This window comes from Aeromonas sp. S16(2024) (assembly GCF_041403065.1).
Taxonomy (GTDB): Bacteria; Pseudomonadota; Gammaproteobacteria; order Enterobacterales; family Aeromonadaceae; genus Aeromonas.
In genome coordinates this window covers 1-40,389 of the sequence record NZ_JBGLQX010000031.1, presented here as the reverse complement: position 1 = coordinate 40,389, position 40,389 = coordinate 1, and the positions used below count along the sequence as shown (strand labels likewise).

Below are 40,389 nucleotides of genomic sequence, written 5' to 3'. Positions count from 1 at the left end.
GTGTGACACGCAATCTCCTGGTTGGTGAGCAAGGGCAGTGGCGAGGGCAACCAGCCTTCTGGTGCGTCTTGGGTCGTTGAGGTTGGCGTGACCAAACTGTGCCTGCGCCCAGTGCGCCGGTTGAGTGAAGGGCATGTTAGAACCAGGGAAGAGAGCGATGAAAGGTTCAGATCACGCAATGGGAGATAAGTTCAAAAAAAATCCCCAAGCGATGCTTGGGGATTTTTGTATAAGAGACAGCCTGCCGGACCCTTTCAAAGGTGTACTACTGACCAATCAGATGGAGAAGCTGGAACCACAGCCACAGGTGGTCGAGGCGTTGGGGTTGGTCACGGTAAAGCGGGAGCCTTCCAGACCTTCGGTGTAGTCCACGCTACCCCCAACCAGATACTGCAGGCTCATGGGATCGATCACCATGGTCACGCCGCTCTTCTCGACCACGGTATCCCCGTCGTTGATCTTTTCGTCAAAGGTGAAACCGTACTGGAAACCGGAGCAGCCCCCCCCAGTGATGTAGACCCGCAACTTGAGCTCGGGATTTTCTTCTTCGGTAATCAAGGTCTTTACCTTGTTCGCCGCCGCATCCGTCATCTGGATTGGCAACGGGGCTTCTGCTACTGCACTCATTACTGACCTCACAACCATTAGATCCACAAACATGGAAACCGCGAAATTATCCAATACCCGACCATTTAGTTCAAGTATTCACCACTCTCTTACTGCACCACGGGCAAGGGGGCTGGTTGAGTCACCAGGGGCTTGAGTACCTCGCTCCACTCCGCCACCAACTCCTGGGCCGGCTGGCGCCCCTCCTTGGCGATGATGATCCTCACCCGATCTGGAACAAAACCTGTCGGCAATTGCCAGTTGCCTTCCAACAGCTGGAAGTAGCGCAGTGCATAGCGCCCCTCCCCGACCTTCATGCCAAGCTCACGCCCGCTGAGGATCCTGGGCTTGTCTACCAGACTGCCTTCGACCCTGATTTGTACCTGGCCCCGGAACAGCTCCCGCTTCTTGGCGGGCTGGGTCAGGGCAAGACGATAGTGATAGCGACCCGGCACACTGGTTTCCTGCAGGGTCAGGTTGTCGATGGTCACCCCCACCTGATCACCGGTAGGGCGCATGATACGCTCGAAGAAGGCCAGCTGGCGCTTCTGCTCCTGAACCTGGGCTTCCTGATCCTTGAGGGTCTTCTGCAACTGTTCGAAGGCCGCCTTCTGGGTCGCCAGCAAGGTATCCTTGACCCCCAGATCCGTCTTGAGCTGGCCGATGGCCTTGCTCTGCCGCTCCAGAGTCTCCTGCTGCACCGTCAGCAGACTGCTCTGGGCCAGCTCTTGCCGATTCCCGATGAAATAGCCGATACAGGCCCCCACCGCCAGCACCACCAATACCTTCACGATTTGGGACATAGGGCCTCTTCTATTAGCATGCCATACCACGGCCTGTTTCCCTTCACTATACGCGACCTTGCCGGATTGATATGGATAAACAAGGAGTTAACTGGCAGCCACGCTGCCGTCTCCCCGCTTTTGACGCGCCGCAAGCCGTAAAGTTCGCTCCAGGATCTGGGAATAGATGGGGCGCCCTCCCAACCACTGCGCCACCAGGGTGGCCCCTATGGTGGTGATCATCATGGGCAGGATCAGCTGATAGTTGTCCGTCATCTCGGTCACCAGCACTATGCCGGTGATGGGGGCACGCACAGTGGCGGCAAAGAGCGCCCCCATGCCGGCGATGGCGAAGGCGCCGGGCTCTATGCCCAGATCGGGAAAGGCCGCATGGAACAGGTGGCCGAAGACCACCCCGAACAGGGTGCCGAGTGCCAGGGTCGGGGCGAAGACGCCGCCGGGGGCGCCCGAACAAAAACAGACGAGGGTGGCGATCAGTCGCACCGAGAAGATGAGGAAGAGGGTTGCCATCCCATAGTTACCCCCCACCAGATGAGGGATCAACTCGGTTCCCCCACCGGTCACCGAGGGGGCAAACAGCGAGAGCACGCCGAAGGTGCCTGCCACCAGCATGCCGATGGCAACGAAGCGGTGACGCTTGTTCTGGTGCAGAGCCAGATAGCCATCCTGACAGGCGAGCACCAGCTTGTTGAACACGAAGCCCAGCACGCCGAAACAGCCTCCCATGAAGAGGAAGAGCCAGAGCGCCTTCAGGGCCGGGGCGTCGTAGTGGGGCAGGCTGATGACAGGCGCCTGCCCCTTCATGTTCTGCAGCATCAGGGTCGCCATGACGGCCGAGATCCCCACCGCCTTGATGGCGAGGAAGGAGTAACGGAACTGCGGCCGCATCTCCTCCATCACGAAGAGTATCCCCGCCAGCGGCGCGTTGAAGGCGGCGGCAAGGCCTCCCGCCGCCCCCGCCGCCAGCAGGGCATGACCATGCTCCTTCGGCAGCCGGAAGATATCCGCCACCATCTTGCCAAGGTTGCCGCCGATCTGTACCGAGGGTCCCTCCCGCCCCAGTACCATGCCGGAACTCAGGGTGCAGATGCCGCCGAAGAACTTGACCGGCAAGACCCGCCACCAGCGCACCGGGCGCAGCTCGTCCATGGCCCCCTCGATCTCGGGAATGCCGGAGCCACCCGCTTCCGGGGCGAAGGTGTGAGTGAGGAAGTAGCCGACAAATCCCAGCAGGGCACTGAAACCAAAGCCCAGCAGAACGAGTTGCCACCAGGGGCGATCCGCCAGCAGCAGGACTCGCTGCTGTGCCAGCCAGTGCACACCGGATTCAAACAACCCGCAGACCAGTCCGGCCAGAACCCCGACCAGGGCGGCCAGCAAGAGCACCAGCAGCGGCATCTTGTCCCGCCGGATCAGGCGCTGCAGGGCAGGAGGGCGGCCTTGTGTGGTCGCCTCGTGAGGGGGGATAGCTTGTTGCACCATGAGTATTCACGCTCATCTAACGAGGGTCGGAAAACACCCGGCCTCGGCTCGGCTGCCCAGCACAGGGCCTTTCTGCTATAGTCGGCCCGTTTCATTAATCACGGGTGCAGACCGGGAGTCCGGGTGGCGAGAGCGCAAAGCATACTCCTCCCACCGCAGCCTGCCGAGCCGCTATCGACCGCCTGCGCCCGGGTGACGACCAAAATCCCATTAAGGATGATCCATGTCAAAATCAGATCAGCTGTTTGAACAGGCCCGCCAGACCATTCCGGGCGGCGTCAACTCACCGGTCCGCGCCTTCAATGGGGTCGGCGGCACACCCCGCTTCATCGATCACGCCGATGGCGCCTACCTCTATGACGTGGACGGCCAGGCCTATGTGGATTACATCGGCTCCTGGGGCCCCATGCTGCTGGGTCACAACCACCCGGCCATCAAGGCCGCCGTCATCAAGGCCGTTGAGAAGGGGCTGAGCTACGGCGCCCCCACCGAGATCGAAGTGCTGATGGCCGAGAAGGTACGCCAGATAGTCCCCTCCATGGAGCAGGTGCGTATGGTCAACTCCGGCACCGAAGCCACCATGAGCGCCATCCGCCTCGCCCGTGGCTACACCGGCCGCGACAAGATCGTCAAATTCGAAGGTTGCTACCACGGCCACGCCGACTCCCTGCTGGTGAAGGCAGGTTCAGGCGCCCTGACCCTGGGCCAGCCCAACAGCCCGGGCGTCCCGGCCGACTTTGCCAAACACACCCTCACCTGTGTGTTCAACGATCTGGACTCGGTGCGCGAGGCCTTCACCCAGTACGGCAGCGAGATCGCCTGCATCATCGTCGAGCCGGTGGCGGGCAACATGAACTGCATCCCGCCGGTGCCCGGCTTCCTGGAAGGACTACGCGCCATCTGCGACGAGGCCGGCGCCCTGCTGATCCTGGACGAAGTGATGACCGGGTTCCGCGTCTCCCTGCGCGGCGCCCAGGGTCATTACAACATCGACCCGGATCTGACCACCCTCGGCAAGATCATCGGGGCCGGCATGCCGGTGGGCGCCTTCGGCGGCAAGAAGAAGGTGATGCAATACATAGCCCCGACCGGCCCCGTCTATCAGGCGGGCACCCTCTCCGGCAACCCGGTGGCCATGGCTGCCGGTCTGACCATGCTGGACCTGCTGCTGGAGCCGGGTCTCTACGAGCAGCTGAGCGCCAAGACGGCGCGCGTTGCCGAGGGGCTAAAAGCGGCCGCCGCCAGGCACGGCATCCCCCTTGCCATCAACTACGTGGGCGGCATGTTCGGCTTCTTCTTCACCGAAGAGACCGAGATCACCCGCTATGAGCAGGTGACCCACTGCGACATGGAGCGCTTCAAGCGCTTCTATCACCTGATGCTGGAAGAGGGTGTCTATCTGGCGCCGAGCGCCTACGAGGCCGGCTTCCTGTCGCTGGCCCACGGTGACAAGGAGATCGAACACACCCTGGCCGCCGCCGAGCGCAGCTTCGCCAAACTGGCGGGCTGAGCCCTGCCAGCATGAACCAAGGGCCCGCGAAGGGCCCTTTTTTGTTGCCTCTGTGTCTCCCCCTGCCAGAGCCCCCTTCTGGTGCAGCCTCCTCTCTCTTCTCGCCGGTGTTTGCCACTTGCTGGTGCATTCGCGGCCACACTAGCTGTCATAAAGCGGGCCCACTATTTGCACTGCCTTACTCAGGAGCCCACTTTACCGAGGTCCATATGGCAGAGATGAGCCCCATCGATGTGCTGCGGCGCTATCAGGAGTACGAAACCGAGTTGACCCCCCTGTTGCTGGGACTGCTCACCCTCCCCCAGGAGGCCCTCAAGGGCTATCCCTTCGTGCTGAGCGTGCAGAGCCTGGGCCAGAGCCAGGCAAGCGCGAGGATCCTGCCCCCCATTCCGGCCCCCCAGGGGCAGTTGCGACTGAGGGTGCAGGGTCATGGTCGGGAGCTTGAGATCAATTTGCACCAGCTGATCGCCTGGCTGATGGGGGACAGGGAGCGGCGCCGCGCCATCCCCTGGTTCAGGGCCGTCTACGTGATCCTGAGCCTGGCGCTGTTTCTCATCGTGGGAACCCTGATCTGGCATGGCCTCGAGCAGCTCTATCTGCTGCTGTGCGGCACCCAGCAGAACCGGCTCGGCGCCTTCAGCGCCATCATCTTCCTGACCCTGGCCCTGGCGGTGTTCGATCTGGGCAAGACCATATTGGAGGAAGAGGTGCTGCTGCATAAGGACATCTTCCGCCACAGCGCCATTCGCCGCACCATCACCCGCTTCATCGCCGCCATCCTGATCGCTGTCTCCATCGAAGGGCTCTTGCTGCTGTTCAAGGGATCCCTCGGCCAGAACGAACTGCTCTGGCCTGCGGTGGGGGTGATGGGTTGCGCAGTGGGATTGCTGTTGGCGCTGGGGCTCTATGTCTTCCTCGGGGCCAAGGCCGAAGCCGCCCTGGTCACCTCCAGTCAGCGGCCAGCGGCGGCCCCGCAGCAAGCGCCACTAACCAGGCGGCATGGCCGGATCAGGCGGGCCGGATAAACCTTCACCAGCCTCTGGACGTCGACTAGCTGGCGGCACCGGCCAGCCGAGACTCGGGCTGACGGCGCGCCGCCTGCCAGGAGGCGTACATGGTCCATGAGGTGTAGATGACGATGAAAGCCACCAGCCATTTGAGCATCTCCATGTCCATGGACTGTACCAGCATGGCCGCCAGTACCACGCCGATGGGGCCGAAGAGGGCCACCGCCAGCACGGCCCTGGCATCGAAGGCCCCCTTGCGGATGAAGGTGCCCGCCGAGAAGACGCTGAGCACGGCGGTTGAGCCCATCATGATGGGGAAGGCCGCCAGCGGGTTCATCCCCAGCAGATAGACCAGCGTCATGCAGGGGGCGAACAACCCTATGCCCACATTCATCAGCACCCCGAACAGGAAGTTGCCGAGCAGGGCTATTCCCAGCTTGTAGCCACTGAGCCCCATGGCCTCGCCCCCGAGGGGGAACAGACCCAGCAGGCCGGCGAAGATGAGCCCGGCCACCACCAGCAGGGAGACAGCCATCACCAGCCGGATGGTCTGGCGATCGAACGAGGCCACATGACGGGCCCCCCAGGCGGCGCCCGCGGCGGCGGCGGCCATCATGCTGATGAGGGTGAGCGGATCCACCTTGACCACGCCGATGAAGATGAGGGACTGGGTGACCGTCGGCAGCACGCACTGACCGTTGAGGGTGCCCGGCAGCAGGCGATCGTCGATCAGCTTGAACTGCTTGTAGCAGGCGGTCTTGACCGCGAAGCTGCCGACTCCAAGGGTGTCGAGAAAGTTGGCGACGAAGCCGATGGCCGCCACCGGCCAGAAGGGGGTGGACTCCAGCTCGCCCCGGCGCCGCTTGTGCCACCAGGCATGGATCAGCATGAAGATAAAGACCAGGGCGCAACCGATAAACAACAGGCGCAGAAAAGTGACAAGCATAGGGGGACCTCCAGCAACGGGCGGCGATTCTAAGGCAGCCCACAGAAAAAATCCTGGTCTGGATCACGCTTTCATCGGATGCAAACGTTTGGTCCCGTCAGTTTCTGATGGTAAAGCTCGAATGACTCTGCCAATACTTGTCGTTGAGGGCGCAAGCCCGCACTCATCGGGCGTAGTCCTGGTCATTTCGCGACGACCACAGCACCGATGGGCATAAGCAAAAGAAGGCGGTCACCCGCCTTCTTTTTATTGCCTTCCGTCATCCCGGCCGCAACGGCCTCAGGAGATCCAGCGGGGCAGTCTGGGAGCCAGGCGGTCGATCAGCCGATCCGACAATGGGGTCAGCAGCAAGGGCGGCAGGCAGATGAGGGTGAGGCAGAGGGCACCAACATAGACATCCGTCAGCCAGTGGGCACCGGCGAGGATGCGGGGGGCCGAGAACAGGGGCACCATCAGCACGGCGATCACGGCAGCCCGGCGCGGCAGGTAACGCAGGGCAAAGCCGGCGAAGATCATCAAAAACAGCGCATGATCACCGGGGAAGCTGTCGCCCGCAGAGTCCTTGGTCGGGATGGTGCTGAGCTCGGTCAGCCGCAGTGCCCCGTCCACCATCAGGGTGGGGCTGGGACGGCTGACCGGCAGCTGGTGGCCGAGCTGATTGATCACCAGGGCCCCCAGCAACATGACGATCCCCATGGCTACCAGGCGACGGCGCGCCTCACCTTGGGCCCGGAAGAAGCAGATGGCCAGGATCAGCCCCATGCAGCCCAGGGCGACCAGATCGAACAGGCGATTGTTGGTGATGGCCACCAGATCGGCCCAGCGGGCGGATTCACCCAGCCAGCCATTGACCAGTTGGAAGGTGGCGAGATCCCAGTGATCCCAGGGGCCATGACCCGGCAGGGTGGCCCAACTGAGGGCAATCAGGCCCCCGATCAGATAGAAAGGTATGAACTTGCTCATGCCGAGTCTTCCTTCAAAAAGCGGTGATTCTAGGTCAGCCTCCCGGTGACGTGAATCACAAAAATGTAAGAGTTCATGTAACAAACAATGCTCTATTGAATCTTGTTTATACCCGCCCAGCCACCCCCGGATGCGGGAGCGGCCAGCACCACCTTGGCGCGCCAGGGGCTTGCGGCTAGTATGAGGCTCCTTTTACTCAGGATGATGGCTATGCGCAGCTACCTTCGCATGATGTTGTTTGCCCTCGGTTTGCTGGCGGGCGTGCAGATACCGGGGATCGTCGATCTCTACTACCAGCGGCTGGATGCGCGCCTGCAGCAGGCCAGCCTCGGTCTGGCGCCCTTCCAGCGCACCGCGGATCAACACTTTGGCGGCGATCTCGACGCCCTGGTCGCCCATTACGGCGCCAGCCAGGATCCCGTCTTCACCCAGGATGCCACCAGCCTGCAGCAGCTGGTGAGCCAGCAGCGCCACCTGCAGCAGGAGCGCGCCTTCCAGGATAGGCCCTGGTACCTGCAGCTCTCCCACCTGCTGTTGCAGGCGGACTCCCAGCTCTGGCAGGACACCCTGCGCAACTACGGCTATGTGGTGCCCCTCAAGCAGGCCGCCATCTTCTGCGGTGTGGCGGCGGGGCTGTTCGCCTCCCTGCTGGGGGATCTGCTGCTCAGCCTGCTCCTGCTGCCCTTTCGCCAGCGCCAGCCCGCCCCCCGTCACGCCCTGCGCTGATCCCTAGCCGTCTCAAGCAACAGGGGCCGGCGGCCCCTGTTGTCGTTCTCCTCCCGAAAGCGCTACTCGAAGGGTTCGAGATAGGCCTCGATGGCCTTCTTCAGCCAGGCCAGCACCTTGCCGTGATGGGCGTTTTCCGACAGATAGACCCCGTAATCGCGCCACTGCAGGCTGAACTTGTGCTTCAGGGTCAGCAGTTCCCCCTGGCGCAGCTGGCTCTGGATCAGCGGTGAGGGCAACACCGCCCAGCCGAGACCGTCCAGCACTGCATCCCGCATCAGCTCGAAGCTCGACAACCCTATGTGCTGGCCGCCGATGGGGAGCAGGCTCTTGACCGAGAACTCGTCCACATAGGAGAGGGTGACCTGGGTCTGATCGGTGAGATCCTGCTGCAGCACCCGTTTCAACCCCGCCAGCGGGTGGCTGGGCGCCACCACCATCAGGGTGCGGATGGGGTTGAGCACGTCTATGTTGAGGCCGCTACGCTCCTGATCCTCGGTGATGAGGCCGAAGGCGGCATCGACAAACCCCTCCTCCACCAGAGCCGGCAGTTCGGGGGGCGAAGCCAGCACCAGGGAGATGCTGGTACCGGGAAACTGGTGGCGCAGCGCCCCCAGCATCTCGCGCCAGACCGGCTCGGGGATGGCGTCGTCCCGCGCTACCCGCAGCGCCACCTCGGCGCCCGAGGCGTGGTGCTCGCACTTGAGCTTGAGGCTGTTGGCCGCCTGCAGCAGCCGCCGGCAGTCGTCCAGCACCTGCTCCCCTATCTCGGTGAGTCGGCTCTGGTTGGCCCCTCGTTCAAAAAGGTCGACGCCAAGCTCGACCTCCAGTGCGGCGATCGCCGTGCTGACTGCGCTCCGGCTCTTGCCAAGGCGTCTGGCGGCATTGGCAATGGAGCCACTGTCTGCTGATTCTACAAAGAGTTGTATCTGATAAAGCTTCATGGTCGCGCTCTGGTGGCAGCTTGTTCCATCTTCACCTTACGCCGCCCCCCTTCCCCAAGGCAAATCGTCAGCGCCAGAATTACCGACGCTCAGCGATGCCCAGCTCTGCCCCAGCTGCGGCTATCCTCTCCCTCGTCGCAGCAACAGAAGGAAACCCCATGTTATTCAGTCCCCTGCTTTTGGCCCGCCTCTTCCTGACGGGGGCCATCCTGACCGAGGTGGCAGGCACCTCCACCATGGCTCTGATCCCGGAGAGTGAGACCGGCTGGCTCCACCATCTGCCGATGTGGCTGCTCATCGCCCTCTCCTACCTGCTGCTGGCCAAGGCCGCCAAAACAATCTCCATTGGTATTGCGTTCGCGTTGTGGGAGGGGCTGGGAATCGCCCTGATCACCGCCGTCTCCGTGCTGTTCCTGGGCTACGAGCTGAGTGTGCAGGAGTGGATCGGGCTGGCGCTGGCAATAGTGGGCATTGTTATGGTGACCCTGGGAGAAACCCATGCCGAGCCGGTTGATGCAACTACGGCCAAGGAGCTCCCATGCACCCGTTGATCATCGTCCTGGGCGCCGCCCTGCTGGATGTGGGGGCCAACATGGCCATCAACCGCTCCCTCGGTTTTCGCCACAAGGGCTGGGGCCTGCTCGGCATACTGCTGGTGCTCTGCGCCTTTACCCTGCTCAGTGAGGCAGTGAGCACCGGCAGGATAGATCTCGCCGTGGCCTATGCCACCTGGGGCGCCATCGGCATCCTGGGCACCGCCCTCGGCGGCCTGCTGCTGTTTGGCGAGCACCTCAAGCCCGTCGGCTGGGTCGGCATCCTGGTGATGGCCATCGCCGTGGCCCTGCTGACCACGGCCTGACGGACGGCCTGACCCCATGAAAAAGCCGCCCGGTGTTCGCCGGGCGGCTTTTTTACGCACTCATGCAGCGGCACAGCCCGCTCATGCCGGCTCGGCAGCGACCTCGTAGAGCTCCAGCGGCAGGCCGTCCGGGTCAGCGAAGAAGGTGAAGCGACTGCCGGTCAGCTCGTCCACCCGTACCGGCTCCACGGCCACCCCGTGGCGCTCCAGATGGGCGATGACGGGATCGAGCGCCTGCACCCGAAACGCCAGGTGCCGCAGACCGCACGCCTCCGGCCTGGAAGGGCGCGCAGGGGGTGTGGGAAAGCTGAACAGCTCAAGCTGGCTGCCATCCGGCAGCGCCAGATCCAGCTTCCAGGAGTGGCGGGCCTCCCGCAGGGTCTCCGCCAGTATGGGCAGCCCCAGCACCTGGTGGTAGAAGTGGCGCGAGCGCTCATAGTCGCTGGCGATGATGGCCACATGGTGAATGCCGCCGAGCAGGGGAAGTGTCATGACAATCCTTGTAAAACGGGCAGCCTGGGCTGCCCGTTTTCGTCAGTTGAAGAAGCCGCCGAACCACTGATCCAGCGCGTTGACCGGGTTGGATACCGGGCTGGCGCAGCTCATGGGCTCGCTCAGTCCCGCCAGCTTGGCCGGCACCTGCAGGCTGCCGGGACAGTCGCTGGCCACCCGGGCGCCGCTGCTGCGGGAGAAGCTGGCCCAGCTCACCCCTTCCGGCATCTTCAACCCCAGGCTGTTGACGCCGCGCTGGCTCATGTAACCGCTGAACAGCTGCAAGGCACCGCTGGCCCCGGTCAACCCGGCGGGCTGGTTGTCATCCCGACCGACCCAGATGCTCACCAGTTCGTTGTTGTCCATCCCGGCAAACCAGGAGTCCCGCAGCTCGTTGGTGGTCCCTGTCTTGGCGGCCATGGTGGCGCCGGGGAACTTGGCACCGAGCGCCCGGGCCGTGCCCTGGCTCACCGTCTTGGTCATGGCGAACAGGGTCAGCCAGCTGGCCTGGGGATCCGTCACCCGCTTGGCGGTCTCGTCATGCTGATAGAGCTGGCTGCCATCGCCGTTCACCACGGCGCGGATCGCCGACAGCGGCTGGGTCAGCCCCTGGTTGGCGATGGGCAGGTACATCTGGTTCACCTCCATGGGCGAGAGCGCCACCGCCCCCAGCACCAGGGAAGGATAAGGCTGGATCTCCTGCTGGACCCCCAGCTTGTGCAGGGTGTCCACCACCTTGTCGAGCCCCACCTGCAGACCCAGGTTGACGGTCGGCACGTTGAGGGAGCTGGCGAGCGCCTCCATCAGCGGCACGCTTTGGCGGAACTTGCGATCGTAGTTCTGCGGCGTCCAGATCTGGCCATCCTGACCGCGGATACGGATCGGCTGATCTTTCAGCGGCGTGCCCAGGGTCAGGCCGTTGGAGAGACCGGTGAGATAGACAGCGGGCTTCACCAGGGAGCCTATCTGGCGACGGGCATCCAGCGCACGGTTGAAGCCGGCGTAACGGGGATCCCGTCCCCCCACCATGGCGACCACCTCGCCCTTGTGCCAGTCGGAGACCACCATGGCCGCCTCCAGCTTCTTCTTGCCGCGCTGCTTCTCTATGGTGGCGAGGCCGGTCTGCACCGCCTGCTCGGCGGCGTGCTGGGCGATGGGATCCAGGCTGGTGAAGATCTTGAGGCCGGACTGCTTGAGCAGATCCGGGCCGAAGCGGTTCTGGATTTCCCGCTTGAGCAGCCCCATGAAGGCCGGGGTGCGGCCATAGCTCATCTGGCCCCGGGTGATGATGCCAAGGGACTGCTTGCTGGCCAGCTCATACTCGGCCTGAGTCAGGCTGCCGTGCTCCATCAGCAGTTTCAGCACCAGATCCCGGCGCGCCTTGGCCCGCTCGGGGAAGCGCCAGGGATCGTAATAGGAGGGTCCCTTCACCATGCCCACCAGCAGGGCCACCTGATCGATGTCCAGCTCGTTGACCGGGATGCCGAAGTAGAAGTAGGAGGCGAGCCCGAATCCATAGACCCCCTGGGAGAAGTTCTGCCCCAGATAGACCTCGTTGAGGTAGGCCTCCAGGATCTCGTCCTTGCTGTAGCGGTAGTCGATGAGCACCGCCATATAGGCTTCCTGCGCCTTGCGCCACAGGTTGCGCTCCCGGGTCAGGAAGAAGTTCTTGGCGAGCTGCTGGGTGAGGGTACTGCCCCCCTGTACGGTACGACCCGCCAGCAGGTTGGCTACCATGGCGCGCATGATGGCCACCGGCGAGACGCCGCCGTGCTGGTAGAAGTCGCGATCCTCGGTGGTCAGCAGGGTCACCAGCAGGCTGTCCGGCACCTCGGCGATGCGCACCAGCAGGCGATCTTCCCGATCCTCTGTGTTGAGGCGGTCCAGCAGCACAGGGTCCATCTGGGCATAACCTAGCTGACGCTGGTTCTCCAGGGACTGGATCCCCTCCAGCCGCGCACCGTTGAAGGTGAGGCGCAGGCCACGGGCGCCGTCGGCGCCGTCATGGAACTCGAACGGACGGCGGACCAGCTCGATGCGGTTGCCGTTGACCGCGTACTCCCCCGGGGTGTGGGGCTGGCGCACCTGCTTGTAGCTCAGCATGTTGAGCTCGCGCAGCATCTGGGTCTGGGAGAGACGCTGGCTGGGGTAGAGCTCCAGCGGGCGGCTGTAGACCATCACGGGCAACTGCCACTTCTCCCCGTCGAAGCGCTCGCGCACCTTGGTATCGAGGTAGATACCAAAGACCACCATAAAGGCCGCCACCACCAGGGAGAGCTTGAAGCCCAGCCAGAACAGGGTGCGCCAGATGGTGCGCTTGGGCGCCGCCTTCTTGGGGGGGCTCTTGCGTCGTTGGGTTGCCATAATTCCTCTTTGCTTTCCTTTCTACTTGTGATGTCGCATTCGCGAACGTCCGATCGGGCTTAACCCATCGAACCTAGATACCCATCTTTTTCTTGGTGACCTTGGTCGGCATGGCCTCCAGAGGGTTGTCCGGCCAGTAGTGACGGGGGTAACGCCCCTTCATCTCTTTCTTCACCTGCTCGTAGGAGCCCGCCCAGAAGGCGGCGAGATCGGCGGTGATCTGCAGCGGCCGCTGGGCCGGGGAGAGCAGCTCTACCACCAGGGGCACACGGCCATCGGCCACGCAGGGGGTCGTACCCTGACCGAACATCTCCTGAATGCGCACCGGGATCACCGGGGCCTGCCCCGGCTGATAACGGATCCGTACCCGGCTGCCGGTCGGCGCAGCAAAGTGACTCGGCAGCGCCTCGTCCAGCCGTTTTGGCAAGGGCCAGGGCAGGGACTGGCGCAGTAGATCGGAGAGGTTGAGCCTTTTGAGTTGCTCCAGCCGAGTCATGCCGCTCAGGGCAGGCAAGAGCCACTCCTCCAGCCGGGCCAGCAGACTCTCGTCGTCCATGGCGGGCCAGCCCTCGTCCGGCAGCCAGTCACGGGCGCAGCGCAAGCGGGCCAGCAAGCCTTCGCTGCCCTCGTCCCAGGGCAGCACCTGCAGCCCCTTGCGACGAATGCCTTGCAGCAGGCAGCGCCCCTTCTGCTCGTCGGAGAGGTCCGTCAGCGGCCGCTGGCCAAGCACCAGTTCGCCGATCACCTGCTGGCGCTCGGCCCGGACCCGCTCTTCCCGCTCGTCCCAGTCGAACCACTGGCGCTCGCTCACCAGCTCCGGCAACTGGCGCACCAGCTCGTCCAGCGCCACCGGCTCGGCGATGAAGATGCGGCTGCCACGATCGTTCTGCCCCATCTCGATGGCGATCAGGGCCCCTTGTCCCTGACATGGGTGACCTTCTACCAGATCGCAGCCGATCCCACCACTGAGTTGATAGCGGCTGCCGCTGCGCAGCTTGCCTATCCGATCCGGCCAGGCGAGGGCGCACAGCAACCCCAGCCACTGTCCTTGGGCGCCGGCAGGGCGGGCCCCCAGGCGTTCGAACCAGCGGGCTGCCCCCTGACGCAAGGCCCCCTGGCGGCGATGGAAGAGCACGGAAAGGCGCTCAGATCCTCGCAGATCTTCTTCCAGCAGCGCCACCAGGAATGCCGCATCGGCGACAATCCCTGTCAGACCCTCGGCCTCCAGCTCCCGGGCCCGCAGCAGCATGCGCGCCAGCCGGGGATGAGTGCCGAAGGCGGCCATGGTGCGGCCGGCCGGGGTGAGTTGTTGCTCAGTCTCCGGCTTCATGGCGCCAAGGGCCACCAGCAGGCGCCGGGCGCTCGCCACCGCAGGGGCGGGGGGCATGTCCAGCAGCGGCAGGCTCTCCACCCTGGCCCCCCACTGGGCGGCGTCCAGCAGCAGGCCGGTCAGCTCCTGGGTGAGGATGTCCGGCGGGCTCTGCTCGGCGAGGCGCTCCTGTACCTCGGCGCTCCACAGCCGGTAGCAGACCCCGGGGCCGAGACGGCCGGCACGGCCGGCACGCTGGGTGGCGGAGGCCCTGGCAATCTGACGGGTCTCCAGCCGGGTGACGCCGCTTCTCAGATCGAAGGTGGCGCGCCGCTCCAGCCCGCTGTCGATGACCACGGAGACCCCCTCTATGGTGAGGGAGGTCTCCGCCACATTGGTGGTGAGCACCAGCTTGCGGCTCCCCGCCGGAGCGGGCTCGATGGCCGCCTGCTGCACCGCCATGTCGAGACGACCGTAGAGGGGGGCGAGGCGCACGTCATCCGGCAGGCGCCCTTCCAGCCACTGGGCGAGCCGCTCTATCTCCCCCTGTCCCGGCAGGAACACCAGGGCGCTGCCCCCGTGGTCCGCCAGCGCCTCCAGCACCACGGCGCCCACCTGGGGCTCCAGCCACTGCTGGCGATTGGCGGGGCGGTAGTGGTAGTCGATGGGAAAGCCGCGCCCCTCGGAGCGGATGACGGGGGCGTCCGGCAACAGGGCCTCCAGCGCCATGCCGTCCAGGGTGGCGGACATGATGAGCAGCTTGAGATCATCGCGCAGCCCCTGCTGGCTCTCGATGGCGAAGGCCAGGGCGGTATCGGCATGCAGGCTGCGCTCGTGGAATTCATCGAAAATGACGAGCGAGACGCCACTAAGCTCGGGGTCTTGCTGCAACATCCGGGTCAGCACCCCCTCGGTCACTATCTCGAGTCGGGTCTGGCCACTGGCCCGGCTCTCGCCGCGCACCCGCAGCCCGATGCGCTCCCCCACCTTCTCCCCGAGCTGGCGCGCCAGAAAGCCCGCTATGTTGCGCGCCGCGAGGCGGCGGGGCTCCAGCATGATGATGCGGCCGGGCAGCCGGTTTCGGCGCACCAGCTCCAGGGGCAGCAGGGTCGACTTGCCCGCCCCCGGGGGGGCCTGCAATATCACGCTGGCGTGGCTGTCGATGGCATCAAACAGCTCGGGCAGCACAGAGACGATGGGGAGTAGGGACAAAGCGGCAAACACCTTACGTTAGCGACCTTAAAACGGCGCCCATTCTGCCATAGCATTCGCGGCCACCGTGAGCAGATGTCGCCGGCACAGGCGATGGCAGGATGATCATCATGACCGTCCTCCCATTCGAACCATGGATATAAACGGGATAACAGGATGGCGAGACATGGCAGCGATGGCTGCCATAGAATGGCGCCATGTTATGAGCGTAAAAAGGCATCCTCACCAAGATGGCCAAACTTTTCTTTGCCCTGCCCCTGCAACAGCTCGCCCCCGAGCTTATCGACTGGCGAGATCAACGCCCCTGGCCCGGCCAACCTGTGCCGCAAGCCAACCTCCACCTGACGCTGGCCTTTCTGGGTGAAGCGGATCAGGTCACCACTGCCCGCCTGATGGCCGCCGCCGAACGTCAGCACTGTCCGCCCCTTGTCATCACCCTCGATGAAACCGGTTGGTTCAGCCGCGCCAAGGCTGCCTGGGTGGGGCCCAGCGAGTGGCCAAACGAGCTGAACGTGCTGGCCAGGGCCCTGCGTCGTCACGGCGAGAAGCTGGGGCTTGGCAACGGGGAACAGGGCTACCGCCCCCACGTCACCCTGTCGCGCAAGGCTGGCGAGGCCCCGGAGGCGCTGCCCGCCCCCTATTTTGTGCTGCAGGTGGACAGCTTCTGCCTCTACCAGTCCGTCAGCACTCCGCAGGGGGTCAGCTATGACCCCATCGCCTGCTGGCCCCTGCGTGCCCGCGTCAAAGCAACAAGCAGCGAGGAGCTGACTCCATGATCTTCGATCCCCCTCTGCAATCCGGTCAGCTCATCGCCCGCTACAAGCGCTTCCTGACCGATGTGCAACTCGACAATGGCGAGCAGATCACCATTCACTGTGCCAATACCGGCGCCATGACGGGTTGTGCCGAGCCGGGTACCCGGGTCTGGTACTCCACCTCAAGCAATCCCAAGCGCAAGCTGGCCCACAGCTGGGAGATAGCCCAGAGCCCGGCGGGCCACTTCATCTGCGTCAACACGGCCCGGGCCAACCAGGTCGCCCGGGAGCTCATCGAGCAAGGGGCGCTGGCCCCGCTGGCGGGTTATGCCAGGCTGCGCACCGAGGTGAAATACGGGGAGGAGAACAGCCGCATCGACCTGCTGCTGGAAGACGATCACAGGGCAAGTTGTTACATAGAGGTGAAATCTGTCACCCTGCTCGACGAGCGGGAACAAGCGGGCATGGGTTACTTCCCCGATGCGGTCACCACCCGTGGCGCCAAGCACTTGCGTGAATTGATGGCCATGAAGGCGGAAGGGCACAGAGCCGTGCTGCTGTTCATGGTGTTGCACTCCGGCATCGCGAGAGTGCGCCCTGCAACCCATATAGATCCGCACTATAGTCAGCTTGTTGAGCAGGCGATGGCGGCAGGGGTTGAAATTTTATGCTATCGCCCCCATGTTGGGGTGCAGGGCATGGTGGCTCAAGATTTTATTCCATTTGAATCTGACCACATGCTACCCGAGGGCTGAGAATAAATGTGGAAGTGGGTAACATTATTGACAAGGCTTGTTTGCCTCCCGTTGACCCTTCTGCTATAGATACCGCCCTCAATTTATGGATGGCACGGGTAGCGTGCTGAATTAGGAGACAGGGCATGCCAACAGGCGAAAACAGGAAATCTCTGGGCCCCCTGGCCATTGCGGGTGTAGAGCCTTACCAGGTAAAAGCCGGTGAGGAGTACATGAATGACCAACAAAAGGTTCATTTTCGCAAGATCCTGGGAGCCTGGCGCAACCAACTGATGCAGGAAGTTGACCGCACCGTCGACCACATGAAGGATGAGGCTGCCAACTTCCCGGATCCGGTCGATCGCGCCGCGCAGGAAGAAGAGTTCGCACTCGAACTGCGCACCCGCGACCGTGAACGCAAGCTGATCAAGAAGATCGAGAAGACCTTGCTGCTGCTCGAAGAAGACGACTTTGGTTACTGCGAACATTGCGGTATCGAAATCGGTATTCGTCGTCTGGAAGCCCGTCCGACTGCCGACCTCTGTGTCGACTGCAAGACGCTGGCTGAAATCAAGGAAAAACAGATGGCTGGCTGATGCCGCCCATCGACATGGACAAAAAAGGGAGCTCGCGGGCTCCCTTTTTTATTGAGCTTTTCCCACGACCATCCCAGAATGCAGCCTCAATGCATCGTCTACCCGAATTCCCATGGCCATGACCCCCTCCTCCCCTGTCCGACCCCATGTGGGCCGCTTCGCCCCCTCCCCGTCCGGTCCGCTCCACTTCGGCTCCCTGGTCGCCGCCCTTGGCAGCTTCCTGCAGGCGAGATCGCAGCAGGGGCGCTGGCTGGTGCGCATCGAGGACATAGATCCACCGCGGGAGATGGCCGGGGCCAGCGAGCTCATCCTCCAGACCCTGGAGGCCCATGGCCTCGGCTGGGATGGGGAGGTGATGTATCAGAGCCGGCGCCATGGGCGCTACGACGAGATCATCGAGGGGCTCTACCGGGCCGGGGATCTCTACTGGTGCCGCTGCACCCGGCGCGAGATCATGGCGGCGGGCGGCTTCTACAACGGCCACTGCCGCACTCTCGGGCTGACCGCAGAAGGCTGCGCCGCCCGCCTGCGCCAGCATCATCCCGTCTACCACTTCGAGGATGAGTTGCAGGGCCATATCGCTGTGCCTGCGGCGCTCGCCGAGGAGGACTTCATCGTGCGCCGCCGGGACGGGCTCTACGCCTACAACCTGGCGGTGGTGGTGGATGACATGGACAGCGGCATCACGGAGATAGTGCGCGGCGCCGATCTGCTGGAGCCCACCGTGCGCCAGATTGCCCTCTACCAGACCCTGGGAGCGGACGTCCCCGCCTGGGTGCACCTGCCGCTGGCGGTGCTGGCGGATGGCAACAAGCTGTCGAAGCAGAACCATGCGCCGGCGCTGGCACAGGATGACGTCAGGCCCGCCCTGTGGCAGGCCCTCGCCTTCCTAGGCCAGTGCCCGCCGCCTTGCTTAAGAGAGAATACCGTCGACGAGATCATCGCCTGGGGCATTGCCCACTGGCAGCTGGCGCGGGTTCCCCGCCAGCAGAAGATAGTGCTGGGGGCCAGGTAAACCGGCACGCAGAGCAAACGCAGGCCGCCGCGTCATTTATGTCACCGGGCCCGAATCGGGGAAGCAGACCGCAGCGTTTCTCATTTGGTCGGGCCTGAGCTATGATAGGCCGCTATTTTTTGGCCTCCCGTCAATTTGAAGTCATGAAGAGGTGTACCATTTTTTCCCAGATCGCAAACTTTTGCCGCAAGGTGCTCGGCAAGGAAGACGGCGAGCAGTCGATAGAGTCTCCCATTCCAGCCCGTGTCGCCGGTCAACGCCGAACCTTGAGCCGTGACCAGCACCCTATTTCGCGCAAAGAGATCAGCGAGAATGCGCTCAAGGTGCTCTACCGCCTGAACAAGGGTGGCTACGAAGCCTACCTGGTGGGTGGCGGCGTCCGGGATATTCTGCTCGGGAAGACGCCAAAGGATTTCGACATCGCCACCGATGCGACGCCGGAGCAGATCAAGGCCTTGTTCAGCAACTGCCGCCTGATCGGCCGTCGTTTCCGCCTGGCCCACATCGTCTTTGGTCGTGACGTGATCGAAGTGGCTACCTTCCGTGGTCACCACCATCAGGTCAATACCAGCAAGCACGTGTCGGCCCAGTCTGATGAAGGCATGCTGCTGCGTGACAACGTCTACGGCACCATCGAAGAGGATGCCGAGCGCCGTGACTTTACCGTCAACGCCCTCTACTACAGCGCCAAGGATTTCACCCTGCACGACTTCGAGGGTGGCATCGAGGATCTCGCAGAGCGCAAGCTGGAGCTGATCGGCGACCCCGAGACCCGCTACCGGGAAGACCCGGTGCGCATGCTGCGCGCCGTGCGCTTCGCCGCCAAGCTGGAGATGACCATCAGCCCGCGCACCGCCGCCCCCATCCGGGAACTGGCGCCGCTGCTGCAGGACATTCCTGCCGCCCGCCTGTTCGAGGAGACCCTCAAGCTGTTCCTGGCCGGTGACGGTCTCGCCACCTACAAGCTGCTGCGCGAATACGGGCTGTTCCAGCCCCTGTTCCCCCAGGTCGCCGCCCTGTTCACCCCCAACGGCAACTCGCCCTACGAGCAGTTCATCGAGCTGGCGCTGATGGATACCGATACCCGGGTCCGTGAAGAGAAGCGCGTCACCCCGGCCTTCCTCTATGCCACCCTGCTGTGGGGCGCCGTCGAGGCCCGTGCCCGGGTGCTGGAAAACGAGAGCGGCCTGCCCTGGCACGACGCCTTCATGCTGGCCATCAACGAGGTGCTGGATGCCCAGGTGCGGATCATCGCCGTGCCGCGCCGCTTCACCACGGACGTGCGCGACATCTGGGCCCTGCAACAGCGCCTGACCCGTCGCCAGGGTCGTCACCCCGAGCGCGCCATGGAGCATCCGAAGTTCCGCGCAGCCTTTGACTTCCTGCTGCTGCGCAACCGGGTAGAACGGGGCCTCGGCGAGCTGGCCAGCTGGTGGGAGCGCTATGTGGCCTCCAACCCGGATGTGCGTCCGCAACTGCAACGGGAAGCAACCCGCCGCCCGGCGAGCGGTGAACGAGCCCCGGCGGCCGAGCCGCGCGGAGACGGTGAGAAACGTGGCAGCAACAGCCGCAACCGCCGTCGCCCCCGTCGTCGCAAGCCGAAAGCGGCAGAATAAAGGCCATCCGATGATCGAGGTCTTCGTTGCCATCGGATCCAACCTGGGCAATCCCGTCGCCCAGGCCAGGCAGGCTGTCGCCGCCCTGGGCAGGCTGCCGGAATCCCAATTGCAGCAGGCCTCGCAGCTTTACGGCAGCCGCCCCATGGGCCCTGCGGATCAGCCGGACTACGTCAATGCCGTGGTGCGGCTTCATACCCGGCTCGGCCCCCTGGCTTTGCTGGATCAACTGCAGAAAATCGAGCGGGAACAGGGACGTGTGCGCAAGGACGAGCGTTGGGGTCCAAGAACCCTGGATCTGGATCTGCTGCTGTACGGCGAGCAAGTCATCCAGCATGAACGCCTGATCGTTCCCCACTACGGCATGAAGGAGCGGGAGTTCGTCCTGCTGCCCCTTGCCGAAATCGCCCCCGCCCTGGTGCTGCCCTGCGGCACCCCGCTCACCGAACTGGTTGCCCGCTGCCCGCGCAATGGTCTCGCGATCCTTGCAGGCGCGGCGGGTGAGTAGACGAGTAGGAGCAACGCAATGAGCAAGATCACCATCACCGCCCTGCAGAAGATGAAGCAGGACGGACAAAAAATCACCGCCATCACCGCCTATGATGCCACCTTCGCCAAGCTGTTCGACGACGAAGGCGCCCAGGTGCTGCTCATCGGTGATTCCCTGGGCATGGTGCTGCAGGGAGGGGACGACACCCTGGCCGTCAGCATGGATGAGATGGTCTATCACACCCGCTGCGTGGTGCGTGGCGCCAGCAAGGCGCTGGTGGTCACCGACATGCCGTTCATGAGCTATGCCACTCCCGAGCAGACCTACCAGAACGCCGCCCGGCTGATGGCCGCCGGCGCCCGCATGGTGAAGATGGAAGGGGGCGACTGGCTCTGCGAGAGCATTCGCCACCTGACCCGCAACGGCGTGCCTGTCTGCGGTCACCTGGGGCTGACCCCGCAATCCGTCCACGTGTTTGGCGGCTTCAAGGTGCAGGGGCGCGACGAGTTCCACGCCCAGGAGATCTACCGTCAGGCCCTCGAGCTGCAGGCCGCGGGCATCCAGCTGCTGGTGCTCGAATGCGTGCCGGTCGCCCTGGCCGAGCGCATCAGCAAGGCCCTGCGCATCCCTGTCATCGGCATAGGCGCGGGCCCGGCCACCGATGGCCAGATCCTGGTGATGCACGACGCCTTTGGCATCACCTCCGGCTATGTGCCCAGGTTCACCAAGAACTTCCTGGCCGAGACGGGTGACATGCGCGCCGCCATCCGCCTCTATGTACAGCAGGTGAGCGAGGGCACCTTCCCCGGCCCCGAGCACTGTTTCAGCTGATCCAGGCCTCATGAACGGCAACGGGGGCTAGGCCCCCGTTTCGCATCCCTCTCTGGCCTATGCAATCCCTGTTTTCTTGACCTATCCGAAGGTGAACTGTTGATGTTGGTTGTGAACAATCCTGCCGCTCTGCGTGAACAGATCGGCCAATGGCGCCGCGAAGGCCGCGCCATCGCATTCGTGCCCACCATGGGTAATCTGCACCAGGGCCATCTCACCCTGGTCGATGAGGCCCGCAGCCACGGCGAGAAGGTGGTCGTCAGCATCTTCGTCAACCCCTTGCAGTTCGACAAGGCCGAGGATCTCGCCAACTATCCCCGTACCCTGGAGCAGGACTGCGCCGCCCTTCAGGCCGCCGGCGTGGATCTGGTGTTCACCCCGACCCCGGAGCTGATGTATCCCCAGGGGCTGGCCAGCCAGACCTTCGTCGAGGTACCGGGTCTCTCCAGCCTGCTGGAAGGGGCGCTGCGCCCGGGGCACTTTCGCGGTGTCAGCACCGTCGTCACCAAGCTGTTCAACCTGGTGCAGCCCGACGTGGCCTGCTTCGGCCAGAAGGATTACCAGCAGCTGGCGCTCATTCGCAAGATGGTGGCCGACATGGCCATGCCGGTCGAGATAGTCGGCGTGCCCACTGTGCGGGCCGAGGACGGGTTGGCCCTCTCCTCGCGCAACGGCTACCTGACCGCTGCCGAGCGCGCCCAGGCCCCCGAGCTCGCGCGCACCATGAACTGGATTGCCGAGCAGATTGAAGCGGGGAACAACCACCTCCCCTCCCTGGTGGCTCAGGCCAGCCAGCGTCTCGACAACGCGGGCTTCAGGACGGACGCCATCGACATCGTCGATGCCGACACCCTCGAATCGGCCAGCGCCGCCAGCAAGCGGCTGGTGATCCTGATGGCTGCCTATCTGGGCAAGGCACGCCTTATCGACAACCGCGTCGTCACCCTCATCAGCGCAAGCAACGACTGACAGTCCCGATGGCCGACCCTTACCCCGGCAAGGCCCGCCTTATCGACAATAGTGTCGTCACCCTTCAGGGTTGAGACACGGCAAGGAGACAAAAATGTCCAAGAAGGTTTATTGCATCGCCCAGTTCCTGCCCAAGCCGGGCAAGGAGCAGGCCCTGTTCCAGGTCTTGCAGGGGCTGGAGCCCAATACCCTGAGGGAAGACGGCTGCCTGCAGTACAGAGTCACCCGCCACATTGCCAGTCCCTTCGCCGAGGGGGAGAGCTTCCCCATCGTCTTCAACGAGATCTGGCAAGACATGGCCAGCTTCGAGGCCCACTGCCAGCGCGCCGAGATCAAGGCCTTCTTCGAGCGTTACTGTCTGGCCGAAGAGGGGCTGGCGGCCAAGTGGAACGTCTGCGTCTACAGCGACGAGCCGGCGGACTACGACGCGCCAGCCCTCTGAGGCTCTGCACCAGACAAATAAAAAAGGCGCCCGAGGGCGCCTTTTTGCTGGCCGGCTTGCACCTCAGTGGCGCAGCCCGGTACCCCGGGAAATCAGCCACCAGGCAAGTCCGTAGAGCGCGACGATGAAGCCGATGATGATGAGGTAGGCGGTGCCGAGCGGCACGTCGGAGATGCCGAGGAAGCCGTAGCGGAACGCGTTCACCATGTAGATGATGGGGTTCACCTGGGAGACCCCCTGCCAGAACGGCGGCAGCAGGCTGATGGAGTAGAAGACTCCCCCCAGATAGGTGAGCGGCGTCAGGATGAAGGTCGGGATGATGCTGATGTCATCGAACGACTTCGCGAACACGGCGTTGATGAGCCCCCCCAGGGAGAACAGGATCGAGGTCAGCAGCACGGTGAAGCAGACACTGAACAGATGGTGGACCTGCAGCGGCACGAAGAACAGGGAGACCAGTGTGACGATGAGACCGACACAGAGGCCCCGTGCCACACCGCCGCCCACATAGCCGGCGATGATGATGTAGTTGGGCACTGGCGCCACCAGCAGCTCCTCCACGTTGCGCTGGAACTTGGCGCTGTAGAAGGAGGAGGCGACGTTGGAGTAGGAGTTGGTGATGACCGACATCATGATGAGGCCGGGCACGATAAACTCCATGTAGCTGAAGCCCCCCATGTCACCGATGCGCGACCCGATAAGGTTGCCGAAGATGACGAAGTAGAGGCTCATGGTGATGGCCGGCGGCACCAGGGTCTGGATCCAGATCCGGGTAAAGCGGCTCACTTCCTTGGCCAGTATGCTCTTGAAGGCGATGTAATAGGTCATGGGGTTCATGCTTTGCGACCCTCCTCTACCAGGTTGACGAACAGCTCTTCCAGCCGGTTTGCCTTGTTGCGCATGCTCAGCACCTTCACCCCCTGGGCGGAGAGCTGCTCGAACAGGCTGTTGAGGGACTGGCTCTTGTCCAGCTCTACCTCCAGGGTGTGCTCATCCTGCATGCGACCGTTGAACTCGGGCAAGGTCGGCACCTGGCTGCCGGGCACCAGATCCAGCAGGAAGGTCTCCCGCCCCAGCTTGCCGAGCAGGTTCTTCATGCTGGTGTTCTCGATGAGGCGCCCCTTGTCGATGATGCCGATGTTGCGGCACAGCATCTCGGCCTCTTCCAGGTAATGGGTGGTGAGTATGATGGTGACCCCCTGCTCGTTGAGCTCCTTGAGGAAGCTCCACATGGAGCGACGGATCTCGATGTCCACCCCGGCGGTCGGCTCATCCAGGATCAGCAGCCTGGGCTCGTGCATCAGGGCGCGGGCTATCATCAGCCGGCGCTTCATGCCGCCGGAGAGGGTGCGGGCCGCCATGTCGCGCTTGTCCCACAGATCGAGCTGGCGCAGGTACTTCTCGGCGCGCACCTTGGCCTCGGCCCTTGGCACGCCGTAGAAACCGGCCTGGTGGGTGACAATCTGGCTCACCTTCTCGAACTGGCTGAAGTTGAACTCCTGAGGCACCAGCCCGAGCTGGGCCTTGGCCAGCTCCAGATCGGTGTCGATGTCGTAACCGAACACCTTGACCTTGCCGGCACTCTTGTTCACCAGCGAACTGATCACGCCGATGGTGGTGGACTTGCCCGCCCCGTTCGGGCCGAGCAGGGCGAAGAAATCTCCCTGCTTGACGGTGAGATCTATGCCCTTGAGGGCTTCGACGCCCCCCTGATAGGTCTTCTTCAGACCGCTGATTTCCAATGCGTTCATTGCAACCCCTGTGATGGATGAGCCCATCTCGAGACAGAAAAGGCGGCTTGAGCGCCGCCTGAAGACAGTCGATGGCGGGCGGCCAAGCTGCCCTGCCACGTCCGAGCCTTGCTTACTCTTGCGGAACTACCTTGCCGATGAAGGGCAGATTACGGTACTTCTGGGCGTAGTCGATGCCACAGCCCACCACGAACTCGTCCGGGATGGCGAAGCCAATCCAGTCCACCGGCACCTGGACCTCACGACGGGACGGCTTGTCCAGCAGGGTACAGATGGCCAGGGATTTCGGTTCGCGCAGGGAGAGGATCTCGCGCACCTTGTTGAGGGTGTAGCCGGTGTCGATGATGTCCTCGACGATCACCACGTCCTTGCCTTTGATGTCATCATCCAGATCCTTGAGGATGCGCACGTCACGGGTGCTGTGCATGCCGGAGCCATAGCTGGAGGCAGTCATAAAATCCAGGGTGATGGGCAGCTGGCACTGACGGCAGAGGTCGGCCAGGAAGACGCAGGAGCCGCGCAAGAGGCCAATCATCACGACTTCATCGGAGCCCTGGTAACGGGCGGTGATCTCTTCACCCAGTTTGGCGATCCGGGCGGCGACATCAGCCTCGGAGATCATCACCTCGACGTTGTGTTTCATCACATACTCCAATAATGGCCAAAGGGTTATTGGCCGTTCATTAACATCAAAACCGATGATTCTACCACTCCAACCGGAAGGCGTCAGGCATACGTGATGCTTTTATCGGCTTATTTTAATTGATAGAGTTAGCAAGCCTTCGGGCATTATCGGTGACAATACTATAAACACCATAATCAATAACTATTAGATGAAAAAACTATGGAACCACGCGCAGAGATAAGACGTCGGACCCGGCTGTCGCCGGAGGCTCGTCGTGATCAATTGATGGAATGTGCCATCGAGGTATTTTCCCGTCGCGGCATCGGCCGTGCGGGACATGCCGAAATTGCCGAGCAAGCCAAAGTCTCGGTTGCCACCGTCTTCAACTATTTCAACACCCGTGAAGATCTGGTCGATGAAGTGCTGGCCGAGATTGAAGGCTTTGTGCAGCAGATCCTCGAGCAGGCTTACAACGGCCAGGGCTCGGTCAGGGACAGCATCCACCGCCATGTGAAGCTGTTCGTTGACGCCGCCTATGACAAACCTGACCACGCCAGCATCTGGCTGGAATGGAGTTCATCGGTACGGGAAGAGGTCTGGCCCCGTTACACCCGTCTGCTGGACAAGGCGCTGGAGCGCATCGCCCCCCACCTGCAAGCGGCCATGGACAGCGGCGAGATCCAGAGCGTGCTGTCGGCGCAGGATCTGGCCCGCTCCCTGACCGGGTTCGGCTACGTCATGATGCAAATGATCAATCAGCCACAGCGCCCGACCCGGGAAGAAGTGACCGATTTTCTGTTCAAGTACGTGACGGCCCCCCTACAGGTGGTCTGATCCTCCCTGCCAATAAAAAGCGGCGCCGGACTGTTCAGGTCGGCGCCGCTTTTGTTTATCTCTCTTTCGTCTCGCTGGCTCAGGGCTTGGCATAGCCCCAGCGACTGGTCAGCGCATGCTCGACCCCCAGATGATCCAGGATGCGGGCGACCATGAAGTCCACCAGATCCTCGATGCTTTTCGGCTCATGATAGAAACCGGGTGCGGCGGGCATGATGGTCACCCCGAGTCGCGCCAGTTTCAGCATGTTCTCCAGATGGATCGCCGAGAAGGGGCTCTCGCGGGGCACCAGAATGAGCTGGCCGCGCTCCTTGATCACCACGTCCGCCGCCCGCTCCAGCAGGTTGTCGGAGGTGCCGTTGGCAATGGCCGAGACGGTGCCCATGGAGCAGGGACAGACCACCATCTGTTTCGGCGCCGCCGAACCGGAGGCCACCGGCGAGAACCACTCCTCCTTGCCGCAGGCGACTATCTGCCCCTCTTTGGCACCATATTGGCGACAGAGATGGGCCGACAGCTCTTTCGGCGAGCCTGGCCACTCCTGCTGCTGCTCGGTCTTGAGCACCACACGAGCCGCCGATGAGGCGAGCAGGTAGACCCTATAGTCCGCCTGCACCAGACACTGGAGCAGGCGCAGGGCATAGGGGGCGCCGGAGGCGCCGGTCAGCGCCAGGGTGATCTGCTTGTTCATGATGTGCCTTGCCTGAGGCGGGCGATCAGCTTGTCATGAATGCCGCCGAAGCCGCCGTTGCTCATGATCAGAATATGATCCCCCGCGCGGCTCTCGGCCACCAGGGCGCCGATCAGGAGCTCCAGATCGTCAAACACCTGCGCCGGACGGCTCATGTGGGCGGTCACCTCGCCGAGATTCCAGCCGATGTTCGACGGCTGGAAGAAGAACACCTCGTCAGCGCCATCGAAGCAGCCGGCCAGCTCCCCCTTGTGTACCCCCAGCTTCATGGTGTTGGAGCGGGGCTCCAGCACCGCCAGGATGCGGGCCTGACCCACCTTGGCGCGCAGGCCGCCGAGGGTGGTCTCGATGGCGGTGGGGTGGTGGGCGAAGTCGTCATAGACGCTGATGCCTGTCACCTCGCCCTTGAGTTCCATCCGCCGCTTGGGGGACTTGAACTGGCAGAGGGCGGCTATGCCGTGCTCCACCATGACACCGGCGTGGCGGGCGGCGGCGATGGCCATCAGACCGTTGTTGACGTTGTGCTCGCCGATACACTCCCAGTGCACCTCCCCCTGCTTGACGCCATCCAGCCACACCTCGAAGGCGGAGCCGTCATCGGCCAGCTTGACCGCCTTCCACTTGGCATCGTCCTGGCCCACCAGCTCCACCTCGCTCCAGCAGCCCATCTTGCGCACCGCGCTGAGGTTGTCGTCGGCCTGGGGGAAGAGCACCCGGCCATTGCTCGGCACGGTGCGCATCAGGTGGTGAAACTGGCGCTGGATGGCGGCGAGATCCGGGAAGATGTCCGCGTGGTCGAACTCCAGGTTGTTCATCACCAGGGTGCGCGGGTGGTAGTGGACGAACTTGGAGCGCTTGTCGAAGAAGGCGCAGTCATACTCGTCCGCTTCGATCACGAAGAAGGGGGCGGAGCCGAGACGGGCGGAGACCGGGAAGTTGCCCGGCACGCCGCCGATGAGGAAGCCGGGCTCCAGCTTGGCGTACTCCAGCACCCAGGCCAGCATGCTGGCGGTGGTGGTCTTGCCGTGGGTGCCGGCAACGGCCAGCACCCAGCGATCCTGCAGCACGTGCTCCAGCAGCCACTGGGGGCCGGAGATGTAGGGCAGATTGCGATCCAGTACATACTCCACGCAAGGGTTGCCACGGCTCATGGCATTGCCGATCACCACCAGATCCGGCGCCGGATCGAGCTGGGACGGGTCATAACCCTCGGTCAGCTCTATGCCTTGCTGCTCGAGCTGGGTGCTCATGGGGGGATAGACGTTGGCATCCGAGCCGGTGACTCGATAGCCCAGCTGTTTTGCCAACACCGCCAGACCACCCATGAAGGTGCCGCAGATCCCGAGAATGTGAATGTGCATACCGCTGCCTTTTCCAGTAAAGGGAGTGCGCATTCTAGGGTCTGTTGACCCGGTGGCACAAGCCGCGACCATGGCCAGAGCGCAGCCAGCCCCGACGAGGCGACAGAAATCGGACGAACTCAGGCGGCGCGACATCCACCAGCGTGCTCCCCTGCCCGCGAAATATGGTCATTTGACGGGACATCGCTATAATGTCGGCCTGCAAACTTGACTCCAACACTCAAAGGAAACGTCATGAGCCTGAACCTGGTACCGGCTGGCAAGAGCCTGCCTGACGACATCTACGTCATCATCGAAATCCCGCAGAATGCCGACCCGATCAAATACGAAGTCGACAAGGACAGCGGTGCCATCTTCGTTGATCGCTTCATGTCCACCCCTATGTTCTACCCGTGCAACTACGGTTACGTGAACGCCACCCTGTCCCTGGACGGGGATCCCGTCGACGTGCTGGTGCCGACTCCCTACCCGCTGCTGGCTGGCTCCGTCATCCGCTGCCGCCCGGTCGGCGTGCTGAAGATGACCGACGAATCTGGCGAAGACGCCAAGATCGTGGCCGTTCCCCACTCCAAGCTGACCAAGCAGTACGATCACATCCAGGATGTGAACGACCTGCCCGAGCTGCTGAAAGCCCAGATCCAGCACTTCTTCGAGCGCTACAAAGAGCTGGAAGCAGGCAAGTGGGTCAAGGTGGAAGGCTGGGGCGACAAGGCCGCCGCCGAAGCCGAAATCCTGACTTCTGCCGAGCGTTACGCTGCCAAGTAAGCGTCTCTCTCGCAAAAAAAGGCGCCTTATGGCGCCTTTTTTATTGGCCGTTGCGGGGACTGGCCGGGGGGATCCCCCTGGATATAGAGGTCGCGCCCGTTCTGTCGATAGGGGCGGTAATAGTTGTCGCCACAGCGATATTCCTGCCCGGCGCCCCCCACCAGATCGCAGTTGACCGGCAGCACCTCCAGCCACTTGACGGCCTGCTGGAAACGCAACCACTCCTGCCATTCATGTTCCCGCGCCAGCTGATCCCGCAGGGCGAAGGTATCTGCCGTGGACATGCCCTGATTGACGATCACCTGACCCGCCTGTGCCGGCAACGAGAGCAATATCAGCAAACACATTGAAACAGGCTTCATGGTTATTTCCCGCATGACTTATTTCCCTGATTAAATTTAAAGCTGGATCAGATAATTACCAATATCGTCATCACTAAACCAATCCAAATTCCGTCGGCTCACCTAGTTGTTTAGTATCACCCAAGCAGGATGCACACCATGAAACTGGCACAAGGCCTGCTGTGGAGTCTACTCTTCGGCTCCGCGGCTATGGCCAACGAGGTCAACCTGAGCTGGCAGTGGCAATCCGCCGACGGTCAACGCAAGCACCTGCAACTGAGCACGGACGAGCGGGTCCTCTCGGCCAGCCGCCACGAGATGACGCTGCTCGATACCTCCCTCAACTACCCGCTGGAGACGCTCTACTCCTACATCAGCCCCAGGCTCTACAACAGCATCAACCAGATCAACCAGCACAGCCCGGAGACGGCGACCAAGTTTCGCAATCTGGAGCAGGCCTTCACCCTGCATGACAACAGCTTAGAATCCACCCAGTTCTGGCAAGCCTATGAGCAGTATCAGGAAGATGCCTTCTACGAGATGCGGGTGCTGCCCTGCGTGCACCCGGCCAATCGCCAGCTCCCCTGCGTGAGGCCCAACTACTCCCAGCTGTTCTACCAGTTCAAGGGGGATCTCAAGCCCCTGGCCAGGCAGTTTTCGGCCAAGGATCTGGCCACCAGCGTCAACCTGTTGCAGGAGTGGTTAAGCGCCATACCCACCCCGCCCGAGCAGATGGATCACTTTGCCCCTCCCCTGCAGGCCCTGCAGGACAACAAGGCCGACAGCGACGAGAAGGCGCTGCTGATGGCCAGCCTGCTGGCGGAGCTGGCGCCGCAATACAACCTCAGCATCATCTATCCGGGCATCAGCATCGGCAGCGTCTCGCCGGCCTGGCTCGCCATCACGGCCGACAGCGGGCTGGAAGGGGACACCCTGGTGATAGACAACCAGCGCCACGTGCTGCTGACCGGCTCCCCCCTGCTGGCCCAGCAGATGACCATGGCCCAGATCCCCCTGGTCAGTGAGCCACTCTATTGAGTCCAGCGCCCAAAACATGGGCAACCAGTTGATTTTTATCGACTCCGTGCCATCCTTGCCGCCGTTGTTTGCAGATTCAGGGGGTGATTGATGCTGCGCCCTGATCAACCTTCGCGTTTATTTAACACTTTTTAAACAGATCCGATCAGTTTAGGATGTGGGTTGTCCCATTCCCTCGATCCCAAAATCGTTATAACATAACAAAGGAGTGTCATACGGATGAAACATCTCGTACTTACCCTGGCGCTGCTGCCAACCCTGGTTCTGGCCCACAACATCAAGGAGTCGGCCCAGGTGCCGCTGGTCAACATCGGCGACAAGGGTGAGCTTGTGCTGAAGGATAAAGCGATCAGCTATCAGCCCTGGCAAAGCAAGGTACTGACCGGCAAGGTCTTTCTGATCCAGCATATCGCGGGTCGCTCCAGTGCCAAGGAGCTCAACGCCCCCATGATAGAGGCGATCAAGGCGGCCAAGCTGCCCCATGACAAGTACCAGACAGTCACCATCATCAACAGCAATGACGCCATCTGGGGCACCTCCGGCTTTGTGAAGAGCAGCGCCGAAGACAGCAAGAAAGAGTTCCCCTGGTCCGCCATGGTGCTGGATGCCAAGGGCATGGCCCGCAACGCCTGGGATCTGGCGCCGGAGAGTTCGGCCATCATAGTGCTGGATAAAGAGGGCAAGGTGCTGTTTGCCAAAGATGGCCAGCTCGATGCCACCGAGATAACCAAGGTGATGGGGCTCATCCAGTCCCATCTCTGAATCAGAGAGAAGGGCGCTGATGGCGCCCTTTCCATAAGGGTCTATGGGTCGTTCCACGTTGACAATCTGGGTGTTGCTGCTGGGCTGGTTGTGGATGCAACCGGCGCTGGCACAGCACCCGCTTGAAGCCGACCTGCCCGAACATAGCCACGCCTGCACCCTCTGCGCCCTGCATCTGGATGGCAAGCTGGCACTGACCCCGACCCCCTTTGTCCCCACTCCGTCCTCTGCCATAGCGCTGTTTATCGGCGTCACCTTGCCGAACGTCACCCCCACCACAGCTAGCCAGTGCCGCATTCGTGCACCGCCACCGCTTCATCGCTTATCCGGCTATATCCATTTTTAAATAAACTTTTCAAAGGATTAACGATGAAAGCAGTCACCCTGTTACTGGCGGCCGCCGCATTCGGCGTGCAGGCAAACCACGATGAACACGACAGCCACGGCCACGGCGCCCACGAGCACGGCCACGGCCACCTCAATCTGGTGGTCGACGGCGACCAGCTGATGATCGAGCTGCAGGCTCCCGCCGCCGATCTGGTGGGTTTCGAGCACGCCGCCAAGAGCGATGAAGAGAAGGCGCAATACGCCAAGGCGGTGGCCCGGCTCCAGCAGCCTGACGCCCTGTTCCGCCTGGACCCGGCCGCCGGCTGCAAGCTGACCCAGCAGGAGCTGCAGGCCGCCAAAGAGGATCACGACCATGACCATGACCATGACAAGGCTGCCAGCGACGAACATGAACACCATCATGACGAAGAAGGTCATGCCGACACAGGCCACGCCGATCTCGGAGCCATGTATACCTACACCTGCGCCACCCCGGCCAAGCTCAATGGCCTGGAGGCTACCCTGTTCAGCCTCTACCCGAGCCTGGAGAAGCTGAGCGTGCAGGGCATACTGCCCACCGGCCAGACCGCGGCCGAGCTGACCCCGTCCGCCAACAAGCTGAGCTGGTAACGCCATGAAAAACGCCGTGGTTGAGATCCGCGATCTGGCCTTTGCCTGGCCAGGTGGCGAGGCTGTGCTCGATCTGCCCGCCCTGCGCATCAGCGAGGGGGAACGGGTGTTTATCAAGGGGCCATCGGGCTCTGGCAAGTCCACCCTGCTCGGCTTGCTGGCCGGGATCCAGACCGCCAACCACGGCACCCTGGAGGTGCTGGGCCAACCATTGGCCCGGCTCTCCGGCCGCGCCCGTGACCACTTCCGGGCGGCCAATCTGGGGTACATCTTCCAGCAGTTCAATCTGCTGCCCTTTTTATCCGTGCTGGACAACGTCACCGCCGCCCTCACCTTCTCCCCCGAGAAGCGAGCGCGCCTGCAGGGGAGTCCGGAACAGGAGGCTCGCCGCCTGCTAGGGGAGCTGCAACTGCCGGACGAGGCGCTGCACAGACCCATTCACGCCCTCAGCATCGGCCAGCAACAGCGGGTCGCCGCCGCCCGGGCGCTGATCGGCTCGCCGCCCCTGGTGATTGCCGACGAGCCCACCTCGGCCCTGGATACCGACAACAGGGCTGCCTTTATCAAGCTGTTGTTCGAGGAGTGCGACAAGCAGGGCTCGACCCTCGTCTTCGTGAGTCACGACCCCTATCTGGAGCCCCTCTTTCCCCGGGTGGAGAACCTGCAACAGCTCAACCGGAGGGCATCATGCTGAGCACCGTTCAACACTGCATCTCCCTGATGAATGCCATGCGCACCCACGCGGTACGACAACAAAACCGGAGGGTCACATGCTAAAGCTCGCCCTGCAAAGTCTCTGGGCCCGTCGCCTCACCGCCGGGCTTACCCTGCTGGCCGTCGCCATCAGCGTCACCCTGCTGCTCGGGGTGGAGCGGGTGCGCACCCAGGCACGCGAGAGCTTCTCCAATACCGTCTCGGGTACCGATCTTATCGTCGGCGCCCGCTCCGGTCAGGTGAACCTGCTGCTCTACTCGGTGTTTCGCATCGGCAACCCCACCAACAACGTGGGCTGGGACTCCTATCAGGCCATCAAGACAAAGCCAGGCGTTGCCTGGACCATCCCCCTCTCCCTCGGTGACTCCCACAAGGGGTTCAGGGTGCTCGGCACCAACGGCGACTACTTCACCCATCTGAAGTACGGCCAGCAGCAGTCGCTGCAACTGCGCGAAGGACGGCCGTTCGAGACGCCGTTCGAGGCGGTGCTGGGCGCACAGGCGGCACAGAAGCTCGGCTACAAGCTGGATCAAGCCATCGTCATCGCCCACGGCGCTGGCAACACCTCCTTCAGTCAGCACGACAACCTGCCGTTCAAGGTGGTGGGGATACTGGCACCGACCGGTACCCCCATAGATCGCACCATACATGTGCCGCTGACGGGCATAGAGGCGATACACCTGGGCTGGGACACCGGCCGTCACAGCAAGAATGTGACCCCGGAGCAGGCGCTTGCGCTGGATCTCACCCCCAAGACCATCACCGCCTTTATGGTGGGTCTCAGTAATCGCATATTGGCGTTCCAGCTGCAGCGCAGCATCAACACCTACCCCAGGGAGCCGCTGATGGCCATCCTGCCCGGGGCCGCCTTGCAGGAACTGTGGAGCCTGATGAGCGTGGCGGAGACGGCGCTGTCGGTCATCGCGGGCTTCGTGGTGGTGGCGGGCCTCATCGGCATGCTGACCACCCTGCTGGCGGGGCTCAACGAGCGGCGCCGCGAGCTCGCCATATTGAGATCCCTGGGGGCGGGTCCTTCCCACCTCTTCCTGCTGCTGGCACTGGAGGCGATGGCGCTGACCACCCTCGGCATCGCCCTCGGGGTGGCCGCGCTCTATCTCGGTCAGGGGCTTGCCACCCCCTGGCTGCTCAGCCACTATGGCCTGCAAATGAGCCTGGGGCTGCCGAGCGCCTATGAGTGGCAACTGCTGGGGCTGGTGTGGCTGGCGGGCATGGTGATCGGCCTGCTCCCCGCCGCCCGCGCCTACCGCTACAGCCTGAGCGACGGCATGAGCATCCGCGTCTGACCCCGGACGCATACGACCAAGAAAGAAGGACAGATGATGAAGTGGAAGATAGTGGCGCTGCTGGCCAGCCTGCTGGTGCTGCCTGCCATGGCCGCCGATTACAAGACCATCGACTGGGACGTCTTGATCCCGGAGGGGGAGAAGCTGCTGCCACCGCCCCAGGTCAATCACGAAGATCCCATGTCGGTGCCGCAGCCGGTGGGCGGGGTGAACAAGAAGCTGGACAACCAGGAGGTGCGGATCCCCGGCTTCGTGGTGCCGCTGGAGGGGGATGCCAAGACCATCACCGCCTTCCTGCTGGTGCCCTACTTCGGCGCCTGCATCCATGTGCCGCCGCCCCCCACCAACCAGGTGATCTACGTGAGCTACCCCAAGGGGGCGCCGGTGGACGATCTCTGGGACGCCATCTGGGTCAAGGGCAAGATGCACACCGTCAGCTCCAGCCACGAGATGGCCACCGCCTCCTACTCCATGGAGGCGGTCGAGGTCAGCGTCTACGAAGAGTAAGCCACACCGATGGCCTCCTGCGGGAGGCCATTTTTTTATCCTGAGCCCGGTGACGCCGTCCCCGCCTGAGGGATTGTTCATGGGCCCGGTTGGAGTAACATTCAACACCAGACCCTGCGATCACGGAGCCAGCATGGCCGACCTGCCCCCCAAGAAAGAGAGTGCCATCCTGAGCAGCCAGGAGCAGACCCTGCGCCTGGCCCGCAGTCGTGGCATAGACGGCATGCTGACCCGCAACAGCGACAGCACCTTCGAACAGCGCGCCACCTTCCGCCATCTGGCGGATCAGGCCGCCCGCCAGCGCAATCTGGAGGCCATCATGGTGATGGCCGCCCGCCACTGCGAGGAGACGGCGGCCGGCGGCGAGATGGACAGCGACTGGCTGACCCGCTTCCTGCAACTGGCCGAAGACATCAGCATGGTGCCCATGCAGCAGCTGTGGGGGCGGATCTTCGCCCTGGAGGTCGCGACCCCGGGCCGCTTCTCCATCCGGGCCCTCAACACCCTCAAGGAGATGACCCAGCGCGAAGCCCAGCTGTTCCAGCGCATCTGCGCCCTCTCCTGCCACTACGAAGGCAGCGACGAGCAGCGCCTGCTGCTGGGCATGCACAAGGGGGCTGGCCTGCTCAGCCGCGCCAAGGTCACCCGCATGGGGCTGGGCAAATACCGGGTCCCCTACAGCGCCCTGCTGCTGCTGTGCGATCTCGGCCTGCTGCACCGCGGCGAATTGGAATCCGGTCCCCTGCCTGCGGACGGGGTCGAGCTGGCCTTCGGCAATCAGCGCTGGCGCCTGCGCCAGCGCCAGAGCAACCTCACCCTGCTCTATTACCGCCTCACCCCCATCGGCAACGAGCTTGCCCTGCTGCTGGAAGAGCCCCCCCTGGAGGAGTACCTGCAGGACTTGAAGACCCTGCTCTCCACCCACCTGCAGATAGAGACCCAGATGCCGGCCCCGGCTGGCGAGCCAGATCTCCCCAGCTGATCCCGGCGGGCGCCCCCGGCCCCGCCTTGCCAAATTGCGAAACCCGTCACGCCGTTGCCAAAACGGCTCCCAAAAAGCGAATCGATTCAGCAGGCGGAGACGCCGGGCCGTGCCGTTTTCGTCAATCTCCGGATTTTGAGCAAACAAGATTCATTTTGAACGCAATTTAAGCGTCCTCTGACACTCTGGTGCACGGCTTGCAATGGGACCACTAGTCCCAAATTGTCGGGACTCATCATCCCCTCCACAGCCGGACGCCGCCATGAGAGTCAATCAACCCGTTACCCAGCGTGAGCGCCTCTATCCAGTGCACCAGAACCTCATCTCCACCACGGATCTGGAGAGCCGCATCACCTATGCCAACGACGAGTTCTGCCAGATCGCCGGCTTCACCCTGGAGGAGCTGCAGGGCGCGCCCCACAATCTGGTCCGCCACCCCGACATGCCGCCCCAGGCCTTCGCCGACATGTGGCGCCATCTGCGGGAAGGCAAGAGCTGGATGGGCCCGGTCAAGAACCGCTGCAAGAACGGGGATCACTACTGGGTCAGCGCCTTCGTGACCCCCATCCAGGATGCGAGCGGCAAGGTGGTGGAGTACCAGTCGGTACGCACGGCGCCGGATGACGCAGTCAAGCAGCGGGCGGAGCGAGTCTATGAGGAGATTCGCAGCGGCAAGACCCCGCGGGCCCTGCGCCTCCCCCCTTCTCCCACACGCTTGCGCTCACTCTCTGCCTGCTGCCTTGCCTGACGGCCCTGGTGGCGCTTGGCTATCAGCACGGCACTGACTGGCCCCTTCTCCTCGGCGCCCTCTCCCTGATGCTGGCGCTCGCCATCAACCAGACCCTCTCTCGCCGCCTCGCGCGGCTGGATACCCTGGCCCGCGACCGCTTCGACAACCCCTTGATGCAGCTGCTCTACACCGGCCGGGTCGATCGCCTGGCCGCCGTCGAGCTCGCCATGCAGATGAACCAGGCCGAGTTCAATGCGGTGCTGGCCCGCACCCAACAGACCTGCCGGCAGATCCTGACATCCGCCCAGACGGATCTGCACAATGCCGAGACCATCACCGACAACCTGCAGCAACAGCAGGCCCAGACCAACCAGGTGGCGACCGCCATCACCCAGATGGCGGAATCCATCCGCGAGGTCTCCCACAGCTCGACCGCCGCCTCCGATCGGCTTGACGAGACCGCCGGCCTGTTCAGGGAGGGCAATCTGCGCGTGCAGGAGACCATCGAAGAGGTGGAAGGAATGCACGGCGAGCTGATGACCTCCAAGGGGGTGATCAACACCCTCGCCACCCAGTGCCGGGCCATCGACGGCATACTGGACGTCATCAACAACATCGCAAACCAGACCAACCTGCTGGCCCTCAACGCCGCCATCGAGGCGGCCCGTGCTGGCGAGGCGGGTCGCGGCTTCTCGGTGGTGGCGGACGAGATCCGCACCCTGGCCATCAAGACCCAATCCTCCACCGGCGAGATCCAGAAGATGATCACCCTGCTGCAGGGCAGCGCCGGGGATGCGGAACAGGCGATGGAGAAGGGAGAGCAGCGCTCCGCCATCTGTCGACTCAAGGCCGCCGCCACCGGGGACGTGCTGCAACAGATAAGCGATCGCCTGCTGCAGGTGGCCTCCGGCAGCAGCCAGATAGCCCAGGCGGTGCAGGAGCAGTCCCAGGTCACCGCCGACATCGACCGCAGCGTGCTCAGCATCAAGACCCTGGCCGACGACTCCAGCCAGGGCAGCCGCCACGCCGTGCAGGGCATCATTCAGCTGGTGCGCCAACTCGGCGAGCTGGAGCGGCTGGTGCGCCAGTTCCAGCAACATCCCGCCGCCCAGCCAACCAGTGCGACCCTGACCAGCGGCCAGCCCCTGCTGGCCCGCTAAGCCTTCACGGAGGAAACCAGACCTAAAGACCGTGCGCTAATACAAAAAAGCATGGGCCCCTGTCGTCACCGGCAGCGGGCCCAATTATCTCTGGTGGGAAATACGAGTCTGACCGGGTTGCCCTCGCCTGGACTAGCGCCCGGGCAAGATAATGCGTTGCAAATCCGCCCGCGCAGCCACCTGCCTGCCCTGCCGCGCTGACCATTGCGGCTATGCAGCATGGCGCTCAGCAGGGTAATGACCTCCCCCATACACCGTGAGCCTTGAGTCTTGAGTCTTGAACCTTGAGCTTTGGTCGTTGGGCGGGAAAGCGGGAAAGCGGGAAAGCGGGAAAGCGGGAAAGCGGGAAAGCGGGAAAGCGGGAAAGCGGGAAAGCGGGAAAGCGGGAAAGCGTAGCGCCTTGAGATCCCTCTTATCCAGCATGCCGCAAGCCCACCCCCGCAGCCCCCTCAATTTATTGATCTTGCCCGAGAAATCGCCCTCTCCCCCTTCCCTAATCAGCCCCGTTCGGTAACATAGCCGCTTGGCAACCTCTTGCAGGAGTCAGCCATGAGCCAGACCAGTGACACATCGCAGGTAAAAGAACAGCAAACTGGAAGCTGGAATTCAGGGGCGGTAGCCTTGCCGGTGATGTCCACGACCCACTCCCTTACTGTTCTTTTATTCGCTGGTAATAATTGCGCTCAAAGAGGAAGTCAAGCGAACACGTTCAGTTTTAGAGGTAGGCACATAAATCATTGTTTTTAAATATCATTTAAACTTCCGGTATCAGTACGAAGCGAAGTTAGATGGAAGGTAGTATTAACGTGTTAGTACCACCTTCCATCTAATCACTGTTAGGAGGCAAATCTAATTATGCTTCAAATACATGGCACAAAAGATAGCTCGCCTGAGTATAGAGCGGCTGAAATACTGGCAAATGCTGCAACTATAGCAATGCCGGAGATTGAACAAGAGCGTGATCTAGCACTCCATATCTTTCCATCTATCCAATGTTTTGGGCAGCGATTTCAAGACATAGATTTACTTGTTATCTTTGCTGACTATACTGATCGCGAAAAGCCACATGGTATTCACTCATTTTGTGCATGCATCGAAGTGAAATCACATTCCGAAGACGCCGTTAGGTTTGAAGGAGCAAAATGCATAGTTAAATACAATAACCAAGATCATGACGTAACAACCCAAAGTGAGGGTCAAAAGTACTCTGTACGAGATTACATAAACAAGAACAATAAAAATAGAAGCTCTCCTTATATCAGTAATTTAATATGGCTTACTTCTGTTTCAAAAAAACAGCTACCAAAAACACTAAATAACATCGTTGGTATGGATTCAACATGGGCAGATTTTTGTTCCACATTGTCCATGCTAAATGGCAATAAACCTTTAATTTCCTTTAGTTCCAAAAATTATCTAAATGGTATTTGTGAAATATTTTCACGTGAATTGAAACCGTCAAAAATTGATCGAAAACGATTAGAGGAAATCACCAAATCTGTTTTGGATCGTACTCAACAGCAATATGCAGAAAAGCTGGGTAAGCAATTATTAATATATCGCGGCCGTGGCGGCACAGGGAAAACAGTACGACTAATAAGAACTGCCTACCAAGCGTATGACGAAATGGGGCTTCGGGTTGTTCTTCTAACGTATAACCGAGCCTTGGTCGCCGATCTCCGTAGGCTGCTGGCTTTGTTGGGAGCAAAAGATGCCGTTGGCAGAGGAAGCATCTCAATAAAGACTATTCAAAGTTTTACCCATGAGTGGCTAGTACAGCTGGGTGTTATTTCTAAACAGCAACCTAATTTCTTAACAGAATATGATAACTTCATGAAAACAGCGCTCACGTATATTCGTGATGGAGCTCTTTCAAATAACGATATTTCGCTAGCAAAGACAACAGCCAGCAAACACCTTGCTTGGGATTTGATTCTAATAGATGAATCTCAGGATTGGCCTGAGAGCGAAAGGGATTTGATTTATCAATTATATGGCTATGAAAAAGTTATCATTGCTGATGGAGTGGATCAATTTGTCCGCGGTGTAAAAAGTATTGATTGGCGAGAAGGGATTGATCGAACAAAGTCACAGATTGTTCCGCTTCGTAAAAGCCTAAGGTTAAAATCCAGCCTATGCCAAGCAGTTGGCTACTTCGCCGAAAAAATCGAATATGCTAATTGGAATTTGCAGCCCTTACCTGAGGCGCATGGTGGCAGGGTTATAATCGTCATAGGTGATGCTCTTTCGGAAGGATTCCATAGAAGACTCTCCGCCACAGCTAAGGATGATGGCAATCATCCAATTGATATGCTTTTTTGTGTTCCACCAAGTTGGGTTAAAACCAATATGAATGGAGATAAATCATCAATAGTTGCAGATCAATATAAGAAATGGGGATTAAAAACTTGGGATGCGGTTGATCCAGAACTACGTGGAGAATATCCCACAAGTTTGGAGCAATATCGAATTGTGCAGTATGAGTCTTGCAGAGGTCTAGAGGGCTGGGTCGTTGTTAACTTTGGGTTGGATGAGTTTTTTGATTATAAGTGCTCGAATGCTGAAATCTCGGAAGAAGAAAAAAGTGATATGTTTTTTGATAATGAGGAATCAGCGATTGAGTATGCCAAGAAATGGGTAATGATCCCATTAACACGAGCGATAGACACGTTGGTTATACATGTGAGTGACGAAGCGTCTTATATCGGAAAGCTTTTACTTGAATTACATGAAACGCATCCAGAGTCTGTGAGGCTATACAGATATTAGTGCATGTGCTGATAAGCGGATACGTCCCCCCCTAGCTAAGCGCTACTGTCGGACAAGTTTTCAGCTGCACTAAATACTTTCCGCAGAGAGCGACGTTAGAGCAATACAAAAAATGAGATAACATTTGTCTATCTTTATTGGATAATTAAGAAGAAAACGCGGCTCTTATTGATGATGATATTCGCTCAAGATAGACCAAGTAGAAAAGTCACTTATCTTGATTGAATATACAGAAAAAATCGCTGAGGATGTCCAAAAAGCAAGTAATGGAATATTTCATAGATTGTTTATGCCGCTAAAGAGAAGGGAGCTAATGCAGGGCAAACGCATGAGTGCTTATTTTTCATCCACCTCGTTAAAGCCACTCAGGAGCACTTGCTCCAGATAGCTGCTGTTCATTGCCGCTATCTTTTGCTTACGTCTGATG

Annotated in this window: 41 protein-coding genes and 1 pseudogene; 26 read left to right on the top strand and 16 right to left on the bottom strand. The window is 61.7% G+C overall.

Features of this window, described 5'->3' with window-relative positions; translation table 11 throughout:
- The 4 genes from ACB030_RS18340 to clcA all read right to left on the bottom strand — a co-directional run.
- The coding region (locus tag ACB030_RS18340) for a transposase DNA-binding-containing protein (RefSeq protein ID WP_371161807.1) at window positions 1–135 on the bottom strand (135 nt) is incomplete at its 3' end.
- 141 nt (window positions 136–276) lie between these two features.
- A complete protein-coding gene (erpA, locus tag ACB030_RS18335; RefSeq protein WP_025328177.1) occupies window positions 277–627 on the bottom strand; it encodes an iron-sulfur cluster insertion protein ErpA in 351 nt (116 codons plus the stop codon).
- Between the two features lie 89 nt (window positions 628–716).
- Window positions 717–1,409 carry a DUF6776 family protein gene (locus tag ACB030_RS18330; protein ID WP_371161804.1) on the bottom strand — a complete coding sequence of 231 codons (693 nt, stop codon included), beginning with the start codon at window positions 1,407–1,409 and terminating at the stop codon, window positions 717–719.
- Window positions 1,410–1,496: 87 nt separating this feature from the next.
- Window positions 1,497–2,891 (bottom strand): H(+)/Cl(-) exchange transporter ClcA, encoded by a 1,395-nt coding sequence (clcA, locus tag ACB030_RS18325; protein WP_371161802.1) that lies wholly within the window; start codon window positions 2,889–2,891, stop codon window positions 1,497–1,499.
- Window positions 2,892–3,114: 223 nt separating this feature from the next.
- Between clcA and hemL the strand changes: the two genes are divergently transcribed.
- A complete protein-coding gene (gene hemL, locus ACB030_RS18320) occupies window positions 3,115–4,401 on the top strand; it encodes a glutamate-1-semialdehyde 2,1-aminomutase (protein WP_371161800.1) in 1,287 nt (428 codons plus the stop codon).
- 209 nt (window positions 4,402–4,610) lie between these two features.
- Entirely contained in the window at window positions 4,611–5,426 is an 816-nt protein-coding gene (locus ACB030_RS18315; RefSeq protein ID WP_371161798.1) for a hypothetical protein, read from the top strand.
- A gap of 25 nt (window positions 5,427–5,451) precedes the next feature.
- Here ACB030_RS18315 and ACB030_RS18310 read toward each other — a convergent pair whose 3' ends face one another.
- The gene (locus ACB030_RS18310) at window positions 5,452–6,354 is read right to left on the bottom strand and encodes a TSUP family transporter (protein WP_371161796.1); all 903 of its coding nucleotides are present in this window, start codon (window positions 6,352–6,354) and stop codon (window positions 5,452–5,454) included.
- Between the two features lie 279 nt (window positions 6,355–6,633).
- Entirely contained in the window at window positions 6,634–7,317 is a 684-nt protein-coding gene (locus tag ACB030_RS18305) for a phosphatase PAP2 family protein (protein ID WP_371161794.1), read from the bottom strand.
- A gap of 210 nt (window positions 7,318–7,527) precedes the next feature.
- Between ACB030_RS18305 and ACB030_RS18300 the strand changes: the two genes are divergently transcribed.
- Window positions 7,528–8,043: a DUF2937 family protein gene (locus ACB030_RS18300; protein ID WP_371161792.1), complete on the top strand. Its 516-nt coding sequence runs from the start codon at window positions 7,528–7,530 to the stop codon at window positions 8,041–8,043.
- 62 nt (window positions 8,044–8,105) lie between these two features.
- Here the strand turns inward: ACB030_RS18300 and ACB030_RS18295 are convergent, their stop codons facing one another.
- Window positions 8,106–8,987 carry a LysR family transcriptional regulator gene (locus ACB030_RS18295; protein WP_247625585.1) on the bottom strand — a complete coding sequence of 294 codons (882 nt, stop codon included), beginning with the start codon at window positions 8,985–8,987 and terminating at the stop codon, window positions 8,106–8,108.
- Window positions 8,988–9,145: 158 nt separating this feature from the next.
- Between ACB030_RS18295 and ACB030_RS18290 the strand changes: the two genes are divergently transcribed.
- Both ACB030_RS18290 and ACB030_RS18285 read left to right on the top strand, forming a co-directional pair.
- Window positions 9,146–9,538, top strand: coding sequence for a multidrug efflux SMR transporter (locus ACB030_RS18290; protein WP_371161789.1), 393 nt, complete (start codon window positions 9,146–9,148; stop codon window positions 9,536–9,538).
- Window positions 9,526–9,846 (top strand): SMR family transporter, encoded by a 321-nt coding sequence (locus tag ACB030_RS18285; RefSeq protein WP_371161787.1) that lies wholly within the window; start codon window positions 9,526–9,528, stop codon window positions 9,844–9,846. Before ACB030_RS18290 ends, ACB030_RS18285 begins: the two co-directional genes overlap by 13 nt.
- 81 nt (window positions 9,847–9,927) lie before the next feature.
- Here the strand turns inward: ACB030_RS18285 and ACB030_RS18280 are convergent, their stop codons facing one another.
- From ACB030_RS18280 to hrpB, 3 genes are all read right to left on the bottom strand, one after another.
- Entirely contained in the window at window positions 9,928–10,338 is a 411-nt protein-coding gene (locus tag ACB030_RS18280) for a VOC family protein (RefSeq protein WP_371161785.1), read from the bottom strand.
- 42 nt (window positions 10,339–10,380) lie between these two features.
- On the bottom strand, window positions 10,381–12,702 hold the full coding sequence (gene mrcB, locus ACB030_RS18275) for a penicillin-binding protein 1B (protein WP_371161783.1): 2,322 nt from the start codon (window positions 12,700–12,702) through the stop codon (window positions 10,381–10,383).
- Between the two features lie 73 nt (window positions 12,703–12,775).
- Complete coding sequence (gene hrpB / locus ACB030_RS18270) at window positions 12,776–15,223, bottom strand: ATP-dependent helicase HrpB (protein WP_371161781.1); 2,448 nt, start codon at window positions 15,221–15,223, stop codon at window positions 12,776–12,778.
- A gap of 230 nt (window positions 15,224–15,453) precedes the next feature.
- Between hrpB and thpR the strand changes: the two genes are divergently transcribed.
- The 9 genes from thpR to ACB030_RS18225 all read left to right on the top strand — a co-directional run bounded on the left by thpR (window position 15,454) and on the right by ACB030_RS18225 (window position 22,671).
- Window positions 15,454–15,999 carry an RNA 2',3'-cyclic phosphodiesterase gene (gene thpR / locus ACB030_RS18265; RefSeq protein ID WP_371161779.1) on the top strand — a complete coding sequence of 182 codons (546 nt, stop codon included), beginning with the start codon at window positions 15,454–15,456 and terminating at the stop codon, window positions 15,997–15,999.
- Window positions 15,996–16,733, top strand: coding sequence for a DNA/RNA nuclease SfsA (sfsA, locus tag ACB030_RS18260; protein ID WP_371161777.1), 738 nt, complete (start codon window positions 15,996–15,998; stop codon window positions 16,731–16,733). The genes thpR and sfsA overlap by 4 nt, the downstream gene beginning before the upstream one ends.
- A 125-nt stretch (window positions 16,734–16,858) precedes the next feature.
- The gene (dksA, locus tag ACB030_RS18255) at window positions 16,859–17,308 is read left to right on the top strand and encodes an RNA polymerase-binding protein DksA (RefSeq protein WP_005329052.1); all 450 of its coding nucleotides are present in this window, start codon (window positions 16,859–16,861) and stop codon (window positions 17,306–17,308) included.
- Window positions 17,309–17,420: 112 nt separating this feature from the next.
- On the top strand, window positions 17,421–18,323 hold the full coding sequence (gluQRS, locus tag ACB030_RS18250; protein WP_371161775.1) for a tRNA glutamyl-Q(34) synthetase GluQRS: 903 nt from the start codon (window positions 17,421–17,423) through the stop codon (window positions 18,321–18,323).
- 143 nt (window positions 18,324–18,466) lie between these two features.
- Entirely contained in the window at window positions 18,467–19,939 is a 1,473-nt protein-coding gene (gene pcnB, locus ACB030_RS18245; protein ID WP_371161773.1) for a polynucleotide adenylyltransferase PcnB, read from the top strand.
- A gap of 10 nt (window positions 19,940–19,949) precedes the next feature.
- Window positions 19,950–20,447 (top strand): 2-amino-4-hydroxy-6-hydroxymethyldihydropteridine diphosphokinase, encoded by a 498-nt coding sequence (gene folK / locus ACB030_RS18240; RefSeq protein ID WP_371161771.1) that lies wholly within the window; start codon window positions 19,950–19,952, stop codon window positions 20,445–20,447.
- A gap of 18 nt (window positions 20,448–20,465) precedes the next feature.
- Window positions 20,466–21,260: a 3-methyl-2-oxobutanoate hydroxymethyltransferase gene (gene panB, locus ACB030_RS18235; RefSeq protein WP_371161769.1), complete on the top strand. Its 795-nt coding sequence runs from the start codon at window positions 20,466–20,468 to the stop codon at window positions 21,258–21,260.
- 102 nt (window positions 21,261–21,362) lie between these two features.
- A complete protein-coding gene (panC, locus tag ACB030_RS18230) occupies window positions 21,363–22,229 on the top strand; it encodes a pantoate--beta-alanine ligase (RefSeq protein ID WP_371161767.1) in 867 nt (288 codons plus the stop codon).
- Window positions 22,230–22,323: 94 nt separating this feature from the next.
- Window positions 22,324–22,671: a putative quinol monooxygenase gene (locus ACB030_RS18225; RefSeq protein WP_139434066.1), complete on the top strand. Its 348-nt coding sequence runs from the start codon at window positions 22,324–22,326 to the stop codon at window positions 22,669–22,671.
- Window positions 22,672–22,734: 63 nt separating this feature from the next.
- Here the strand turns inward: ACB030_RS18225 and ACB030_RS18220 are convergent, their stop codons facing one another.
- The 3 genes from ACB030_RS18220 to hpt all read right to left on the bottom strand — a co-directional run bounded on the left by ACB030_RS18220 (window position 22,735) and on the right by hpt (window position 25,065).
- Window positions 22,735–23,508 carry an ABC transporter permease gene (locus ACB030_RS18220; protein WP_025328198.1) on the bottom strand — a complete coding sequence of 258 codons (774 nt, stop codon included), beginning with the start codon at window positions 23,506–23,508 and terminating at the stop codon, window positions 22,735–22,737.
- Window positions 23,505–24,422, bottom strand: coding sequence for an ABC transporter ATP-binding protein (locus ACB030_RS18215; RefSeq protein ID WP_234675959.1), 918 nt, complete (start codon window positions 24,420–24,422; stop codon window positions 23,505–23,507). The genes ACB030_RS18220 and ACB030_RS18215 overlap by 4 nt, the downstream gene beginning before the upstream one ends.
- A gap of 112 nt (window positions 24,423–24,534) precedes the next feature.
- Window positions 24,535–25,065: a hypoxanthine phosphoribosyltransferase gene (hpt, locus tag ACB030_RS18210; protein WP_025328200.1), complete on the bottom strand. Its 531-nt coding sequence runs from the start codon at window positions 25,063–25,065 to the stop codon at window positions 24,535–24,537.
- A gap of 201 nt (window positions 25,066–25,266) precedes the next feature.
- On the opposite strand from hpt, the gene ACB030_RS18205 reads away from it, so the two are divergent.
- Window positions 25,267–25,881: a TetR/AcrR family transcriptional regulator gene (locus ACB030_RS18205; RefSeq protein WP_371161763.1), complete on the top strand. Its 615-nt coding sequence runs from the start codon at window positions 25,267–25,269 to the stop codon at window positions 25,879–25,881.
- 79 nt (window positions 25,882–25,960) lie between these two features.
- Here the strand turns inward: ACB030_RS18205 and ACB030_RS18200 are convergent, their stop codons facing one another.
- Both ACB030_RS18200 and mpl read right to left on the bottom strand, forming a co-directional pair.
- Window positions 25,961–26,572: a flavin prenyltransferase UbiX gene (locus tag ACB030_RS18200; RefSeq protein WP_371161761.1), complete on the bottom strand. Its 612-nt coding sequence runs from the start codon at window positions 26,570–26,572 to the stop codon at window positions 25,961–25,963.
- Window positions 26,569–27,933 (bottom strand): UDP-N-acetylmuramate:L-alanyl-gamma-D-glutamyl-meso-diaminopimelate ligase, encoded by a 1,365-nt coding sequence (mpl, locus tag ACB030_RS18195; RefSeq protein ID WP_371161759.1) that lies wholly within the window; start codon window positions 27,931–27,933, stop codon window positions 26,569–26,571. Before mpl ends, ACB030_RS18200 begins: the two co-directional genes overlap by 4 nt.
- A 234-nt stretch (window positions 27,934–28,167) precedes the next feature.
- Between mpl and ppa the strand changes: the two genes are divergently transcribed.
- On the top strand, window positions 28,168–28,698 hold the full coding sequence (gene ppa, locus ACB030_RS18190; protein ID WP_005329022.1) for an inorganic diphosphatase: 531 nt from the start codon (window positions 28,168–28,170) through the stop codon (window positions 28,696–28,698).
- A gap of 26 nt (window positions 28,699–28,724) precedes the next feature.
- Here the strand turns inward: ppa and ACB030_RS18185 are convergent, their stop codons facing one another.
- On the bottom strand, window positions 28,725–29,075 hold the full coding sequence (locus tag ACB030_RS18185) for a hypothetical protein (protein WP_193558498.1): 351 nt from the start codon (window positions 29,073–29,075) through the stop codon (window positions 28,725–28,727).
- Window positions 29,076–29,198: 123 nt separating this feature from the next.
- Here ACB030_RS18185 and ACB030_RS18180 point away from each other — a divergent pair, with 123 nt between their 5' ends.
- From ACB030_RS18180 to ACB030_RS18135, 10 genes and pseudogenes are all read left to right on the top strand, one after another.
- Window positions 29,199–30,077 (top strand): hypothetical protein, encoded by an 879-nt coding sequence (locus tag ACB030_RS18180; RefSeq protein WP_139434060.1) that lies wholly within the window; start codon window positions 29,199–29,201, stop codon window positions 30,075–30,077.
- Window positions 30,078–30,296: 219 nt separating this feature from the next.
- Entirely contained in the window at window positions 30,297–30,839 is a 543-nt protein-coding gene (locus tag ACB030_RS18175) for a YtfJ family protein (protein ID WP_139434059.1), read from the top strand.
- A gap of 43 nt (window positions 30,840–30,882) precedes the next feature.
- Window positions 30,883–31,185 (top strand): hypothetical protein, encoded by a 303-nt coding sequence (locus ACB030_RS18170; protein WP_371161755.1) that lies wholly within the window; start codon window positions 30,883–30,885, stop codon window positions 31,183–31,185.
- 23 nt (window positions 31,186–31,208) lie between these two features.
- A complete protein-coding gene (locus ACB030_RS18165; protein ID WP_371161753.1) occupies window positions 31,209–31,796 on the top strand; it encodes a DUF2796 domain-containing protein in 588 nt (195 codons plus the stop codon).
- A gap of 4 nt (window positions 31,797–31,800) precedes the next feature.
- Window positions 31,801–32,490, top strand: coding sequence for an ABC transporter ATP-binding protein (locus tag ACB030_RS18160; RefSeq protein WP_371161751.1), 690 nt, complete (start codon window positions 31,801–31,803; stop codon window positions 32,488–32,490).
- 76 nt (window positions 32,491–32,566) lie between these two features.
- The gene (locus tag ACB030_RS18155; RefSeq protein WP_371161749.1) at window positions 32,567–33,814 is read left to right on the top strand and encodes an ABC transporter permease; all 1,248 of its coding nucleotides are present in this window, start codon (window positions 32,567–32,569) and stop codon (window positions 33,812–33,814) included.
- Window positions 33,815–33,847: 33 nt separating this feature from the next.
- Window positions 33,848–34,321, top strand: a complete 474-nt coding sequence (locus ACB030_RS18150) for a DUF3299 domain-containing protein (protein WP_025328211.1) — start codon at window positions 33,848–33,850, stop codon at window positions 34,319–34,321.
- Window positions 34,322–34,454: 133 nt separating this feature from the next.
- Entirely contained in the window at window positions 34,455–35,303 is an 849-nt protein-coding gene (locus tag ACB030_RS18145; protein WP_371161747.1) for a TIGR03899 family protein, read from the top strand.
- A 262-nt stretch (window positions 35,304–35,565) separates the two neighbouring features.
- Window positions 35,566–37,193, top strand: a pseudogene (locus ACB030_RS18140) (PAS domain-containing methyl-accepting chemotaxis protein).
- Between the two features lie 855 nt (window positions 37,194–38,048).
- The gene (locus tag ACB030_RS18135) at window positions 38,049–39,962 is read left to right on the top strand and encodes a hypothetical protein (RefSeq protein WP_371161745.1); all 1,914 of its coding nucleotides are present in this window, start codon (window positions 38,049–38,051) and stop codon (window positions 39,960–39,962) included.
- Window positions 39,963–40,389 lie beyond the last annotated feature (427 nt).

Coding starts and splice junctions, on each gene's coding strand:
- erpA (WP_025328177.1), bottom strand. CDS start 627: ATGAGTGCAGTAGCAGAAGCCCCGTTGCCAATCCAGATGACGGATGCG.
- ACB030_RS18330 (WP_371161804.1), bottom strand. CDS start 1,409: ATGTCCCAAATCGTGAAGGTATTGGTGGTGCTGGCGGTGGGGGCCTGT.
- clcA (WP_371161802.1), bottom strand. CDS start 2,891: ATGGTGCAACAAGCTATCCCCCCTCACGAGGCGACCACACAAGGCCGC.
- hemL (WP_371161800.1), top strand. CDS start 3,115: ATGTCAAAATCAGATCAGCTGTTTGAACAGGCCCGCCAGACCATTCCG.
- ACB030_RS18315 (WP_371161798.1), top strand. CDS start 4,611: ATGGCAGAGATGAGCCCCATCGATGTGCTGCGGCGCTATCAGGAGTAC.
- ACB030_RS18310 (WP_371161796.1), bottom strand. CDS start 6,354: ATGCTTGTCACTTTTCTGCGCCTGTTGTTTATCGGTTGCGCCCTGGTC.
- ACB030_RS18305 (WP_371161794.1), bottom strand. CDS start 7,317: ATGAGCAAGTTCATACCTTTCTATCTGATCGGGGGCCTGATTGCCCTC.
- ACB030_RS18300 (WP_371161792.1), top strand. CDS start 7,528: ATGCGCAGCTACCTTCGCATGATGTTGTTTGCCCTCGGTTTGCTGGCG.
- ACB030_RS18295 (WP_247625585.1), bottom strand. CDS start 8,987: ATGAAGCTTTATCAGATACAACTCTTTGTAGAATCAGCAGACAGTGGC.
- ACB030_RS18290 (WP_371161789.1), top strand. CDS start 9,146: ATGTTATTCAGTCCCCTGCTTTTGGCCCGCCTCTTCCTGACGGGGGCC.
- ACB030_RS18285 (WP_371161787.1), top strand. CDS start 9,526: ATGCACCCGTTGATCATCGTCCTGGGCGCCGCCCTGCTGGATGTGGGG.
- ACB030_RS18280 (WP_371161785.1), bottom strand. CDS start 10,338: ATGACACTTCCCCTGCTCGGCGGCATTCACCATGTGGCCATCATCGCC.
- mrcB (WP_371161783.1), bottom strand. CDS start 12,702: ATGGCAACCCAACGACGCAAGAGCCCCCCCAAGAAGGCGGCGCCCAAG.
- thpR (WP_371161779.1), top strand. CDS start 15,454: ATGGCCAAACTTTTCTTTGCCCTGCCCCTGCAACAGCTCGCCCCCGAG.
- sfsA (WP_371161777.1), top strand. CDS start 15,996: ATGATCTTCGATCCCCCTCTGCAATCCGGTCAGCTCATCGCCCGCTAC.
- dksA (WP_005329052.1), top strand. CDS start 16,859: ATGCCAACAGGCGAAAACAGGAAATCTCTGGGCCCCCTGGCCATTGCG.
- gluQRS (WP_371161775.1), top strand. CDS start 17,421: ATGGCCATGACCCCCTCCTCCCCTGTCCGACCCCATGTGGGCCGCTTC.
- pcnB (WP_371161773.1), top strand. CDS start 18,467: ATGAAGAGGTGTACCATTTTTTCCCAGATCGCAAACTTTTGCCGCAAG.
- folK (WP_371161771.1), top strand. CDS start 19,950: ATGATCGAGGTCTTCGTTGCCATCGGATCCAACCTGGGCAATCCCGTC.
- panB (WP_371161769.1), top strand. CDS start 20,466: ATGAGCAAGATCACCATCACCGCCCTGCAGAAGATGAAGCAGGACGGA.
- panC (WP_371161767.1), top strand. CDS start 21,363: ATGTTGGTTGTGAACAATCCTGCCGCTCTGCGTGAACAGATCGGCCAA.
- ACB030_RS18225 (WP_139434066.1), top strand. CDS start 22,324: ATGTCCAAGAAGGTTTATTGCATCGCCCAGTTCCTGCCCAAGCCGGGC.
- ACB030_RS18220 (WP_025328198.1), bottom strand. CDS start 23,508: ATGAACCCCATGACCTATTACATCGCCTTCAAGAGCATACTGGCCAAG.
- ACB030_RS18215 (WP_234675959.1), bottom strand. CDS start 24,422: ATGAACGCATTGGAAATCAGCGGTCTGAAGAAGACCTATCAGGGGGGC.
- hpt (WP_025328200.1), bottom strand. CDS start 25,065: ATGAAACACAACGTCGAGGTGATGATCTCCGAGGCTGATGTCGCCGCC.
- ACB030_RS18205 (WP_371161763.1), top strand. CDS start 25,267: ATGGAACCACGCGCAGAGATAAGACGTCGGACCCGGCTGTCGCCGGAG.
- ACB030_RS18200 (WP_371161761.1), bottom strand. CDS start 26,572: ATGAACAAGCAGATCACCCTGGCGCTGACCGGCGCCTCCGGCGCCCCC.
- mpl (WP_371161759.1), bottom strand. CDS start 27,933: ATGCACATTCACATTCTCGGGATCTGCGGCACCTTCATGGGTGGTCTG.
- ppa (WP_005329022.1), top strand. CDS start 28,168: ATGAGCCTGAACCTGGTACCGGCTGGCAAGAGCCTGCCTGACGACATC.
- ACB030_RS18185 (WP_193558498.1), bottom strand. CDS start 29,075: ATGCGGGAAATAACCATGAAGCCTGTTTCAATGTGTTTGCTGATATTG.
- ACB030_RS18180 (WP_139434060.1), top strand. CDS start 29,199: ATGAAACTGGCACAAGGCCTGCTGTGGAGTCTACTCTTCGGCTCCGCG.
- ACB030_RS18175 (WP_139434059.1), top strand. CDS start 30,297: ATGAAACATCTCGTACTTACCCTGGCGCTGCTGCCAACCCTGGTTCTG.
- ACB030_RS18170 (WP_371161755.1), top strand. CDS start 30,883: ATGGGTCGTTCCACGTTGACAATCTGGGTGTTGCTGCTGGGCTGGTTG.
- ACB030_RS18165 (WP_371161753.1), top strand. CDS start 31,209: ATGAAAGCAGTCACCCTGTTACTGGCGGCCGCCGCATTCGGCGTGCAG.
- ACB030_RS18160 (WP_371161751.1), top strand. CDS start 31,801: ATGAAAAACGCCGTGGTTGAGATCCGCGATCTGGCCTTTGCCTGGCCA.
- ACB030_RS18155 (WP_371161749.1), top strand. CDS start 32,567: ATGCTAAAGCTCGCCCTGCAAAGTCTCTGGGCCCGTCGCCTCACCGCC.
- ACB030_RS18150 (WP_025328211.1), top strand. CDS start 33,848: ATGATGAAGTGGAAGATAGTGGCGCTGCTGGCCAGCCTGCTGGTGCTG.
- ACB030_RS18145 (WP_371161747.1), top strand. CDS start 34,455: ATGGCCGACCTGCCCCCCAAGAAAGAGAGTGCCATCCTGAGCAGCCAG.
- ACB030_RS18135 (WP_371161745.1), top strand. CDS start 38,049: ATGCTTCAAATACATGGCACAAAAGATAGCTCGCCTGAGTATAGAGCG.